Below are 57,004 nucleotides of genomic sequence, written 5' to 3' on the forward strand. Positions count from 1 at the left end.
GGCCAGGCCGGCGAATACCGATGACAGGCTGGCACCGGTCGGCTTGGCGGCAGCCGCAGCAGAAGCAGTGGCTGACGCGGGTCGCCGGATCAAGGACAGCAGCAGGCTGCACAGGGCGAACAGGGCGCAACTGCTGGCGTACACCACGGCCGGTCCGGCCACGTAGAGCAGGCCGCCCAGCGCCGGGCCGATGATGATGGCGAACTGGGTGGCCGACGCCGAGCCGGCCACCGCGCCCGGCAAGGCCCTGGGCGACATCAGACTGGGTAGCAGGGCCGACATGGTCGGCTTGGAGAATGCGCGACCGGCACCGATGACGGCGACGATGGCGAAGATCATCTCGCGATTGAGCCAGCCGCCGATGCTGCCCAGGGCCAGCGTGGCCGCAGCCAGGGCCTCCACCAGCGCGCTGATGCGGGCCACATTGCGCCGATCATGGCGATCGGCCACATGGCCGACCACGAACACCAGGAACAGCGAGGGAATGAACTGCACCAGTCCGACGATACCCAGGTCGAAGGCGCTGTGAGTGAGCTGGTAGACCTGCCAGCCGACCGCCACGATCTGCATCTGCAATGCGATGGTGGAGGCCACGCTGGCGCACCAGAACAATTTGAAGGGGGTGTGGTGACGCAAAGGCTGCTGGTCGTCGCCGGCCTGGTCGGGCTGTTCGGTGGTACTGGTGGATGACATGTCTGGATGTGGAGATTGGGCGATGTGGACCGGAACAGCAGACTGTGAGCGGCTGCACCGGCATCACGCAGACGGTCTTGGCGCCGCTGCGGCCCTGCCCTGCAAGGCAGGTCGGGCGCAGATATACTACCCGATCCCGCGCCCGCCGGCTGAAGCAGGCCCCCATCTGCGATCGACGCTGAAGTCGGCGCCGCAGTCGGCCAATTACAAGGAGAACCAATATGCAGTACCGCCAACTCGGCCGCACCGACATCCAGGTCAGCCAGATCACCCTGGGGACCATGACCTGGGGTGAACAGAACAGCGAAGCCGAGGCCCACTCGCAACTCGATCTGGCCGTTGAACGCGGCATCAACCTGATCGATGCCGCCGAGATGTATCCGGTGCCACCCAAGCCGGAAACGCAGGGCCTGACCGAGCGCTATCTCGGCACCTGGCTCAAGAAGTCCGGCCAGCGCGACCGTCTGCTCATCGCGACCAAATGCACCGGCCCGGCACGCAAGCCGCATAACCCGCGCCATATCCGCGGCGGCATCAACAACCTGGACCGCAAGGGCTTGACCGAGGCCTTGCATGGCAGCCTGGAGCGCCTGCAGCTGGATCACGTGGACCTGTACCAACTGCACTGGCCGGACCGCAGCGTGAACAGCTTCGGCCAGCTCGGCTACCAGCACGTGGACGATGAGAGCACGGTACCGGTCGAGGAGACGCTCAAGGTCCTGAGCGAATTCGTGAAGGCGGGCAAGATCCGCACCATCGGCCTGTCCAACGAAACCGCCTGGGGCGTGGCGCAATTCCTGCGCGCGGCCGAGCAGCACGGGCTGGAGCGCATTGTCACGATCCAGAATCCCTACAACCTGCTCAACCGCAGCTTCGAGATCAACCTGGCAGAGTTTGCCCATCGTGAGCAGGTCGGCCTGCTGGCCTATTCACCGCTGGCCTTCGGCATGTTGAGCGGCAAGTATCTTGACGGCGCCCGCCCTGCCGGAGGCCGCCTGACGCTGTTCGAGCGCTTTGTACGCTATACCAATCCGCAAGCCGAACGCGCCACGGCCGAGTACGTCGCCCTGGCCCGCAAGCACGGCCTGGACCCGGCGCAGATGGCCCTGGCCTATGTGAACAGCCGTTCCTTCCTGACCTCCAACATCATTGGCGCCACCACGCTGGACCAGCTGCGCAGCAATATCGATAGCGCCCAGTTGGAGTTGAGCGAGGAAGTGCTGGCGGGGATCGAGGCAATCCATCGCGCCCAGCCGAATCCGGCACCCTGACGCCTGCTTGGCGCGAGCAATAAAAAACCGGCGACGCGCCGGTTTTTTTGTGTCATCACATCGCTCAAACGCGCAAGCAATTTTCAGTCGCCGCTGCTTTCAGTGGCCACGGCCGCTTGCACCTGCTCCTCGCGGGCACCGTAGCGCGCCGCCATCACCGCACACACCATCAACTGGATCTGGTGGAACAGCATCACCGGCAGCAGCACCATGCCGATGGCGCCGCTGGAGAACAGCACCTTGGCCATCGGTACGCCCGAGGCAAGGCTCTTCTTGGAGCCGCAGAAGACGATGGTGATCTCGTCTTCCTTGTTGAACCCGAGGCGACGGCTGCCGAAGGTGGTGATGCCCATGATGATGGCCAGCAGCACGGCATTGATCACCAGCAGCGCCACCAGCATGGACACCGGCACCTGGTGCCACAACCCTTGCACCACGGCTTCGCTGAAGGCCACGTAGACCACCAGCAGGATGGAGCTCTGGTCGACGAACTTGAGCCAGGACTTGTTGCGCTCGATCCAGCGGCCGATCCAGGGACGGGCGATCTGACCGGCCACGAAGGGCAGCAATAACTGATAGACGATTTTCAGGATCGAATCGAGCGAGGAATGTCCGCCGCCGTCATGCGCTACCACCAGCACACCCACCAATAGCGGCGTGAGGAAAATGCCCAGCAGGTTGGAGGCGGAGGCGGCGCAGATGGCCGCCGGCACGTTGCCGCGCGCCACCGAGGTAAAGGCGATGGAAGACTGTACGGTGGAAGGCAGCACGCACAGGAACAGCAGGCCCAGGTACAGCTCGGGCGTGATGAACTGCAGCAGCACGGGCTTCAACAACAGTCCGATCAGGGGAAACAGGGCGAAGGTGCAGAGCAATACCGTCACATGCAGCTTCCAGTGGGTGAAGCCGGCTACCACCGCCTCGCGCGAGAGCTTGGCGCCATGCATGAAGAACAGCAGGCCGATCATGAAGGTGGTCAGGCCATCGAAGGCCTCGGCCACCTGGCCGGTACAGGGAAGGAAGGATGCTGTGAGCACGACGGCCAGCAGCATCAGGGTCATGTTGTCGGGCAGGAAGCGGGGACGGGCCATGGCGGTATCGATTCTGTTGTAATGGTATGACCCGTGCCGGGGCGCGGGCAAACCGCCATTTTACGTGAGAGGCGCCGTCCCTTGCAGTACCGCAGGAGGCGATGCGGCTCAGGCCTTGCGCACGAATTCGGTCTTCAGGCCCATGGAGCCAAAGCCGTCGATCTTGCAGTCGATATCGTGGTCGCCCTCGACCAAGCGGATGTTCTTGACCTTGGTCCCCATCTTGACCACGCCACCGCCGCCCTTCAGTTTCAGGTCCTTGATGACGGTGACGGTATCGCCATCCTGCAGCACGTTGCCGGATGCATCGCGCCACACGCGGGCCTGTTCGGCGGCGGGAGTCGCCTGGGCGCTCCATTCATGGCCGCATTCCGGGCAGACCAGCTGGTTGCCGTCCTCGTAGGTGAATTCAGACTGGCATTGGGGACAGGCGGGCAAGGTGCTCATGAAAACTCCGGCAATTAGCGTGAAAAGGCAGCGATTGTACTGCTTCAACCGCCAACTACACCATGATCCTGCTCATCTTCACCATCGAAAACATGAAAAAAACGGCAGATCCGCCTGGGCAGACCTGCCGTCCTTGGTGTTGACTTCGCTGCTGCGTCCCTGCTTACCAGCCCCAGAACATCAGCCACCAGGCGGTATTGACCAGGGCCAGGCCACCGATCAAGGGCAGCATCGCCAGCCATTGCCGGCCCCAGCCGTCGGCGTGGCGCGCGACCACTTTCCAGCACAGCCACAGGCTCCACAAGGTCATGGCAGCCAGCAAGGCGGCGCGCACATCATTGGCCCAGTACACCGGCCAGTGCTCGGCCCGCAACAGACTGATGGTGGTCGCCGACAGGCCGATGAAGACGCCGCAACCAGCCAGCGGGATCAGGGCCTGCACCAAGTGGTTGAAGCGGCCCCATTCCCATTTGCCCAGCAGCCGTGTGGCCAGGGCGAACAGGAACGCCACTCCGCTGCCCAGCACGAGGCCGGTAGTAAGGATGTAGCCGACCACCATGGCGCCATCCAGCCAGGTGAAGACATCGCTTTGCTGCGGGTAGTTGGTCAGCAGCCACCACGGCGCCTGGGTGCCGAAGGGCCACATGATGTCGCGGTCGATCAACCAGGTAGCGATGTCCTGCTTGATGGCGATGAACCAGGGACTGACGGTCCAGTGGAAGGCGCCGATGGCGATGCCCAACAGGCCGTATAGCACCAGTGCGCTTTCCCAGAGATTGTTGTGGGTCTTGCCGAACTGCACCACTTCCACGGCCGGCGGACGGAAGGTCAGGGCGATGGCATCGCGGTGGCCGCTGCAGCGACCACACATATGGCAATCGGAAGCGCCCTTCATGTTGCGCAGCGGGACCAGTGGCGCGCAGTTGATAGGGATGATCTTGTGTTCGGGATGGTAGGAGGCGCGCCAGGCCGCTTCATCGACCTTGTAGTGCAGCGGCGCCAGCTTAGCCAGCAGGCCGAAGACACCGTTGACCGGGCACAGGTACTTGCACCAGACACGCTTGTCGCGGCCGTAGAGATAGCCGACGATCATGGCCCCCACGGTGGAACCGCCCAGCACCAGCAGTACCGCCTTGGGATATTGGTAGACGCTGACCATCTGGCCGTAGACGGTGGTCAGGGCGAATGCCACGAAGGGCCAGCCACCCCAGCGTATCCATTTGGGAATGGCCTTGCCGCGGCCGTGCTTGCTGGCGAATTCGGTGAGCGCACCTTCAGGGCAGAGCACGCCACACCAGACGCGCCCCATCAGCACCATGCTCACCAGCACAAAGGGCCACCAGATGCCCCAGAAGGCGAACTGGGCGATCAGGGTCAGGTTGGACCACAGGTGGGCGGTTTCGTCAGGCAGAGGGAGGAACACCGGGACCAGGATCAGCAGCGCATACACGGCCACCACGATCCATTGCAGGCCTCGGATGAATGCGCCATTGCGGCGCATCCATTCTCCGGTACGCGTGAGCAGAGTCGGCGATTGCGTACAGGTCGTCATCAGGCTTCAGACTGCTTCTTGCCTCTTGCTCTTGGGCTGAGGCTGGGGTTTTCGATAGAGGGCTGAGCATACCACAGCCCAGTAAGCCACATAGACGATCACCGACAGCAGCGCCGGACGGGCGCGGTAACCGGTCAGCGTGGAGACCAGGCTGCCCAGGGTAGTGGAATCATCCAGCAGCATGGAGGTGTCCCACACCGGTGCGGTCAAGGTCATGGTCCAGTTGGCCGAGGCCAGCATGTCCGAGCTTTCCAGGATCACGTCGAACAGCTTTTCCACGCCGGTGACCAGCAGACCCGCTGCCAGCAGCAACAGGATGACTTCAGTGACCTGGAAGAAACGGCGCCAGGAGAATATCTTGCCGCCCAGCTGCAACAGATAGAAGGTCAGGAAGGCCAGGCCGAAACCGATCACGCCGGCCAGCACCAGCGAGGCCGTGCTGGCCTCCTGCTGACCCAGGCCGATGCCATACAGGAACACCGCGGTCTCGCTGCCTTCGCGGGCAATGGCCAGCATCACCAGCACGAACACGCCCCACCAGTTGCCACTCTCGTAGCTGGACTGCATGGAGCTTTCCATGTCCTTCTTGAGCGTGCGACCGTGCTTGCGCATCCAGAACACCATCTGCACGATCAGCACCGCCGCAATGAGCACGATGGCGATCTGGAACCAGGTCTGGGCGTCGCCCGAGAGCAGTTCCGAGAATCCCAGCAGCGCCGCGCCCAGACCGGCAGCCAGCAGCACGCCGGCAGCCACGCCGCCCCACAGATAGGGAATGCCGCGGCGCGCGCTGACGTCACCATTCTTCAGCCAGGCATACAGAATACCGACCACCAGAAGCGCCTCGACGCTCTCGCGCCAGACGATGAACATGACCTGTCCCATGAACTACCCTTCCCTAGAAACCTGGACTCCCTGCAACACCGCCGCCTACTTGGCGACGATCACGCCCTGCGGCATGTTGAGATGGAAGTCGTCGAAAAACTTGTACTCGCCCGGACGCAAGGGCGCGATCACCACGAAGGATTGCGCGCCGGGGGCCAGCACCTTTTCCTTACGCAGTTCCACGCTCTCGAACTCGGCGGCGGACTTGCCGATGTTGTGCACCTCGATCTTGATGCGCTGACCGGCCGGAACTTCGATGCGCGGCGGAATCAGCTTGCCGTCCTGCATCTCCAGCTTGAAGGTCGGCAGGTCCGAGGCTTGTGCCTGCACGGCCGCGCCGAACAGGGTCAATGCCAGGAGGGACGAACGGACAATGCTTGCAATCATCGAAACTCCGAAAATCCTGAAAACGATAAAACCGGCGCGCCGCCATGGCAGCAGGCCGGAGTCGATTCACGGGAGACGGGCCAGCGGCCCGCGCTCCACGAGGGCTTAGTAGCCGCCCTTCTTGCCGATGCCGGCGAAGGTGAAGTCATAGGTCAGTTCAAAGGTCTTGAACCACGGACCGACGCCGGTTTCCTTGTCGACGTGGCGACCGAAGTGCGCATGCTCATTGGCCTGCGGCGAAGAGATGGTCAGCTTCAGCTTGTACTTGCCCGGACCTTCCAGCTTGACGTTGTCGCCGTAGTGCGGGCCGTCGTTGGCGACCATGGGCATCATGTCACCCTTGATGGACTTGGTGGAACCGGCCTTGGTCAGTTCGTACTTGATGACCAGGTAGGGCATCCAGTCACCTTCGGCGAAACCGTTGGGATTCTTGGCCACGGCGCGGATGTCGGCTTCCAGGTGGATGTCGGATTCCTCGGCCTTGCGCATCATGCCGTCCGGTTCCATCTTCACCGGCTGCAGGTAGACGGCGTTGACTTCGAAGCCGTTCTGGATCTGCGGCTTGCCGATGGGGTATTCAGCTGCCGAGGCGGCTCCGGCGAAGGACATGCTCAGCACTGCGGCGACGGCAAGTTTCTTGAAACCGATCATTGCGTATTCTCCTGGTGGTCAAATGATAATGATTAGCATTAAGTATATCATCGTTTGAGCCAGTCTTGCTCGCCTACCTCTGCAATCCAGCAATGCAATGCTGACCCGAGCCGACGGAAAGGCAAATAAAAACGCCGCCCGAACTGAATCGGACGGCGTCTGTTGCCGGCAAGTGGCCCGGCCCCTTAGGCCCGTTAGCCCCCTAGCCGCAGCCGCTTGGCTTGTTGCCAATGGCCGGCCGGCAGGATCAAGCTCAGAACTCTTCCAGCTCGGGCTCCATCTTCCGGCTGGCAACCGGGGACGGCGTCGCCGGCAGGCGTGCTGCCTTGGGCGTGACATCCACCGAACGCACTGGCGCAGTCGCAGCCCCCAGACCGGCGGCAGCCCGCTGTTCCAGCTTGAACACGGCCACCACGCTTTCCAGTTTTTCGGCCTGCCCTTGAAGGGCCTGCGCTGCAGCGGCAGCTTCCTCCACCAGAGCGGCATTCTGCTGGGTGCCCTGATCCATCTGCGAGATCGCCTGGTTGACCTGGGAAATACCGGTGCTCTGCTCTTCGCTGGCATCGGCGATATCACCGACGATCTGGGTCACGCGCTGCACGCTGTCGACGATCTCGCTCATGGTGGTACCGGCCTGCTCCACCAGCTTGCTGCCGCTGCCGACCTTGTCCACGGAGTCGTCGATCAATTCCTTGATCTCCTTGGCCGCAGCTGCCGAGCGCTGGGCCAGCGAACGCACTTCCGATGCGACCACGGCAAAGCCGCGTCCCTGCTCGCCGGCACGAGCAGCTTCCACCGCTGCGTTGAGCGCCAGGATGTTGGTCTGGAAGGCAATGCCATCGATCACGGCGATGATGTCGACGATCTTGCGCGAGGAGTCATTGATGGAATTCATCGTGTCGACCACCTGGCGCACCACATCGCCACCCTGGGAAGCGATATGCGACGCCGATTGCGCCAGCTCATTGGCCTGGCGCGCGTTCTGGGTGTTCTGCAGCACCACCGAGGTCAGCTGTTCCAGGCTGGAGGCGCTTTCTTCCAGTGCGGCGGCCTGCTGCTCGGTGCGCGCCGAGAGGTCGGCGTTGCCGGCGGCGATCTGGCGTGCCGCCACCGTGACCGAGTCGGTCGAACTGCGGGTGGTCGCCACCACGTCGACGATGCGCGCCAGCAGCTTGTTGAATGCGGCGGCGGTACGGCCGATTTCATCCATGCGTTCCACCGGCACCGGACGCGACAGGTCCAGGGTCTGGCTGACGTGCTCAAAGGTCTGCTGGATCTTGCCGAGGCTACGGATCACGCTGCGCAGCATCTGGATGCCCAGCAAGCCCGTGAGCAGGACCGCCACCACGATCACCGCAATCATGCTGCGCAGGGCGAAGGCATAGGCCTCGTCGCTCTCCTGCTTGACGGTATCGATCATCTTGCGACCGATCAGGATGTGGTCGTCGAAGCCCTTCTTGGCGGCCGCCGCCGAGATCGCCAGCGGCGTGCCAGCCTGCAGCGTGGCACGTACGCCGTCCATGTCGTTGGCATAGGCGGCAGCGAAGAACGGCACCAGCGCCTTGCGATAGGCCTCGATATTGGCCTTGTCGGCCTGGATCAGAGCGCGGTCCTTGTCATCGAAGATCAGGTCGCGCTCGTAGTGGGCGAACTCTTCATCCAGTGCCTTGTTGGCGGCGTCCACCGCTTTTTGCAAGGCGCTCTTGTCGGGCAAGTTGGCAAACACCGAGAGGCGATAGCCGGCCAGGCGCGAATCGGCCAGGTAGCCCTTGAGCAGGTTCAGGCTATCCATGCCCGGGATGATGTGGTTCTGGATCAGCTCCAGCCGCTGCTGGGCGCGTTGCAATTGCCACAGGCCGCCGGCACCGACGAACAGCAGCGCCAGCAGGGCCGTCGAGAGAGTGATGATGAGGCGCTTGGTAATGGTCATGATTGAAAATCCATCGATGAAAATAAAAGGTGCCGAAGCACGGTGGTACGTCAACTACGCAAACCGGAGTGGCAGCGGAGATGGATGAAGCCCGGTGGATCAGGCCGCCAGCGACGCTTCCGGTGCCGTGGCGTCGAGCAGGTCGTGATGCTGCCGGCAGAAATCCAGGCCGGCGCGATAGCCCACATCGAACAGCAACTGCATGTTCGAACTCGACCAGTCCAGAACCTGCGGCCAGTGTTGCTGCGGCACCCCACCCATCAGGTCGACCTTGAGCACCTGACGACGCTGGGCGCCGGTCTGCGGATCACGGTTGTGCTCCAGCTCGAACAGGCGCTGCTCGGTCTTGGAAATCTTGACCAGCGGCGTGATGATGGAACGCACCCAGGCATCGTAGAGATTGCGCGGCTTGCGGATGAGGCGGTCTTCGCCGAGGATGTCCAGCACGACCAGGGTATCGACCTCGCCAGCCGGCGCCACGCCAGTCTCCGGGTCGGTAATGAAGGGGGTGAAATTGAGCGTATCCAGTGCCGCGCCCTCGATGTAGTTTTCGCCGTCGATTTCGGTAGGCGCATAGAGGAAGGGAAAGGACAGCGATGCCCGCACGTGTGCCGGCGTGATCTGGTCCTTGTTCCAGATCTGCATATGGTGGCGGTCGATGTTGTAGGCGTTGATGAAGAATTCCGGGCGCATGCCCGGCACAGCGCCGAAATCGATGGACTGCTCCAGAAAGGGCAGATGGGCACACAGACCCAGGCTGCCCGAATGCAGGTCGGAGGGCGACATGGCCGACATCATCAGATGCATCCAGTCGTTCCACTTGGCCGACGCATCGGCGAAGTGACGGGTCAGGAGCTCCGCAAACGGACTGCCGGCCAGTCCCGGTATCTGCGGCAGTTGGCCCAGCATCGATTCACGATAGGTTTCGGCTTGCACTCCTGGCTTCTTGAACACCTTGTAGTTGACCGGGAACAGCTTGTAGATGCTGTCGGCCACCCCGACCTCGGCCCATTGCAGCAGTGCTTCACGCGGCGAGACATCGCGCGGCGCCGTCGCCAGCAGCCCCATCAGCACCCCCGCGCCCGAGGCGGAGATCACGTCGAACTCCACCCCCTGGTCGAGAAACGCCGCCAGCGCGCCGGCAATCAATGTCGAGTTGGGCGCCCCGCCCCCGATGACCAGCGCCTTCCTGCTTCGTCCTGGCGAATCTTTCATCGCACCCCCTGTTATGTTGGCATCCAGCCGTTTTTGTGCGATGCACCGGAAGCATCGCGATACCGCATTTCCTTACCGCGGCAACGTAACTTTTACGCACGGTGGAAATATAGCCGAGGGGCAACGTCAAAATGCTGCAGTGCGAGATTTTATTACCTCATATCTGGCATTCAGAAATTTAATGAGCCAGACAGGGAGGGGGCAGCGGGGACATAGGGCAAGCGCCGGGCGTAAAAAGTACCGATCTGTCATTTTGGCGTAAGCAAAATAGGCTAGATCGGAGGACGCTGGCACTGGACGCCAATGATCGGACCACCGCGCAAGGGCCCACCAGCGGCGCGGGCCGGCGGACGGTGAGCAAACAGCAATGGATTTATGTAACTCCGTATGTCAAACTTGGCGGGCAAAAAAGTGCCATATCTAAAAAAACACAGGTCCAGCTCCTTTCATACGCATGTCCCGCCCCAGCATATTGATGGTCGATCCCAGTCCGGAGTCGGTGGAACTGGCGCGTTTCAGCCTCTGGCGCAGCAAGCTGGATTGCGCCTTCGGCTGGTTCGAGGATGCCGAGCACACCATGGAGTCGCTGTTGAGCCCGCAGGCGCAAAGCCAGCCGGAAACCCTTCCCATCATGATCTTCATCGAGCCGCGCCTGCCCCGCATGGAAGGTCTGGAATTGCTGCATCTGCTGCGCTCCCATCCGTCTACACAAGCGCTGCCGGTGGTCATGTTCGCCACTTCCTACGATGAGACCGACGCCGCCCGCTCGCGCGCGGCAGGCGCCAGCGACTACATCGTCAAGCCGGTGGATGCCCGTGAATTCATGCAGGTCGTCAGTGACACCGTCGCACGCTGGCTCCCGGCCGACAGCCAGAAAGCGGACTAGGGAAGAAGGCGAGAAGAAGCGGGGAGAAAACAGAAGGAAGGCAAAAAGGCGGGACCAGAAAGACAAAAGGGTCCATCTTGCGATGGACCCTTCATATCTGGTGCGGCTGGCAGGAATCGAACCCACGACCCCTTGGTTCGTAGCCAAGTACTCTATCCAGCTGAGCTACAGCCGCGAAAAACAAAATTATAGCAGCAAGTTTTTGCCTTTGGGAAGCCCCTGCCGCGAAATTTCCTGGATTTGCAGAATAATTACCAAGAAACTCCCTGCCCCTTCACTTCCGACTAAGCTGATCCGCACCCTTGCGCAGCATGCCGGAGATGACCGCATCTCGCCCGGCGGCTATGATGGCGACTCGATCCACCCCACCCTGCCCCATGCCCGACCACGCCGCTACCGACCTGACGCACGAACAGCGCATCCGCGAGCAAGAGCGCGCCCGCATCGCGCGCGACCTGCACGATGAGCTGGGTGCCCAGTTGGTCGGTATCGGCATGGCGCTGGGCCAGTTGCGGGAGCAGCTGAGCGCAGGCGGCGACACCGGATCCGCCCTCGGCCATGCCGACTACGCCCGGGAACTGCTGGCGCAGGCGCACCAGAGCATGGACCAGATCATCGACGACCTGCGTCCGCCCATCGTTGAATTCGGCCTGGTCGACGCCCTTGCCTGGCAGTGCCGCCAAGTCACCCGACAGAGCGGGCTGCCGTGCAGGCTCGACAGTCCTTCCGCGCTGCCGCTGCAGGACGAATTCGTGGTGCTGAGCCTGCTGCGCATCGCGCGTGAGGCGCTCAACAATGCCGTGCGCCATGCACAGGCCAGCCAGATCGACGTAAAGCTCACCCTGGCGAACGGCACCCTGCTGCTGGCCATTACCGACAACGGCATCGGCTTCGTCCCGCAGGCCGTGCGCCAGCACGGACAGGGCCTGCGCAACATGCGACAGCGCGCACAGGCGCTGGGTGCCAGCCTGGCGCTGGAACGCGGTGGCAGCAAAGGGAGCGAGGGCGGCAGCAGCATCGTCCTCCGGATGCCTGTCCCTCTCTGAGCGAACGCTATAGAATACGGCCTCGCGCAGCCTACCCGGCCGGCGCCATCCGCAGCACCTCCAGAGGAACCAAGCGCCCGCCCATGAGCAAGAAAGTCACCGCCGCCATCAAGGTCCTGATCGCTGATGACCACGCCATCGTGCGCGAGGGTCTGCGCCAGATCTGCGCCGGCACCAAGGATATCCTCGTGACCGGGCATGCCGCCAACGGCCTGGAAGCCATCAAGCTGGCGCGCGAAGGCGATGGCAACGTCATGTTGCTGGACATCGTGCTCCCCGACCGCAACGGCATCGACATCCTCAAGCAGATCCGCAAGGAGCAACCCGAATTGCCGGTGCTGATCCTCTCCGTGCACCGCGAAGATCAATACGCCATCCGCGCCCTCAAGGCCGGTGCCGCTGGCTTCCTCAACAAGCAGGCGGCGCCCGCCGAACTGCTGGCCGCCATCCGCCAGGCCGCTTCCGGCCGCAAGTACGTCAGTCCCTCACTGGCGCAGGAACTGGCCACCCAGATCGGCTTCGATCACGACACCCCGCTGCACGAAACCCTGTCCGACCGCGAATACCAGACCATGGTCATGATCGCCTCCGGCAAGACCGTCAGCGACATCGCCGCCGAGCTGCTACTCTCGGTCAAGACCATCAGCATGTACCGCTCGCGGGTACTGGCCAAGATGAAGATGCGTCACAACGCCGAACTGACCCACTACGCGCTCAAGAACAACCTGGTGGAATAAAAGAGACAGAAACAGACAGCGGCGGCAGCTTTGGCTGATGCGGCCCTTTTCTCCCCCTATTAAATGCATGCCGCGAAAAGGCGCTGACGTACAATTAGTTGTCATTTTGTCGCTCCGATTGAGGAGGCTGACAACGGACTGTCGGCAGCAGGGGGACCTGTCGGCGTCTGCCAGGTGATCGTCGGTCGGCAGCAGTGCTCAAGCAATACGCCTGTGCGCCGATACCGTAAGGAACTCCCTGTCGCAAACCGACATACACACCAACAATAGAGTCAGCCGGCATGTCCAAGAAACCGACCACGCTCACGCCTGTCGAGATCGCCCGAGAAGCTTTCCAGCGACTGGGGGCCAGGCGTATCGCGCCCACTCCCGACGCGTACCGCATCGCCTATGAAGAAATCCAGGGGGATGCCCCTGGCGTGACAGCCGAAGCCGTATTGGGCAATTTCGCCACCAAGCTGTCGCGCCAGCCGGGTGAAAATGGTCTCCTGGGAACGCGGCTGGTACGCGCCCGCGACAACGGCGACTGGGCAGAATTCGAGCGCCAGCTGCTGGAATTCTCCGACGCCAACTGGCAGAGTCGCCCTATCGCTCCGGCCGCACCGATGGTGCCGCACGGCGAGCTGGTCCCCATCGATCTGGAGCGCCAGTTCATCCGGGACAGCAAGAAGGAAAAGATGCTGCGCGAAATGCTGGCTCGGGTGCTGGTATTCAACCTGCCCTCGCTGCTCTCGACCGCGCCGGAGCTGGCCAACGAATCGCGCGACAGCGGCCAGGACCTGAAGACCGCCTTCTCGGAACAGGCGATGAACGACATCATCGCCCGCGTCAAGCAACTGAGCTTCCAGATCGAGCTCAAGACCGATGACATGGCCCAGCAGCAGGACCTGCTGATGCGCCTGTTCCAGTTGCTGCTGGAAAACATCAACGGCCTGCTGGAACAGGGCTCCTGGCTGTCCAGCCAGATCGAAACGGTACAAAGCCTGATCGCCGGGCCGCTCAGCAGCACCTCGCTGGCCGACGCCACCAAGAACCTCAAGGAAGTGATCTACAAGCAGGGTCTGCTGAAGAACACCCTGTCCGAGGAAAAGGTGGTGGTCAAGAACATGATGCTGACCTTCGTGGACCGGCTCTCGGCCATGGTCTCCACCACCGACAACTACCAGCGCACGATTCGCGGTTTCTCGCAGCAGATCAGCCAGGCCGGCAACATCGCCGACCTCAACAGCGTGCTCAGCGAGATCATGAGCGAAACCCAGAAGGCGCAGGAAGAAGCGACCCGTTCGCGCGACGCCATGGAAGATGCGCGCCAGGAAGTGGAAAAGGCCGAAGATCGCATCCACACCCTGGAGCAGCAGTTGCAGCAGATGGGCGAACTGGTGCGCGAAGACCAGCTGACCGGCAGCCTGAACCGCCGTGGCATGGACGAATCGCTGGACCGCGAGATCGCCAATGCAGTACGGCGCGACACGCCGCTATGCGTGGCACTGCTGGACCTGGACGATTTCAAGCGCATCAACGACACCCATGGCCATGCCACTGGTGACGAAGTGCTGGTGCACATGGTGCAGGTGATCAAGGAGACACTGCGCAAGCTGGACGTGATCGCCCGCTTCGGGGGCGAGGAATTCGTGGTACTGATGCCCGAGACCACGCCGCAGGATGCGGTACAGATCATCACGCGGGTACAGCGCGAACTGACCAAGCGCATCTTCATGCACGAGAGCCAGCGCCTGCTGATCACCTTCAGTGCCGGCGTGGCGGTCTACCACCCGGGAGAGAGTCAGGCAGAGCTGCTCAAGCGCGCCGACGTCGCGCTTTACAAGGCCAAGAACGCCGGCAAGAACCGCATCATCTTTGCCGAACCACCCGCCGGTGCCGCACCGCTGGTCTAGCCGCAGCGCCGGGCGCAGCAGCTCCGTACGGCCTCAGTACGGACTGCCGCTGCCGGCCAGCTTCCAGCGTCGCCAGCCGGCGGCGGCCATCACCACGAACAGCGCATAGAGCATGGCCGTCAACGTCAGGTGCTTGTACAGGTACAGGCCGACGTAGAGCACGTCCACCGCGATCCACACCAGCCAGTTCTCCAGCTTCTTGCGCGAGAGCAGGAACTGCCCCACCAGGCTACCGGCGGTCAGGAAGCCATCCATGTGCGGCACGTCGGTATCGGTGTAGCGCTGCAGGAACCAGGACAGCAGCCACCACCCGGCCAGCCAGGCGGTCGCCATCATGGCCCAGCCGGATCGCGTCAAGGTCGACACCTGCAGCGGCCGGTGCTGCTCGCCGCCACGCAACCATTGATACCAGCCCCAAACCGACACCGCCACGAAGACGAACTGCAGGCCGGCATCGCCATACAGGCGCGCGTCGGCAAACACGGCGGCATACAGCAGCGAGGACAGGATGGAAAACAGCCAGGCCCAGTGGTTCTGGCCGATATTGAGCCAGACCGTCAGCACGGCCAGGGCGAAAGACACCAGCTCCAGCGGCGTGGTGGTGAGGCCGAACCAGGTCAGCGGAGTGTCGGGACTCATGCAGCAGCAGGCAGATTCAGGAGCGTATCAGACCATCAGCGCGTAGCCGCGCGCGCGCCACCCGCAGGTGCGTTGGCGGGAATGGAAACGCTGTTGGGTTGCCCGGAACCAGGCATGTAGGGATTCGGATTGACGGCATTGGCGGGCTTGCCGGAACTGCCATCGAGCAGTTGCACGAAAATTTCGTTCTGCTTGATCATGCCCAGCTCGAAACGCGCACGTTCTTCGACGGCGCCCTTGGATTGCTTCAGGTCGTCCACTTCGGAGGCGAGCTTGGCGTTGCGCTCCTTGAGTTCGTCGTTCTTCTTGTGCGCCAGCTGGACCTGACGGTCGAGCTCCCAGACCTTGAACCAGCCGCCCTTGCCCAGCCAGAGCGGGTACTGGATCAACACCAGCAGAAAGGACAGGCAGAGGATGATCAGGCGCATAGCCGGGAGCTCTCTTTGCGGCGCCTGCCTTCAGGGTGGGCGCCGCAAATGTGTTACTTCAGGTTGTAGAACGCAGCGCGGCCCGGGTAGCTGGCGATATCACCCAGGTCTTCCTCGATACGCAGCAGCTGGTTGTACTTGGCCATGCGATCCGAACGCGACATGGAGCCGGTCTTGATCTGCAGTGCGTTCATGCCGACGGCGATATCGGCGATGGTCGAGTCTTCGGTTTCGCCCGAACGGTGCGAGATCACGGCGGTGTAGCCGGCACGCTTGGCCATTTCGATGGCGGCGAAGGTCTCGGTCAGGGTGCCGATCTGGTTGATCTTGATCAGGATGGAATTGGCGATGTCCTTGTCGATGCCTTCCTTCAGGATCTTGGTGTTGGTGACGAACAGGTCGTCGCCCACCAGCTGCACCTTCTTGCCCAGGGTTTCGGTCAAGAGCTTCCAGCCAGCCCAGTCGTTCTCGGCCATGCCGTCTTCGATGCTGATGATGGGGTACTTGTCGCACCAGGAGGCCAGGAGACCGGTCTTCTGGGCCGGGGTCAGCACCATGTTTTCACCGGCCAGGTGGTAGTTGCCGTCCTTGTAGTACTCGGAAGCGGCGCAGTCCAGGCCCAGGGCGATCTGGGTACCCGGCTCGTAGCCAGCCTTCTCGATGGCTTCGATGATCAGCTTGATGGCTTCTTCGTGGCTGGAGACGTTGGGTGCGAAGCCGCCTTCGTCGCCCACCGAGGTGGCCAGGCCGCGGTCATGCAGGATCTTCTTCAGGGTGTGGAACACCTCGGCACCGTAGCGCAGGGCTTCACGGAAGCTCGGTGCGCCCACCGGGATGATCATGAATTCCTGGATGTCCAGGTTGTTGTCGGCGTGTGCGCCGCCGTTGATGACGTTCATCATCGGCACCGGCATCTGCATGGAACCGCTGCCACCGAAGTAGCGATACAACGGCAGGCCGGCTTCTTCAGCGGCAGCCTTGGCCACGGCCATCGACACGGCCAGCATGGCGTTGGCGCCCAGGCGGCTCTTGTTCTCGGTACCGTCCAGATCGATCAGGGTGCGATCCAGGAAGGCTTGCTCATTGGCGTCCAGGCCCATGATGGCTTCCGAGATTTCGGTGTTGATGTTTTCGCAGGCTTGCAGCACGCCCTTGCCGAAGTAGCGGCTCTTGTCGCCGTCACGCAGTTCGATCGCTTCGCGCGAACCGGTGGATGCGCCCGAAGGCACGGCAGCGCGACCCAGCACGCCGGATTCCAGCAGCACATCGCATTCCACGGTGGGATTGCCACGGGAGTCGATCACTTCGCGGCCGATAATATCAACGATTGCACTCATTCAGATCTCCATCAAGGTTTTAAAAATTGTTGGCGGGTGCAGGCCCGGTGGCCGGGGCGCCCATGATGAAACGGCCGCCCGACGGCAGCCGTTTCATGCACACGTTCAGACCGTCACGCCTGGCCTTTGATTGCCGCGTGATGCGCCAGCGCCGCGCGGATGTACGAGATGAACAGCGGATGGCCGTCACGCGGAGTGGACTTGAACTCCGGGTGGTATTGCACGCCGATGTAGAACGGGTGAGCGTTCTCGCCGGAGCGCGGCAATTCCATGATCTCGCACAGATCTTCGGACGGGGTACGGGCCGAGACCACCATGCCGGCCTCTTCCACGCGACCGAGGTAGAAGTTGTTGGCCTCATAGCGATGGCGGTGACGCTCGGTCACGCTGTCGCCGTAGATTTCCGCGGCCAGGGTACCCGGCTTGACGGCGCAGGTCTGCGCACCCAGGCGCATGGTGCCGCCCAGGTCGGAATTGGCATCGCGGCGCTCGACCTTGCCATCGTGGTTCTGCCATTCGTCGATCAGGGCCACGACCGGCTGTTCGGTGTCCGGATCGAACTCGGTCGAGTTGGCCTTGGTCAGGCCGGCCTTGTTGCGGGCGTATTCCAGCAACGCCACTTGCATGCCCAGGCAGATGCCCAGGTAAGGCACCTTGTTTTCGCGGGCATAGCGGGCGGCGGCGATCTTGCCTTCCACACCGCGCTTGCCGAAGCCGCCCGGCACCAGAATGGCATCGTACTTGCCCAGACCGTCGGTACCGTTGGCTTCGATCTCTTCCGAATCCAGGTACTCGATGTTGACGCGGCTGCCGGTATGGATGCCGGCGTGGCGCAGCGCTTCGGTCAGCGACTTGTAGGACTCGGTCAGGTCGACATACTTGCCGACCATGCCGATGGTGACTTCGTGCGAAGGATTGTTCTGCGCATCGATCAGCTTGTCCCACATCGACAGATCGGCCGCCTTGGGCGACAGGCCCAGCTTTTCGCAGATGATGGTATCCAGACCCTGGTCGTGCAGCATCTGCGGAATCTTATAGATGGTATCGGCATCCCAGACCGAAATGACGGCATCGGCCGGCACGTTGGAGAACAGCGAGATCTTGTCGCGCTCGTCGTCCGGGATGCGGCGGTCGGCACGGCAGAGCAGCGCGTCAGGCAGGATGCCGATCTCGCGCAGCTTCTGCACGCTGTGCTGGGTGGGCTTGGTCTTGAGTTCGCCGGCCGAGGCCAGGAAGGGAACCAGCGTCAGGTGCACGAAGGCGGTGGCGTTGCGGCCCGAGCGCAGGCTCAGCTGGCGCGCCGCTTCCAGGAAGGGCAGCGATTCGATGTCACCGACGGTGCCGCCGATTTCCACCAGCGCCACGTCAAAGCCTTCGGCGCCACGATGGATGAATTCCTGGATCTCGTTGGTGATGTGCGGAATCACCTGGACGGTCTTGCCCAGATACTCGCCACGGCGCTCCTTGCGGATCACCGATTCATACACCTGGCCGGTGGTGAAGTTGTTCACCTTCTTCATCTTGGCCGAGATGAAACGCTCGTAGTGGCCCAGGTCGAGGTCGGTCTCGGCGCCGTCGTCGGTGACGAACACTTCACCGTGTTGCAACGGGCTCATCGTGCCGGGGTCGACGTTGATGTAGGGATCGAGCTTGAGGAGGGTGACTTTGAGGCCGCGCGATTCGAGGATCGCAGCCAGGGACGCGGCGGCAATCCCTTTACCCAGGGAAGACACGACGCCGCCAGTGACAAATACAAACTTGGTCATTACAGATGAGTGCCGAACGGCACATGCGGGAAATTCAAATTATACCCCAAAATGCGCTCGTTTTTTAAGACAGGCAGCGATAAGTGTCGCCGATGTCGCGACTTCGCCAAACTTGCAGCAGGAAAACATAGTTCCCTGAGCAAGCCTCTCATCGGCTTCACACAGGGTTCAGCTTCTTGACTCTGTATGTGCAGTTTGGTTCAGCCCGGACGGCCCTGCAACAGCTCGCTTATCATGGCGTGCGTCGCCTGGGCGGCCTGTACGGGCGACTCCATCGGGAACAGATGGCCGCCGGGAATCTGGCGGAAGTGCGGCCCCACCAGCCGGCGCGTGGCCTCCAGCCCGGCCAGCCGGCATTCCACCGAATCGACACCGCCGACGAAGCCGATCGGCACCGGATAAGGCTGGCGCAGGACACGTCCCAGATGATGGGGAATGGTGCGATAGACCGCCGTTTCGGTCTCGCGCGAGAAGCGCAGGCGCACTCCCCCGCCGGCGTGCGGCTCCAGGCCGTGTGCCACGTAGTCACGCAGCACCTGCTGCGGCCAGGCCGCGAACAGCGCCTTGGCCGCATAGTGCTGGTAGGCCGCCTCGATATCGGGCCAGTGCTCGCGCCGCCGTGCCGACGCCACCGAGGGCGAGTAGCGGCTCTCATACTTGAACAGCTTGGACAGGCGCAACACCTGCGCCCGCCAGCCCGCCACGATCGGCGAATCCAGCAGCACCACGCAGCGCACCAGTTGCGGGCGTTTGCGGGCCGCCATCAGTGACAGGATGCCGCCCATGGAATGGCCGACCAGGATCACCGGCGCGTGGTAGCTGCGCTCCAGCTCCTCGCGCAGCTCCCGCGCCAGGGTGCGCCAGCCGTCATCGACCGGAAAGCGCGGATCATGGGCATGGATGGCCAGGGCGCGCACATCGTAATGGGCGCGCAACTGGTCGAAGAACATGCCATAGGTACCCGCCGGGTAACTGTTGGCATGGGCAAAATGCAGGATGGGAAGGGGCATGGAGACCGGAATGCAAGACAATGGCGGCAGCATAGCAAAACGGCCAGGGCCGCGAGCGTGCTATTTTCCCGCATCGCGAAATGCACCTCAGTGCAGGCCTAGCGGCCGTACCAGTAGCGCGCGTGCTGCTTGCGATATTGCTCCACTTGCAACTGGTCGCCCAGGGTCATGGTCAGGGCGCCGGATTCGTCGGTCCGCAGACGGCGTATGCCCAGCCGGCCATAGCGCTCGTAGACATCCGGCCTGGGATGGTTGAAGCGATTGCGGTACCCGACCTGGAATACCGCCAGCTCCGGCCGCACCGCCCGCAAGAAGGGTTCGGTGGACGAGGTGCCGCTGCCATGATGCGGCGCCAGCAGCACCGTCGACGGCAGGCGCTCGGCCATGCGACCGTTGAGCAGTTCGTCTTCCTGTGCTGCCTCGATATCTCCGGCCAGCAGCACCGACTGTCGGCCGATCTGCACCTTCAGCACGCAACTGCGGGCATTGGGACGCCATTTGTCGCTCTCATAGCTGGCTGGCGTGGGATGCAGCATGGTGAAGCCGATGCCGTCCCAGTTCCACGACTGGCCCGCCTCGCAGCGCGTGGCCAGCGGTGCTACGCGCAGGATGGGGCTATCCTCCGCCAGCGACGAATACACGCTGTCCACGGCCATGTTCTTGAACAGGGACACCGCCCCGCCCGAATGATCATTGTCGTTGTGCGAGATCACCACCCGGTCCAGATGATCGATGCCCCGCGCGCGCAGATACGGCAGGATCACCCGGGTCGCACCGTCCGATTCGGCGCTGTAATAGGGACCGGTGTCATACAGCAGGCGATGTCCCGGGGTTTCCACCAGCACCGCCATGCCCTGCCCGACATCGAAGGCGGTCACCCGCATGGTGCCTTCGGCCGGTGCCACGGGGGCATTGAGCAGCAGCGGCAGCCAGCCGAACAAGCCCAGCCAGCGTACCGGCCAGCCGCGCGGCGCCAGCACCAGCAAGGTGCCGCCCAGAGCCAAGGCGAATACCCAGCCATTGGGCAAGGGCGTCTGCCAGACCGCCCAGGGCATGGCACTGAGTGCCTGCAGGAGATCGGCCAGCCACACCAGCAGCAGGTGCGGCACCTGCAGCACGAACTGCGCCAGCACGGTCGGCAGCACGCTACCCACCAGCGCCAGCGGCGTGATCACCAATGACACCAGCGGAATGGCGATGGCATTGGCAATGGGACTGACCAGGGAATACTGCCCGAACAGCAGCATCGTCAGCGGCACCAGACCCAGCGTGACCACGTATTGCGCGTGGCTGGCCTCCTTGATCCGCTGCACCAGCGCCGCGCCCCAGTGCTTGCTGGCCGCGGCGGCCGCCATCGCCTGTGGCGGCTGCATGCGCCCCACCGTGCCATACAGCAGCAGGGCCACCGCCCCGAACGACAGCCAGAAGCCCGGCCACATCAGCGACCACGGGTCCAGCAGCACTACCAGCGCCAGCGCCAGGCACAACACTACCGAGACCCGCACGATGCGCCCGCGCCAGAAGGCGATGCCGACCACCACCAGCATGTAGAGCGTGCGCTGCGCCGGCACGCCAAACCCGGCCAGCAACACATACAGCAGGGCCACCAGCATGCCGACGATCACCGCCACCTTCTGCGCCGGCAGGCGCAGCGGCAACTGCGCGCCGGTAAAGAAGGAGCGCCGCCACAGCCAGCTGGCCAGACCGCCGCACAAGGCCGCCAGCATGGTGATGTGCAGGCCGGAGATGGCCATCAGGTGACCGATACCGGTGCGATTGAACACATTCCAGTCGGCCTGGCTGATGCCGCGCTGGTCGCCCATGACCAGCGCCGCGATCACGCCCGCATAGGGCGCATCCGGCAAGGCCTGGTCGACGCGGTCGCGCAGCCAGCCGCGTGCGGTATCGATCACATGCCAGGGCGTCCATACGAAGGCATCGAGACGACGATTCACCGCCGAGGCAGGCGCGGAAGCCGCTGCCGGCCGCCCAACCACATAGCCGGTCGCCCGCACGTCATCCTGTAGCAGCCACAATTCATAGTCGAAGCCATCCGGATTGGCATTGCCATGCGGACGCTTCAAGCGCACCTGCAGGCGCCAGCGCTCGCCCGGTTGCAGGTCCGGCAAGGCCAGCCGCGCCGGCGCAGCCTGTTCGCCATCCTCGGTGGGCGCCTGGTAGCGCTGATTGCCATACCAGCTCAAGGCCAGCCGTGGCGGGATGGGCGGCTTCACCCCGCCCTGCAGCACCACCTGTTCGACATCGAAACGGAAACGCAGGCCCTGCCCCGTCGGCGAAGGCAGATCGGCCACGGTACCGATGACGGTGACGTCATGCCCTTCCCAGGCCGCTGGCAGCTCCTGATCCAGGTAATAGAACGCAAACGAAGCCGCCCACAGGAAACCCAGCCAGGCCCCACAGGTCAGCAGCAGCGGCACGCGCAGGAAGGGTTGCCAGAAGCGGCGGGCGGTGAAGGCCAGCAAGCCCGCCAGCACCAGCCCGATCACATACCACTCGATGCCGGGCAACTGCGACTGCAGTTGCAGCAGGCCTGCACCCAGTGCGAAACCGATGATCAGTGCGCGCATCAGAGACCCAGCCCGGCGTGCGCCAGCCGCGGCAGCGCGGCCTGGGCATTGGCGGTGGTGGCAGCCGCGATCTCGTGCAGCGGCATCTGGCGCAGCTCGGCCAGGACCTCGCCGATGCGCGGAATCTGGTCGGGGGTATTGATGTCGGGATGGCGCCAGGCCGGCGAGATATCGGGCGCGTCGGTCTCCAGCACGATGGACGACAACGGCAATTCGGCCGCCAGGCGACGAATCTGCAGCGAGCGCGGGAAGGTCATGGCACCGCCGAAGCCCAGGTGCAGTCCCAGTTCGACGAAGGTGCGCGCCTGCTGGTCGCTGCCGTTGAAGGCGTGGGCGATGCCGCCGGGAACGCGGATGCGGCGCAGATGCTTCAAGATGATGTCCTGCGAACGCCGCACGTGCAGCAGCACCGGCAGCTGGAAGTCACGCGCCAGCTTCAGCTGTTCGGCGAAGAAGAACTCCTGCTTTTCCCGCAGCGGCGCCTCCTTCAGGGCCGGCACGAAGAAATCCAGCCCGATCTCGCCAATGCCCACGAACAGCGGGTCTTCCAGCGCCCCGGCGATGGCCTCGCGCAGCACCTGCAGGTCAGCTTCCTGGGCCGTGGGCACATACAGCGGATGGATGCCCAGCGCATAGACCGCATTGCCGACTTGCCGTGCCAGGCGCCCCACCGTGTCGAAATTGACGCGCGCGATGGCCGGGATCACGATGGCCCGCACCCCGGCCTGCGCGGCCTCGTCGGCAACGGCTGGGGAACGGGCGCCGAATTCTCCGGCGTCGAGATGACAGTGCGTATCGACCCACATGGTTTGGCTGGCCTGGCGAAAAATCGGAAACCCCGCCCACGGGAGAACGCTTCCGGATGACGACATACGCCACGGGGATCGCACCCTTGCCTGTCCGGCTTGCTTCCCCCGAAGCGCATTATTATTTTTACAGCAACTCCGGGACGCCCCGGAGCCAGAGACGGCAGTTTACCGTCTAAGCCACGCTTGCAGCCATTAACAATCGTAAAGAATTACCCCGCACTTCTTCGGATACACGGGTGAAACAAGTCTGAATGCGGACGTAAAAAAGGACGCGATCATTCGCGTCCTTTCTGTCCTTTGTGCCCTTCACGTCCTCCCCTGCCTCAATGGACGGAAAGGCCGGATCAGGCCGGCTGCAGCGACTTGCCCAGCTTGCGCAGGAACTGCTCGCAGCGCTCCATCTGGGCCAGCGTCACGAACTCGTTGGGCTTGTGGGCATTGCCGATGTCGCCAGGACCGCAGACGATGGTGGGGATACCGATCTGCTGGAACAGCCCGGCTTCGGTGCCATAGGCCACCTTGCGGGTCTCGCGGTCTCCCGTGAGGGCGCGCACCAGTTCGGTGATGGCCGCCTGCTCCACCGCTTCCAGCGCCGGGCTGCCGGCGAAGTTGTCGATCTCGATGCGGGCCTCCGAGAATTCGCTGCGCATCTTCGGCAGCAGCACCTCGGCGACGTACTTGTCGATCTGGGCCTGGATGTCGGCCACGCTCATGCCCGGCAGGTTGCGGAATTCATAGGTGAATTCGCACAGCTCGGGGATGGTGTTGACCGCAATGCCGCCGCGGATCTGGTTGGTGGTCATGGTGCTGAAAGGCACGTCGAAGAACTGGTCGTAGGGGCCATTGGCCTTGTAGCCATCGGCAAAGTCGCGGATGGCGCAGATCAGGCGCGCCGCATGCTCGATGGCATTGCAGCCCTGTGGCGTGAGCGAGGAGTGCGCCGACTTGCCGTGCACCTTGCAGGCGAATACGTTGATGCCCTTGTGCGCTACCACCACGTTCATGCTGGTGGGTTCACCGACCACGCAGCCGTCCACCTTGATACCGCGCTTGACGATCTCTTCCAGCATCACCGGCGCGCCGATGCAGCCGATTTCCTCGTCATAGGAAAAGGCCAGGTGGATCGGCTTGGTACGCGGCATGGCCAGGAATTCCGGCACCAGGGCCAGCGAGGTGGCGATGAAACCCTTCATGTCGCAGGTGCCGCGACCGAACAGGCTGCCATCCTTCTCGGTGATCTTGAAAGGATCGGTATCCCATTTCTGACCATCCACCGGCACCACGTCGGTGTGGCCGGAGAGCACGATGCCGCCTTCGGTGCTGCCGGCATTGGGACCGGCCGTGGCCGGCAGGGTCGCGAACAGGTTGGCCTTGGTCTGCTCCTTGTTGTGCGCCAGCCAGGAGGAGATGCCCTGCTTTTCCAGACTGTCACGCACAGTCGTGATCAGTTCCAGGTTGGAATTGCGGCTGGTGGTATCGAAGGCGACCAGGGTCTCTAGCCATTGGCGGGTATTCATGTTCACTGACTCCATGTTCCATCTGTTCAAAAGCACACCGCCGTCTTTCATGGAGACGGCGGCGGAAAACTGCAAGCTTACCCGGATTGCGTCAGCCCTGCTGCGTCACCGCACGCAGACCCAACTCCGACAGGCGCAGCACGCGCCCGCAGCGACCGGCCAGTTCACCGTCGTGGGTGACGATGACGAAGGCCGTGCCCAGCGTACGCGAGAGTTCGATCATCAGTTCGAAGGTGCGGTCGGCCGTGCTGCGGTCCAGGTTGCCGGTCGGCTCATCGGCCAGCACGCAGGCCGGTCGCGTGACCAGCGCGCGCGCCAGCGCCACGCGCTGACGCTCACCACCCGAGAGCTCGCCCGGCACGTGGGTCACGCGCTGGGCCAGGCCCACCTTCTCCAGCATCTCGCGGGCCTGCTCCTGCGCCTGGGCGCGCTTGACGCGGCGGATCATCAGCGGCATGGCCACGTTGTCCAGCGCCGAGAATTCCGGCAGCAGGTGGTGGAACTGGTAGACAAAGCCCAGCGACTGGTTGCGCAGCGCGCCGCGCTCGCTCTCGCCCAGGCTGGCAAAGTCCTTGCCCTGCAGGCTGACGGTACCGGCGCTGGGGGTATCGAGCCCGCCCAGCAGGTGCAGCAGGGTCGACTTGCCGGAGCCGGAAGCGCCGACGATGGCGACCTGCTCACCGTGGTAGACATCGATATCCACATTGCCCAGCACCTTCACCGAATACTTTCCCTGGGTGAAGGTCTTGCCCAGGCCGCGTGCGGACAGCACGGCCTGGCGGTTCAGGATCGAATCATTCATAGCGCAGCGCCTCCGCCGGTTTGACGCGGGCTGCCGACCAGCTCGGGTACAGCGTGGCCAGGAAAGCCAGTACCACGGCCACGCCGCCGATGATATAGACGTCCGACCAGATGAGGTCGGAGGGCAATTCGGAAATCACATAAATACTCTTGGGCAGGAACTGCACATGGAAGGCGTGCTCGATGGCCGGTACCAGCACATCGATGTTCAGTGCCACCGCCACCCCCAGGGCGATGCCGGCAGCGGTCCCGATCAGGCCCACCAGCGCGCCCTGGATCACGAAGATCTTCATGATGGAACCGGGCGACGCCCCCAGCGTGCGCAGGATGGCGATGTCGGCCTGCTTGTCGGTGACCGTCATCACCAGCGTGGAGACCAGATTGAAAGCCGCCACCGCAATGATCAGGGTGAGGATGATGAACATCATGCGTTTCTCGGTCTTGACGGCGGCGAACCAGTTGCTGTTCTGCTGTGACCAGTCGCGCAGGTAGAGGTCACCGCTGAGGGTGCGCGCCAGCTCCTGGGTCACCTCCGGCGCCTGCAACATGTCGCGGATGCGCAGGCGCACCCCGGTGGGCGCATCCATGCGGAACAGGGTCTCGGCGTCCTGCAGGTGGATGAAGGCCAGCGAGGAATCGAACTCGTAATGGCCAGCCTCGAAGATGCCGGTCACGGTGAACTGCTTCAGGCGCGGCAGCACTCCGGCCGGGGTCACCTGCCCTTGCGGCACGATCACGGTGATCTTGTCGCCCAGCCCGACGCGCATGCCGCGCGCCAGCTCGCTGCCGAGGACAATGTCGAATGCCCCCGGCTTCAGGGAATCGAAGCTGCCCTGCTTGATCTGGCGTGCCACGTCCGAGACCTTGGGCTCTTCTTCCGGCAGCACGCCGCGCACCAGCACGCCGCGCAGGTTGTCGTCGCGCGTCATCATGGCCTGGCCGGACACATAGGGCGCCGCGCCCAGCACTTCCTTGTTCTGGAAGGTCTGCTTGGCCACGCTCTGCCAGTCCTTCATGGACCCGGAGGCGTCGAACACCTCGATATGCGCCAGCACCGAGAGCATGCGGTCACGGACTTCCTTCTGGAAACCGTTCATCACCGACAGCACCACGATCAGCGCGGCCACGCCCAGGCCGATGCCGGCCATGGAAATTAGAGAAATAAAGGAAATGAAACTGTTGCGACCGCTGCGCTTGCCGGCCCGCGTGTAGCGGATGCCGACCAGCCATTCGAACGGCAGGTTTTTAATCAGACTCAAAATTGCTCCGGGAGAGGGCCTGCAAAATGTGCCGGCGAAATCCCGTCGAAACCGGACCCGCCGCACGCCAACACGGGCGAAGACAAAGCGCGAAGTTTGCCACAGAATGGACAGCCGGCCCATCCCTGGCCCCTGTCCTTCACTTGCGCACGTTCCCGCGTGCAGGCTATAGATTCACTTCCACGGCAGAGGTTCGCGGCTTGCTGTGCAAACTGTTTCATCTCCATTGCACGCCGGCTGTTGCATCATGAACTGGTTATATATACAGTACCCACCTGTGCCCGCCCCTCAAAGGCCGCCCTGCACGGTCTCCACCTGAATTGCCCCTCACCCATGCTGCCAGACCTCACCCGGGAAGCGCCCGCGTCCACTGCCCCGCAGACCGCCTCTGCCGACGACCCTGCGCAGGAGCGCGATCCCTTCGCCCGCCTCAATGCCGAACAGCGCGCCGCCGTCGAGCATGGTAGCGGCCTGCCGCCATCGCAGCAGACGCCGCTATTGATCGTGGCCGGCGCCGGCTCGGGCAAGACCAATACCCTGGCGCACCGTGTGGCGCGGCTGGTGCTGGAGGGCGCCGATCCGCAACGCATCCTGCTGCTGACCTTTTCGCGCCGTGCGGCCGGCGACATGGGCCGCCGCGTGGGCCAGGTGATCCGCCAGGTACTGGGCCTGGCCGCTGGCGATGCCCCGCCGCAACTGCCCTGGTCCGGTACCTTCCACGCCATCGGCGCGCGCCTGCTGCGCGACTACGCCAGCGTGATCGGCCTGGAAGACGACTTCACCATCCAGGATCGCGGTGACTCGGAAGACCTGATGGGCCTGCTGCGCCACGAGATGGGCTTGTCTTCGACCGACAAGCGCTTTCCGCTCAAGGCCACCTGCCTGGCGATCTATTCGCGGGCCGTCAACACCCGCCAGGACCTGGCCCAGGTGCTGCAGGTCCATTTCCCCTGGTGCCGCGAGTGGGAGCGGCCACTGGGCGAACTCTTCGCCCGCTACGTGGATGCCAAGGAAGCCCAGCACGTGCTGGATTACGACGATCTGTTGCTGTTCTGGGCCGACATGCTGTCCGACCCGGAAATCGCGCAATCCGTCAGCGCCCGCTTCGACCACGTGCTGGTCGATGAATACCAGGACACCAACCGCCTGCAGGCCGAGATCCTGCAGCGCATGAAGCCAGATGGCGCCGGTGTGACCGCCGTCGGCGACGACGCCCAATCGATCTATTCCTTCCGCGGCGCCACGGTGCGCAACATCCTCGACCTGCCCTCGCTGTTCACCCAGCCGGCGCGGCTGCTGACGCTGGAACAGAACTACCGCTCCACCCAGCCTATCCTGCAGGCGTCCAATGCAGTCATCGCCGATGCCCCGGAACGTCACTTCAAGAACCTGTGGAGTGACAAACCCTCCTCGCAGAAACCGCAGCTGGTGGTCATTCCCGACGAAGCCGAACAGGCACGCTGGGTCGCCAACCGCATCCTGGCGCATCGCGAAGAAGGGCTGACGCTCAAGTCCCAGGCAGTGCTGTTCCGCACCGCCACCCACAGCGCCGCGCTGGAGCTGGAACTGGTCCGCCGCAACATCCCCTTCGTGAAGTTCGGCGGGCTCAAGTTCCTGGAGAGCACCCACATCAAGGACCTGCTCTCGCTGCTGCGGCTGGCCCACAACCCCAGCGGCCGCATGGCCGGCCTGCGTGCCCTGCAACTGATCCCCGGGGTCGGCCCGGCCACCGCCCGCAAGGTGCTGGACCTGATGGCCGGCGCCGCCGACCCGGCCGATGCCCTGCTCAACTTCGGCGCCCCGGCCAATATCGCCCTGCAGTGGCAGGCCTTCGCCGATACCTATGCCCTGATGCGGCGCGCCAGCGCGGCCTGGCCGACCGACATCAACGCCGCCCGCGACTGGTATCTGCCGCAGCTGGAACAGCGCTACGAGGACGCCGACGCCCGCGCCGCCGACATCGAGCAACTGGCCGCGCTGGCCCGGGGCTATGCCTCGCGCGAGAAATTCCTCACCGAGCTGACGCTGGACCCACCCGAATCCAGCAGCGACTTTTCGGCGCCGCCCTATCGCGACGAGGATTACCTGACGCTCTCCACCATCCACTCCGCCAAGGGCCAGGAATGGCGCTCGGTGCATGTGCTGAACGTGGTGGACGGCTGCATCCCCTCCGACCTGGCCACCGGCAGCGAGGCCGAGATCGCCGAAGAGCGCCGCCTGCTGTATGTGGCCATGACCCGGGCCAAGGAATATCTGCACCTGATCGTGCCGCAACGTTTCTACATCACCCAGCAGACGGCCCAGGGCGACCGCCACGTGAACGCCATCCGCAGCCGCTTCATCACCCCGCGCATGCTGCCCCATTTCGAGGACAGCCTGTGGCTGTCGGCCGAGACCAATGGCGCCCGCACACCCATGCCCGAAAGCGTGCGCATGCTGGTGCGCCAGCGCGCCAAACAGGCCTGGAACAAGTCTTGAGCGGTTTTTTAAGGGCCTTAAGTCACATAAGTGAAGCTTTGTGCAGGGGACGCCCAGGCCAAGCGGCCCGCCAGCCGCTAAAATAGCGCCCCATGAATCAACTCGACATCCTCGTTCCCTTCGTCCTGCCCCCCGCCGAGCTGGCCCGCGACCTGCTGCGTCAGAGCAAGGCCCCCTCCCTGGCCATGCTGCTGGGCCGTGGCAAGGCGACACCGCTGCAGTCGCACGACCCGTTTTCGCGGGCGCTGCCGCATGAACACTGGCTGGCCCGCCGCTTCGGCTTGCCGCCGACCCCGCAGGATTCCAGCCCCGCTGCGGCCGCCGCATTGATGCAGGGCCTGGGCCACGCACCGGCCGCCGGTCACTGGTTCGTACTGCACCCGGCGCACATCCACGTGGCCCGCGACCATCTGGTGCTGACCGACATCGGCCAGCTGCAACTGGAAGAGGAAGAATCGCAACGCCTGTTCGCCGCCGCCCTGCCGCTGTTTACCGAGATCGGCCATGAACTGGTGTATGGCGACGCCCGCACCTGGTTCATCCGCGCCGACGCCTGGGCTGGCCTGCGCACCTCTACACCGAGCGCCGCCAGCGGCCGCAATGTCGACATCTGGATGCCGGAAGGCCCGGGTGAACTGGCCTGGCGCAAGCTGCAGAACGAAGTGCAGATGCAGTGGTTCGCCGAGGCACTCAACGAGCAGCGCGAAATGCGTGGCCAGAAGGCCATCAACTCCATCTGGATCTGGGGCGGCGCCGATGCCGGTGCCAGCGCGCAGCATGGCTATGGCGCCCGCTTCGGCCTGCGCGGCTGGATGCGCGCCTTCGGCGATGGCGCGCAGGCCGACCAGGCCCATGCCAATGCGCATGCCGATACCAATGCGAACCAGGTGAACGACATCCTGCGCGGGGACGGACACCGCCTGCTGGTACTGGATGCCCTGGCCGAAGCGGCCCTGGCCGAGGAATGGGGCCTGTGGCTGCAGCACCTGGAACACCTCGACCGCGAATGGCTGGCGCCGCTGCTGGTGGCGCTGCGGGCCGACACGCTGGGGGCCGTGAACCTGGTCCTGACCGGGCCTGACCGCCTGGCCGAGGTTGCCGTCACCCGTGGCGCCTTGCGGCGCTTCTGGCGCAAGCCCTCGCTGGCGCTGCTGGCGGAGCGTTGCGCATGATCCGCGTCGCCACCCGCCCCTATCACCCCGGCCAGGCTGACCAACTCATCGCCGAAGGCGTCCACCCGGTCCTGGCGCGGGTCTACGCGGCACGCGGCCTGTCCACCGCGCGCGAACTGGCCAGCGAACTCAATGCGCTGTTCCCGCCCGCCGGTCTGCTCCATATCGACGCTGCCGCCAGCTACCTGGCCGACGCCATTGCCGCCGGCAAGAAGCTGGTCATCGTGGCCGACTATGACTGCGACGGCGCCACCGCCTGCGCGGTCGGCCTGCGCGGGCTGCGCCTGCTGGGCGCGCAGGTGGACTACATCGTGCCGAACCGCTTCGAATATGGTTACGGGCTCACCCCCGAAATCGTCGAACTGACGGTGCGCGAAAAGAATCCCGACATCATCGTCACCGTCGACAACGGCATCGCCAGCATCGACGGCGTGGCCGAGGCCAAGCGGCGCGGCATCGACGTGGTGGTGACCGATCACCACCTGCCCGGCGATGCCCTGCCGGACGCGCGCGTGATCGTCAATCCGAACCAGCCGCAATGCGGCTTCCCCAGCAAGAACCTGGCTGGCGTGGGCGTGATGTTCTACGTGCTGCTGGCGCTGCGCGCCGAGATGCGCAAGCGTGGGCTCTTCGATGCCCAGACCCAGCCGCGCCTGGACTCCCTGCTGGACCTGGTGGCCCTGGGCACGGTGGCCGACGTGGTCAAGCTGGACGCCAACAACCGCATCCTGGTGGCCCAGGGCTTGAAGCGCATGCGCAGCGGCAAGATGCATCCGGGCATAGCCGCACTGTTTCGTGCGGCTGGGCGCGAAGCCCGCCGCGCCACCCCCTTCGACCTCGGCTTTGCCGTGGGGCCGCGCCTGAATGCGGCAGGTCGCCTGGCCGACATGGCACTGGGCATCGAATGCCTGACCACCGACGACGAAGGCCGGGCCTGGGCGATCGCCCAGCAACTGGACGCCATCAACCGCGAGCGGCGCGACATCGAAGCCGGCATGCAGGACACCGCCCTCTTGCTGCTGGATGACTTCAACCCGGCCGATCGCCGCACCATTGCTGTTTTCGATGCCTCCTGGCACCAGGGCGTGATCGGCATCGTGGCCTCGCGCCTGAAGGACAAGTTCTATCGGCCCACCATCACCTTCGCGCCCGGCGACGAAGGTTTCATCAAGGGCTCGGGCCGGTCGATTGCGGGCTTCCACCTGCGCGACGCGCTGGACCTGGTGTCCAAGCACGCACCTTCGGTGATGACCAAGTTCGGCGGCCACGCCATGGCGGCCGGGCTGACCATCCATGCCGAGGCCTTCGACGCCTTTGCCGAAGCCTTCGAGGCCGTCGGCCGCGACTGGCTCACGCAGAACCAGCTGGAGCGTGTCATCGAGACCGATGGCGTGCTGGAGGATGCCTATTATTCGGTGGAATTCATCAGCCTGATGGACCAGCAGGTCTGGGGCCAGGGATTTGCACCACCGGTCTTCTGCGATCACTTCCGGGTGCTCAACCAGCGCATCCTCAAGGAGAAGCACCTCAAGCTGCAACTGGAGAAAAACGGCCGCAAGTACGACGCCATCTGGTTCGGCCACACCGACGCTCTGCCCGACCACGCCCAGGTGGCGTTCCGGCTGGATGCCAACGAGTACAACGGCAAGACAACCGTGCAACTGATGGTCGAACACGCCGAGCCGGCCTGATCGTCTCGCCCCTGCCCCAATGGGCGGAAAGCCTTGCCCCGCAAGGATTGCAGCAGGGAAACAAGACATCAAGAAGGGGACAAAAAAAAGCCAACATTGTGGCGTTGCAGTGGCACAATGTTGGCTTGGAGCGACTTTCAGCCTGCCAAACGGAAGGGCTAGAGACCGCTCCAGACAATAACAACAAGACCAACCCGATGATGATCAAGCGCATTCACTGCAGCCTGGTGACCCGTCTCACCCTGTTCGGACTCTTGCTGATTCTGGTGAGTGCGGTCTTGCGCTACAACATCCTGATCGGCTTCCTCGAAAAGGAGCAGGCCCAGGTCGCCGCCGACCAGCAAAGCACCATTGCCAGCTACCTGGCGCAGGACATCGGTTATCGCGTGCAGGAACGTGCCAGCTATCTGGAACGCCTGGCCGGCCACTTTCCGACCGCGCTGCTGGGCGACCGCGCCGCCATGCGCAGTTGGCTGCAGGATCACCAGCAACTGCTTCCGCTGTTCGCACAGGGCCTATTCGTGGCCGACGGCAATGGCACCATCGTGGTCGACTACCCGACCCTGGATGGCCGGCGCGCGCTTTCCCTGACCAACTACCCCGATTACGAGCGCGTGCTGCAGGGTGCGACCGTTCTGTGTCCGCCCCTGAACAGCCCTGCCAGCGGCAAACCCATCGTCGCCATGCTCACGCCCCTGCGCGACGCCAGCGGCCGCATCGTGGGCGTGCTGGGCGGTAGCAGCGAACTCAATGCACCGGGCTTCCTGGACCATCTGCAACAGGCACGGCTGGGACCGACCGGCAGTTTCCTGCTGGTGTCGCCGCAGCAGAGGATGATCATCGCCTCCAGCGACGAGGCCCTGGTATTGACCCAGCTGCCATCGGCGGGCCGGGACGAATTGATGGACCAGGCCCTGGCGGGCTACCGGGGCAATGGCGTGGGCATCGCGGCCAATGGTGTCAACGAGATCAAGGCCTTTGCCTCGGTGCCGGGCACGCCCTGGCTGGTGGCGGTGACCATGCCGCTGGCCGCGGCCCTGCCCACGGTAGAGCGCACCCGCGCCCTGATTGCACGCGGTGGCGTGATACAGGGGGTCATGGTCGTGTTGCTGCTGGTGCTGGCTTACCTGTGGTTCTTCCGCCCGCTGCGACGGGCCGCCGCCCTGGCCGACCGCATGACGCGCGGCGAGCTGCCACTGTCGCCGCTGCCGGTCGAACGGCGCGATGAGGTAGGCCACCTGACCATGGCCTTCAACGGCCTGCTCTCGCGGCTCAAGCTGCACCAGGCCGAACTGCAGCATCAGGCCCACCACGATGTGCTCACCGGCCTGCCCAACCGCATGATGCTGGCTGAGCGCATGGAAGCCGCGCTCACCCATGCCTGCCGCGAACGCAACGGCGTGGCCCTGCTGTTCCTGGATCTGGACGGCTTCAAACCGATCAACGACACCCTCGGCCACAAGGCCGGCGACCTGGTGCTGCAGGAGGTCACCCGGCGCCTGCACCAGGTGGCAAGGCACGGCGATACGCTGGCGCGGGTGGGGGGCGATGAATTCGTGCTGCTGATCACCGATCTCGGCGAACCGTATGAACATGGCGCGCAGGTGCTGGCCGAAAAGTGCATCAAGGCAGTCTCCGAACCGCTGCACCTGGCGCAGGGCGAGTACCGGCTCGGCGTATCGGTAGGGATCGCGGTCTGCGACGGCAGTTGCGACGCCGACAGCCTGCTGCAGGCCGCCGACAAGGCCATGTATGCCGCCAAGGGCAATGGGCGCGGCTGCTACGTGATCGCGCCGGCGCGTGCGAGCGGCACCGGCAGCGACCTCAGCGCACCGGGAGGAACTGCAGGAACGACCCGCCCAGCAGGTTCTGCACATAGCTGATGCCGGCCCGGCGGTAACGCTCGGTGCTGAATTCGGCCATCAGGTCCAGGCGTCCGACGATCTTGCCGAACTCCCGCTCGAAACTGAGGTTGCGCACGTCCCCGCCGATTTCGTCGGAAAGCAGCAACGGCGCACCGCTAGCGTTGCGCCGGCTGGCCAGCACCCAGGCGGCGATTTCGACGTTGCGGGCGGCGTTGTAGAGATGCTGGGCATCCAGCCCGTCGACCAGGAAGAACTCGATCTTGTTGCCATGGGCGACGATGATCATGTCAGCGGTGGCATCGATGAAGGCCGCTACCCTATCCCCCTTGAAGTCCGGCGCCAAGGCCAGCGTCATGGCAGCGATGTCGCGCTTGCCCTGCAGTTCCGGCCAGGGCTGGCGCTGTTCGATGGCGTCACGCACCTTCTTTTCGGCCTCTTCCCGGGTGGCCGCGGTCTTCTTCCATTCGGCCGGATTGCGCCGATACAGCTTGGACATCAGCAGATACAGGCTATCCAGATTGGCGCGCATGGCCAGGGTGGCCACGCGATTGCTGTCGGACTGGCCCATCTCGCGCGAGCTGGCCTCGGCCCCCTTGACCTGGCCGTGCGGCGCGGGAGAGCTGGCGCAAGCCGCCAGCAAGGCGGCACAGGGAAGCAGCAGGGGAAGCAGCGTTGTTCTTGTCATCGGCGGGCAGGACGAAACGAGCTGATAGGACCGATCCTAGCAGATTGCGTTCCGTGCCGGCCCGCCGCGACGGCGGACCCCGCCTCAGCTCCTGGCCGAGTACGGCAGACCGGTCAGGTAACCGACAGTGGCGCCGAAGCGGTCCTTGTAGTTGGCCCGCACCAGCGCATCGAGCTTGTCCTTGACCTTGTCGTGCAAGCCCTTCTCCCAGTCACCGGCGTGCTGGAAGTTGCTCATGACATAGGTCCAGCCGTTGATTTCATCGACCGCATGCAGGCCGGTCGATTCGGCCCCTGCCGGGCAGGACAGCACGCGGGTGAGCGCCTTGGTATCGACGTTGTAGGCCCACAGGAAGTTGTTGACGTGCATGCCGCTGTCTTCGCCGATGAAGAGCGTGCGCAGCTTCTCGGAGAACTTGATGTTGTCCGGATTGGCGATGTGTTCCTGATCGGCGAGGTTGCCCAGGGCATCCGGGGTCTTCAGGTCCACGCCCACCAGCGCGGCCGGCGGGGCCATGTCGATGGCCACCCATTCGCTGTCGATCACATTGCCGCCGGCATCGCGCTGGCCGCCGCGCAGGTTCAGCGCATACACGGCGCCGGCCTTGGGGCCTTCGACCTTGATGTGGCCGGAGCCGTTGAGCATCGAGGTCTGGACATAGGACATGGCCGAATAGGCGATCTTGTCGCGGGCATTGACGGTGGTGCCTTCCATCTTGGTGAAGCCCAGGCTGCCACCGGCCAGGGCGGCGTAGCGGTGGGTTTCCAGGAAGGCGGCAGCCTTCTGCATGCCCGGCTTGACGCGCACCCAGTTGAACTTGCCGTTGAAAGGGATCCTGGAGAAGGAGCCATCAGCCGGGTCGGTGGTGCGGATATCCATGATGTCGGAAGCCTTGTAGCGCTCCGCCATGGCCTTGACTTCGGCGCTGGTGGCGCTGCCCAGGCGTACCCAGGACAGCTTGCCGGCACCCGGACCGACACCCGAGACCTGCTCCCAGCGCGCCACATAGAGCGTACCGGAGGACAGGTCGGCGGCGCGATCGGCGATGAACATGAACAGGCCGCCATTGGTGGCATCGTCGCCCATCAGGACGGTGCGCTGGTCCGGCATGACCTGCACCAGTTCGTGCGAGATGCGACCCAGGCAGTAGTGTTTCTTGATGGAACCGGTGCCGTCGGGGTTGACCGTCACTTCCGGCAGGTGGCCGTAGTGGTAGGGATTTGCGCGGTTTTCATCACCGTACAGATTCTTGCTGAAGGCCTTGAATTGCGGGTTGGAGGCAATGGCCGAGGCATCCGGTTCATATTCTTCCGACGACAGGTGCGTGTTCCAGGGCGACAGGCTGGCGCCGCAGGTGATCCACAGGCCATTGACCTGGGAGGTGTCGACGTTGTGGTATTGCACCAGCGACAGCTTGCCCGAGGACGGGTCCTGGTCCAGCGTGAGCACGGCGATGGGCGAAGGCAGCTGGCCATACATGGCAGCCTGCTTCTGGTCGCGGGTGGTGTATTCGAATTGCACCACGGCAAACACCGCATTGCCCTTCACGCCAGGCACCTTGGCGCCCTGCACGGTCAGCAGCGAAGAACCGTCCGGGCAGTCCGAGAAGAACTGGCGCTCACGGCCCGCCACCGAGCGGTCGATGATGGGCTGGTTGTTGATGTCCAGATAACCGCCGGCCAGGATGCTGCCACCACGGCCGTCCGGCACCATGTCGCCGGTCATGAAGAAGGGCTGGTAGGCCAGCTTGTAGCTTTGCTTGCTGCCATCGGCGAAGCTGACTTCCAGGGCCGAACCGACGGTGGTAGAAGCCATGGCGGCCGGATTGTCCAGGGTGGGTGCTGGCATGCCGGTAAAACGCGCCGAGGCGAAGGGCTTGCCGGCACCGGGCGTGGCGCAGGCCGCCAGCAGGGCCGAGGCCGACAGACCACCGGCCAGGGGCAACAGTGGTGCCGAGGCAAAGGCCTTGAGCAGGCTGCGGCGACCGGCTTGCGGCTGGTCGACGCTGGAAGGGAGGGACGTGGCGGCAGGCTGTCTCATCGAAGATTCTCCGGTAGGGGCTGGCAGGTATCGGGCAGCGCCGTGCGCCACCGTCAGGTTTTTGTCAGTAAAACAAGCGCGCCGATGGTAGCGAGCGAAAATGACAGGCGCGTGACGGGGATGAAACTCCCCTGCTCCTCTTGTATAATGTGAGGTTTGATCGCAAAAGAACCCATCATGGAAGCAGAACGCCTCAATTCCCTCCAATCCCTGCTCGACGACCTGGCCACCCGCGCCACCGAGCTACGGAGGTATCTTTGACTTCGATGTGAAGTCGGAGAAACTCGAGCAAGTCAACGCCGAACTGGAAGACCCCAACGTCTGGAACGACCAGAAGCGGGCCCAGGACCTCGGCAAGGAAAAGAAATCGCTGGAAGCGATCGTCCATACCCTCATCAAGATCGACAGTGAACTCACCGATGCCCGCGACCTCTTCGAGATGGCACGCGAGGAAAAGGACGAGGACACCATCGTCGCCATCGAGGCCGACGCCGAGAACCTGAAGAAGCTGGTGGAAGAGATGGAATTCCGCCGCATGTTCAGCGGCCCCATGGACGCCAACAACTGCTTCATCGACATCCAGGCCGGCGCCGGCGGTACCGAAGCCCAGGACTGGGCCTCCATGCTGCTGCGCCAGTATCTGCGCTATTGCGAGCGCAAGGGCTTCAAGGCCGAGATCATGGAACAGTCCGACGGTGAAGTGGCCGGCATCAAGACCGCCACCATCAAGGTCGAGGGCGACTACGCCTATGGCTTCCTGCGTACCGAGACCGGCGTGCACCGCCTGGTGCGCAAGTCGCCGTTCGACTCGTCCAATGGCCGCCATACCTCGTTCTCGAGCCTGTTCGTCTACCCTGAGGTGGATGATTCCTTCGAGATCGAGATCAACCCGGCCGACGTGCGCGTCGATACCTACCGCGCCTCCGGCGCCGGTGGTCAGCACATCAACAAGACCGACTCCGCCGTGCGCCTGACGCACGCTCCGTCGGGCATCGTCGTGCAATGCCAGAACGACCGCAGCCAGCACCGCAACCGGGCCGAAGCCTGGGACATGCTGCGCGCCAAGCTGTTCGAACTGGAACTGCGCAAGCGCATGAGCGAGCAGCAGAAGCTGGAAGACTCCAAGACCGACGTCGGCTGGGGCCACCAGATCCGCTCCTATGTGCTGGACCAGTCCCGCATCAAGGACCTGCGCACCAACTTCGAAACCGGCAACACCAAGGCCGTGCTCGATGGCGACATCGACGACTTCATCGCAGCCTCGCTGAAACAGGGCGTCTGATCCACGCCGGCCGCGCAGTCCTTGCGCGGCCGGTTGCTCACTGAGCTACCGTTCAAACCTCAAGAATTCCAACCATGACCACGCAAAACACCCCCGCCGCCCAGCCGGCAGCCGACGAGAACAGCATCATCGCCGAGCGCCGCGCCAAGCTGGCCGCCATCCGCGAGCAGGGTATCGCCTTCCCCAACGATTTCCGCCCGGCCAACAATGCCGCGGACCTGCACGCGCAATACGACGGCTTCGAGAACGAAGCGCTGGAAGCCGAACCGGTGACCGTCACCGTGGCCGGCCGCATGATGTTGAAGCGGGTCATGGGCAAGGCGGCCTTCGCCACCCTGCAGGATGCCTCTGGCCTGCGCGCCGATGGCCGCATCCAGCTCTACGTGACCCGTGACGTCACCGGCGAAGAAGCCATGTCCGCCTTCAAGCACTACGACCTGGGCGACATCCTGGGTGCCGAAGGCACGCTGTTCAAGACCAAGACCGGTGAACTGTCGGTCAAGGTGACCAAGTTGAAGCTGATCACCAAGTCGCTGCGCCCACTGCCCGACAAGTTCCACGGCCTGGCCGACCAGGAAATGAAGTACCGCCAGCGCTACGTCGACCTGATCATGAGCGAGGAGACCCGCCGTACCTTCAAGGCCCGTACTGCCGCGATGTCGTCGATCCGCCGCTTCATGGAAACCAACGGTTTCATGGAAGTGGAAACTCCGATGCTGCACCCGATCCCGGGCGGCGCCGCAGCCAAGCCCTTCATCACCCACCACAATGCGCTGGACATGCAGATGTTCATGCGCATCGCGCCCGAGCTGTACTTGAAGCGCCTGGTGGTGGGCGGTTTCGAGCGCGTCTTCGAGATCAACCGCAACTTCCGCAACGAAGGCGTCTCGCCGCGTCACAACCCTGAATTCACGATGATGGAGTTCTACGCCGCCTACGTGGATTACCAGTGGCTGATGGGCTTCACCGAACAGGTGATCCGCCAGGCCGCCATCGACGCCCACGGCACCGCCGTGCTGACCTACCAGGGCCGCGAGCTGGACCTGTCCAAGCCCTTTGACCGCCTGACCATCACCGGTGCCATCCTCAAGTACGCACCCAACTACACCGCCGAGCAACTGGCCGACATCGAGTTCCTGCGCACCGAACTGAAGAAGTTCGGCGTCAAGACGGACCAGGCCCCGCTGGCCGGCGCCGGCATCGGCGCGCTGCAACTGGCGCTGTTCGAAGAAACCGCCGAGTCGCAGCTGTGGAACCCGACCTACATCATCGACTACCCGGTCGAAGTCTCGCCGCTGGCGCGCGCATCGGACACGGTGGCCGGCATTACCGAGCGCTTCGAACTGTTCATCACCGGTCGTGAAATTGCGAACGGTTTTTCCGAGTTGAACGATGCCGAAGATCAGGCCGCCCGCTTCCAGGCCCAGGTGGCCGCCAAGGATGCCGGTGACGAAGAAGCCATGTACTACGACGCCGACTACATCCGCGCCCTGGAATACGGCATGCCCCCGGCCGGCGGTTGCGGCATCGGCATCGATCGCCTGATGATGCTGATCACCGATTCGCCCAATATCCGTGACGTGATCCTGTTCCCGCACCTGCGTCGCGAAGACTAATCCCCGAGGATTGAAGCCTGTAGGCTGACAGCCCCGCATTGACGTCCAGGGGACGGCGACATCGCCGTCCCCTTTCCATTTCTGCCTCGCAGGCATCCTGCCCGCCTGCTGCTGCCGCACTCCCCCGGCTTGCTCCCCTCCCCGCGCCCATCTTCCCTTTCCGCTGCGCTCCTGTGTGGCGCGATGGCTGTTGTCATCCCGCAAACCCGCCTCCCGGGCCGTTTTTGCCACATTACAAGTTTTTACAACTGACACAGAATCGGGATTTTTTTTGGCCGATGACCACTCCATAATCCAGTCATCCAATCTTCAACGACAACAGAACAACTAGAGAGGTCATCATGGAAACCAACAACACACAACCCCTGAATACCGGCAACAACGCCGTCGCCAAGACATCCTCCGGCCGCCTGCATCCGCTGATGGCTGGCGCTGCCGTGGCCGTGATCCTGGTCAGCCTCATCGGCGTGGCCGCCATGACCGGCCTGCTGCCCAACTCCAAGAGCGAGAATTCCCCGCAGCAGCTGGCGGCGCTGGATCAGAACGCGCAAGCCCCGGGCGCACCCGCCAATGCCCTGACCGCACAGCAGCAAGCCCAGCGCGCCCCGTCCTATCAACCGCAGCAATCGGCCTATCCGACCCAGGCTGCAGCGCCCGCAGTACAGCGCGCCCCGGCGATCTGCAATAGCTGCGGTGAAGTGGTCGGCGTGCGCGCCGTGCGCCATGCCGCCCCCACCAGCGGCGTCGGCATCGCCGGTGGTGCCGTGGTCGGCGGCCTGCTGGGCAACCAGATCGGCGGCGGTACCGGTCGCACCCTGGCCACCATCGCCGGCGCGGTCGGCGGTGGCTATGCCGGCAATGAAGTGGAAAAGAACGTGCGCGCCACCACCAGCTATGTGGTCGACGTGCGCATGGAAAACGGCAAGACCCGCAGCTTCCCCCAGAGCAATGAAAACTGGCGCGTCGGCGACCAGGTACGCGTGGTCAACGGCCATCTGGAAGGTCGCGGCTGATCCGACTCCCCTGATCACTCCGTCTCATCAGCCAGCCCTTCGCACTCCGGTGCGAGGGGCTTTTTCTTGTCGGTCAAAACCTGCACCTTCGTACATTTGCCAACTATTGTTGCCCATTGGAAAATAATAGTGAACCAAAAGGCAAGTGTTGTGCACCAACAGCAGTGTTATGACGTTAACGTGTCATGATTCGGAAATATTCCTGCCGGTTGGCAAGACCTGACTCCCCTCAGCCGGCACAGTAAGAATGTTCTTGATAAACGCTGGAAACATTTGGCGCCGGCAGTTAGACTTCCGCAAAAACTTACCGCCAGGATGGCAGCGGAATTGGTACTCGGGAAACAGAACGCGACAAGCGTCGGCCCGCTTACTCGTATTGAACGGGGGGCGAACGATTCGCCAAGACGCGCCAGACCGGCGCGAATGCGTTTGAAGATTTATGGACTCACAGTCATCCACCGACAGCAGCACGCTGGTCTCCGAGGCCCGCAACGATGACCGCCACGGCGGTCCCCACAAGGATCATGCGGTCATCCTGCTGCATGGCCTGTGCGGTTCCCAGCTCGAAATGGGCTCGATCCCCAAGCAGCTCAAGAAAGCCGGCTGCACCGTCATCCCGCTGACCATCGACAACTATTCCGCTGCGCTGACCAACCCGCGCGTCTCACCCGACTGGGAAGCCTGGTGCGCCGTGGTCGAAAGCCGCGTGGCCCGGCTCAAGGAAGAATTCAGGACCGTCTCGCTGTGCGGCCTTTCCATGGGCGCCACGCTGGCCCTGGCGGTGGCCGCCCGCAGCAAGGACCTGCTTTCCGTGGTGCTGCTCTCGCCGGTGCTGCAATACGACGGCTGGTCGGTGCCCTGGTACTGGAAACTGTTGACCGTGGTCTATGAGATGGGCTTTCGCAACTGGTCCTACAAGGAAAGCGAACCCTACGGTATCAAGAACTACGAAATGCGCCGCCGCGTCGCCGCTGCCCTGGAAAAGGATGGCGTGGCCGCCGTCGGCGCCGCCTCCATCCCGGCCCGCCACCTGCGCGCCGCCCTGCGCATGATCGCCTTCGTGCGCAAATCGCTGCCGCTGGTGCGTACCGACACCCTGATCATCCATTCCATCGACGACGAAACCGCTTCCCCGCGCAATGCCGAGGTGATCCTGCAACACATCAATGCCGAGGTCCGCAAGGTGATCTGGCTGGGCGATTGCTATCACATCATCACCGTGGACAATGAGCGCGAAATCGTGACCAACGAGACCGTGATGTTCATCAAGCGCAGCATCGAGATCCACGGCAACGAATTGAGCCGCAAGTACCTGGGCCATTCCTCGCCGCTCAAGGATCGCCGTCACTAGGGCCTGCTGCGCCGATACAACAGGGCCGACCTTGCCTTGAAAAAACGGTCCTGGTCAGCCTTTTGAAAGACTGGATTCTTAACATGAGCATATTGCGCGACCGCGCAATGTAAACGAAGATGGACACGACGCACCACCCTGCCAAAGCCCTCATGAGCCTGATCAAATTGAAGAACGCCAAGAGCTGGCGTCCGCAAGGCTTCCGCCCGCTGTATGTCAGCGCGTTCGGATTCGTTGCGGCCTTCGGCTTGCGCTATGCACTGGCGCCCTTCGTGGACGAGGCGCTGTCGATGGTGTTCTTCGCCGTCAACTGCATCGTCATGAGCTACCTGTTCGGCTGCGTGTATTCGCTGGGATTGCTGACCATCAGCATCCCCACGGCCATGTTCTTCTTCCGCAAGCCCTTCTATACGATGGATGGCCTCAACGACAAGGACGTCTTCATGATCCTGGTCTACACCATCATCGTGGTGACCGCCTCGGTGATCATCGAATGGCTGCAGCGCGAGCGTTATGCGGCCGTGCTGCAACAGCGCGTATCGGAAACCCGCTACCGCCTGCTGATCGAGTCCGATCAGGCGCGCCGTGCCGAATACAGTCGCCAGTTCGAGAGCAGCGCCAGCGAACAGGCCTGAGTGACAGCTCCATCGACCTGATCATCCCGGCCTGATCAACCTTCAGGCCAGTCCTGCCTCACAGGCCTCGCGCATCCAGGCTATCCACGCAAGCCGGCATCAGGAAGCCCCTGATACCCACGGTCGCCGGCCCCTCCTAAGATGAGCCCATACCAGCACATCTCGCCAAGGAGGCCGCCATGTCCCTGACCCATCACCTGCCCCGCATCCTCGTCATCGATGCCGACCTCGATGCCATCGAAATGGCCCGCTTCACGCTCTGGCGCAACCAGCTGCCCTGCCAGTTCGAATGGTTCGACGATGCCGAACTGGCCAATGCCTCCCTGCTTACGCAAGCCCTGTGCCGCGCCCGCGACCTGCCTACGCTGATCCTGCTGGACCCGCGCAGCTTCCCCGGCACTGAAGGCTACGAGCTGCTGCGCACGCTGTGTGTGTACCAGACGCTGGCGCACATCCCCCTGGTCTTGTTTACCGCTGCGCCCCTGTCCAGCGATTTCGCCCGCGAACAGGACAGCCGCATCTGGTACGCCGCCAAGCCGCAACGTGCCAACGATTACATGGAACTGGTCACCCAGTGCGTGCAGCAACGTCTGCATCAGCCAGAACCCTTCTGATCACCTATCCCTTGCCGGCACGGCGCAACACCTGCGCCAGACGCCGGATCAGCGGCGCAAACTGCTCGGAAGAAGTATTGCCATACCCGATCACCAGGCCATTGCTGGCAGCCTGGCGCGGCTGTGCCGAAAACGACGACAAGGCCCCCACATTCATCCCCGCCGCCCGCGCCGCCGTGCTGACGACGGTATCCTGCCAGTCCAGCGGCAAGCGCACCGTCAGGTGCAGACCGCTATCGCCGCCCCATACCTCATACCCGGGCAGATGTGCCTGCAAGGCCTCCCGCAGCGCCTGCTGGCGTTCGCGATAGAGGCGCCGCATGCGGCCTAGATGACGCGCGAACTGGCCGCCGGCCATGAATTCGGCCAACGCCAGCTGCTCCAGCCGATGCCCACCGCGCAGCAACTCCGCCAGTGCCGGCCAGGCCCCCGCACCCGCCGATTGCGGCAGCACCAGGAAACCGATGCGCAGCCCCGGGAACAAGGTCTTGCTGAAGGTGCCCACATACAACACGGGTGCATCCGGCACCAGCCCCTGCATGGCGGGCACCGGGTGGCCGCGGTGCCGGAACTCGCTGTCGTAGTCGTCCTCGATGATCCAGGCCCCGCACTCACGCGCCCGGGCGATCAGTTCCAGCCGGCGCGGCAAGGACAGCACCGCGCCGGTCGGATATTGATGGGATGGCGTCACATGCACCAATCGCGGCGGGCTGCGCCAGGCGCGCGCAGGAATGACGATGCCCTCGCCATCGACCGGCATCGACCGGATCTTCAGGTCGCCGGCATGGAAGGCAGCGCGTACGCCGCCATAGCCCGGGTCTTCCAGCCAGGCGCGCTCGCCGGGGTTGGCGAACAAGCGCACGCACAAGGACAAGGCCCCCTGCGCGCCCTCGGTCAACACCACCTGGGCCGCCTCGCAGCGCACACCCCGCGCCACCCGCAGATATTGCGCAATGGCCTCGCGCAGGGCCGGCTCGCCCAGCGGATCGCCATACGCCAGCGCCATCGGCCCGGCCCGCTTCAGGGCCCGCTCCTGGGCGCGCAGCCAGGCGTTGAGCGGAAAACGGTTCAGCGCCGGCATACCCGGCGTGAGCGGCAGGGTCCGGTCCCCGGCGTCGCGCGTGGGCGTCATGGTCGACACGCGGTGCGACTGGCGTGTGCTGTCCGGGCGAGATGGCTGGACGAACCGGGTCGCCGCCCCCGCCAGCGCGGCAACACGGGTCCCCTGGCGATCGGCGCGGGCATAGCCTTCGGCCACCAGTTGTTCGTACACCGCCAGCACGGTATTGCGCGCTACCTGCAACTCCGCGCACAGGCTGCGGGTGGCGGGCAGGCGACTGCCCGGCGGCAGTTGTCCATCGAGGATGGCGCGCTTGAAGCGGGCCAGCAGCTGCTGCTGGCGTGAGCCCGCGGCAGCATCCGAATCCAATGGCGTGCTCAGCAGGGAAACGGAAGATGTCGTCACAGTCATTGCAGTCATCACGGCCAGGTTTCGTGGCCCCATCAAATGTGTGGTCTTTGGCACTTCTGATGATGCCACGAAAGCGCTATCTTGGAGCTTCTCTCGCCCACCTGGATGCCAACGTGAACCACTCCACCGCCACCCGCCGCAACGAATACCAGCAAGACATCGGCCCCGCCCTGCCCGACTGGCAGGCGCGCCCTCGGCCGTCAGCACAGACCCTGCAGGGCCGCTACTGCCGGCTGGAACGCATCAATCTCGCGCGCCACGGGGCAGCACTGTATGCCGCCTTCGCCGAGGCCGCCGATGGCCGCGACTGGACCTACATGATGAGCGGCCCCTTCCCGGATGAGGCCAGCTACCTGCACCAGGCCGAACTGATGCAGGCCAGCCGGGACCCGCTGCATTACGTGGTGATCGACCAGGCCACTGGACGGGCCCTGGGCAGCATGGCCCTGATGCGCATCGAACCGGCGCACGGCGTGATCGAGGTCGGCCACATCGCCTTCTCACCACAGCTCAAGCGCAGCCGCGTGGCCACCGAGGCACACTACCTGCTGATGCGCCATGTCTTCGAAGACCTCGGTTATCGCCGCTACGAATGGAAGTGCGACAGCCTTAATGGGCCTTCGCGCCGAGCGGCGCAGCGGCTGGGCTTCTGTTTCGAGGGCATCTTCCGGCAAGCGGTGGTGTATCGCGGTCGCAGTCGCGATACCGCATGGTTCTCCATCATCGATGGCCAGTGGCCGCAGCTGCGCCAGGCTTTCCACTGCTGGCTGCAGCCCGACAATTTCGATACCGAGGGCCGGCAACGGCAGGCATTGTCGACACTGACTGCACCAGCTACACCGACCACACCCACCGCACCCTCAGGGAACTGACGCCACTCCTCAGGAGCGCGCACTGAGCTGCTTGAGCTCCCACAGCGCCTCCAGTACGTGGCGCGTGGCCGGTTCCGGCGGGCCGGCGCGATGGGCGATGCCCAAGGGCCGCCATAGCGCCGGGCGCAGCGGGCGCATCACGATGCGCGGGTCCGGCGGCACAGCACGGCCCTGGGCACCGGCTTCGTGCGGCAGCAGGGTGGCGCCATAACCGGCCGCCACCAGGCTCTTGATGGCATCGTTGAAATTGAGTTCGATGCGCGGCAAAGGATGCTCCCCGCCGCTGGCGAACCATTCCGTGGTCAGGCGCGAGAGCCGCGTCTCGGGCGCATTCAGGATCAGCGGCTGCGCCGCCAGCCAGGACGGCGTCACCACCCTTGGCACCTGCCACGCCGCTGGCAGGAAGGCCATCACCGGGTCGCGCCGCCAGGGCTTGACCGTCAGGCCGCCCACCGGGGCCTGCGGCAGGGCCACCAGGCCGATGTCCAGCGTCCCTTCCACCAGTTGCGCCAGCGTCTCCTGCGAGGTCAGGATGCGCACCTGCACATCGATGCCCGGATGTTGCTGCCCCAGACGTTCCAGCACCTGTGGCAACAGATAGGCAATGGCGCCGGTGGAGGCTCCCAGGCGCACCCGTCCGGCCAGGCCCTGCACCTGCCGCTGCACTTCTTCCAGCGCCTGATCGGCCGCCGCCAGCAACTGCCGCGCCCGCGCCACCAGCGTGGCGCCGATGCCCGATGGCCGCACCTGGCTGCGCTGGCGCAGCAGCAAGGGCGCGCCGATGCGCGCTTCCAGTTCGCTGATGTGCAGGCTCACCGTGGGCGGTGCCAGGTTCAGGGTGCGCGCCGCAGCGGCGAAGGAACCCAGGTCGGCGATGGCGACCAGGGTACGCAGGCGATCCAGGTTGAGTTCACGCATGAAATGGCTCCGGCATCAGCAACGACAGTGGAAACAGCAACAGGAACGAACACCGCACCTTCAGTAAAACTGAACGATCTCTTTGCGATATTCAACTTTTCCAATTATACGTTTTGTCGCACCATGCAAGGCATCGGCATTCCCGCGCCATGCCAGGGCCAGGGCGAAGTCCCTCGCCACCGCTTCCATCCGGGCGCGCCCACTGCTTGCAGCTGACCGGAGTACACCATGAGCAACCCTCCTCTGATCTTCATCGACGGCGACCAAGGCACCACCGGTCTCCTGATCCACGAACGCCTGCGCGACCGCAAGGACCTGCGCATCCTGACCCTGCCGGCAGCCGAGCGCAAGGATGCGCAGCGGCGCGCCGAAGCCATCAACAGCGCCGACATCGCCCTGCTGTGCCTGCCCGACGCTGCGGCCCGCGAAGCGGTGGCGCTGATCGAGAACCCCCGCGTGCGCGTCATCGATGCCAGCTCGGCCCATCGCACCAGCCCGGGCTGGGTGTATGGCTTCCCCGAGATGACGCCGGAACAGCCCCAGGCCATTGCCAACGCCCACCGCATCAGCAACCCCGGTTGCTATCCGACCGGCGCCATCGCGCTGCTGCGCCCGCTGGTACAAGCCGGACTGGTACCGGCCGACTACCCGCTGAGCATCCACGCCGTCTCCGGTTACTCCGGTGGCGGTCGGCCGCAGGTAGAGCAATACGAAGGACCGGAAGCCGCCAGCGCCGCGCCCTTCGTGCTGTACGGCCTGGGCCTGCAGCACAAGCATCCACCGGAAATGCAGCTGCACGCCGGATTGACGCAACGGCCGATCTTCCTGCCCGCCTATGGCGCTTTCCGCCAGGGCATCGTGCTCTCCATCGCACTGCAGACCCGCTTGCTACCGGCCGGTGCCAGCCTAGAGTCGCTGCGCGCCGCACTGCAGCGCCACTACGCCGGGGCGCGCCACGTCAAGGTACTGGATGCCGAACAGAGTGCCGCCACGGCCCAGCTTGATCCGACCCGCCACAACGGCAGCAATGACATGACCCTGGGCGTATTCGGCAACCCGGCCGAAGGCCACATCCTGCTGTGCGCGGTCTTTGACAACCTGGGCAAGGGTGCATCGGGCGCCGCCGTACAGAACCTGGACCTGCTGCTGGCAGCCGCCTGACTCGCGTATTGATGCGGCGTGCAGCCCCGACCAACAAGGCCGGAGGCGGGGCGCAATTCCCCACGAGCGCCCTGCCCTCGCCGCATCACTCGTAAAACGGTTTAAAGGCCTGCTCTGCTGCACGGCAGGAATGGTCAGGCTGTGGCATCATTCGTGACTTGATTCGCCACCACAAACTGCAGGCGTCGGCTCCCCCTTGATTCGGCTGCCGCCCCGCTTCAAAGCAAGATGTCCACCACTCTAGGCGCAATAGCGTGCAAGTATCTCGACGCCACCATCAAGCTGACCCCGGTATTACGTACTGACGGCAAGTGGACGGCGTTCGTCCATATCGACTTCCCGGATCGCACCACCCACGAATTCGGCGACTTCAAGCCAGGCAACTCCAAGATGGAAGCCTTGCAGAATGCCGTCACGGCTGCCGAGAACTACGTCGTCAATCGCAAGAAGAAATAGACTGGCCGGAATCACCGTCCCCAAAGCAAAACGGCCTGCATTGCTGCAGGCCGCCCGGTGCGCAGGTCCATCCCGAACGGGATGGGAGCAATGCAATCAGTTCATCTTGACGCCGGCAGCTTCGCTTTCCTTGTAGATCGCATCGATCAGGTCCTGCCCCACCCGTGAGGCCATGCTCTTGTGTACCGGCAGCAGTGCGCGGCGCCACTCGGCCTTCTCCTGTTCGGAAAGGGTGTAGACCTTGGTCTTGCCGCTGGCCTTGATGGCGGCCAGGGCATCGTCATTTTCCTTCTGGGCGATGGTATTGGCGTAGACCGTGGCTTCCTTCATGGCCCCTTCGAGCTGGCCGCGCACATCGGCCGGCAAGGCCTCCCAGAACTTCTTGTTGACGATCACGGCGTAACCGATATACCCATGGTCGGACACGGTCAAGTTGGACTGCACCTCATGCATCTTCTGCGTGTAGACATTGGAGGGCGTGTTCTCGCTGCCATCCACCACCCCGGTCTGCATGGCCTGGTACACCTCGGAAAACGCCAGCACCTGCGGATTGGCCTTCAATGCCCGGAACTGCTCGTCCAACACCTTGGAGGACTGGATGCGCATCTTCAGCGCCCGGAAGTCCGCCACCTTGTGCAGCGGCCGGTTGGCCGTCATCACCTTCATGCCGTTATCCCAGTAGGCCAGGCCCTTGATGCCCTTGCCTTCCAGCTTCTGGAACAGGCCCTGCCCGATCGGCCCCTCGGTCACGCGCTTCAACACTTCCTTGTTGGGGAAGATATAGGGCAGGTCGAACACCTCGAACTCCTTGGCCCCCAGCGGCCCGAACTTGGCCAGGGACGGCGCCAGCATCTGCACCGAACCCAGCTGCAGCGCCTCCAGCTCTTCCTTGTCCTTGTAGAGGGTGCTGTTGGGATAGACCTCGACCTTGACACGGCCGTTGGTCGCCTTCTCCGCCAGTTCCTTGAAGCGTTCCGCGCCCTTGCCCTTGGGCGTGTCGTTGGCCACCACGTGACTGAACTTGATGACGATGGGCTGTTGCGCCAGTGCTGCCGTGGTCGACAGGCTCAGCGTGGCGAAGGCGCAGGCGGTCAGTGCCGCCCGCATTGTGATGATGGTCATGCGTGTCTCCTCCGGGTGAAGCCGGGGGCCGATGACCTCGGCCCCCGGCGTTAAAAGACGATCAGGTCGCGCAGCCCCTCCCCGCTATGCAGGCGGTCGAAACCGCGGTTGATGTCGGCCAGCGCCAGGCGCTCGCCCATGAGCTTGTCCACCGGCAGGCGGCCGGCCTGGTACAGGCCGATGTAGCGCGGGATATCGCGCACCGGCACGCAGGAGCCGATATAGCTGCCCTTGACGGTGCGTTCCTCGGCCACCAGGCTGACCTGCTGCAGCGCCCAGTTCTGGTTCGGTGCAGGCAGGCCGGCCGTGATCGTCATGCCGCCACGGCGGGTCATGCGGTAGGCCGCTTCCATGGCCTGCACCGAGCCGGCCATCTCGAAGGCGTAATCGACGCCGCCCTTGGTGAGTTCCTTGACCTTAGCCACCGCATCCGGGTCACGGGCATTCACGGTGGCTGTAGCGCCCAGCGCACGCGCCACTTCCAGCTTGCTGTCGTGCAGGTCCACCGCGATCACTTCGCGCGCGCCGGAGGCCAGCGCGCCCAGCATCGCGCACAGGCCCACGCCGCCCAGCCCCAGCACCGCCGCCGTAGTACCGGCCTTGACCTCGGCGGTATTGACCGCTGCGCCCACGCCGGTCAGCACCGCGCACCCGAACAGGGCCGCCTCGACCGGATCGATATCAGCCTCGATCTTCACGCAGGAGCGGCGCGAGACCACCGCATGATCGGCAAAGGCCGACACCCCGAGGTGGTGATGCACCGCCTGGGTCTTGTCACGCAGACGGCGCTGGCCCGACAGCAGCTCACCCACGGTATTGGTGGCGGCGCCCGGCTCGCACAGCGCCGGCCGCCCTTCCATGCAGGGCAGGCAGTGGCCGCAGCTAGGCACGAAGACCAGCACCACCAGATCGCCGGCACGCAGGTCGGTCACGCCGCTACCCACTTGCACCACCTCGGCCGAAGCCTCGTGGCCCAGCGCCATGGGCACCGGCCGCGGACGCACACCGGTGATCACCGACAGGTCCGAATGGCACAGGCCGGCGGCCTTCATCTTCACCAGCACCTCGCCGGGGCCGGGCGGGTCAAGATCGAGTTCTTCGATCTTCAGCGGCTGGCTCACGGCAAACGGATGCGCATCGGTCATCTCGCGCAATACGGCGGCCTGGATTTTCATGTGGTCGTCTCCCTCTGGTTGGAAAACGTCTAGGTTACACGAGCCGCTGTGCCTCAATCGGACAACAGGCCAGCCTGATGCAGGAATTTCTCGGCCTGCAGGATCACCGGCTTGTCGATCATCTTGCCCTCCAGCGAAATGGCACCGCCATCGCTGGCGCGCACCACCGCCATCACGGCGGTGGCCCAGGCCAGCTCCTGCTCGCTGGGCATGAAGCCACGCCGCACACCTTCCACCTGGCGCGGATGGATGCACAGCTTGGCGCCAAAACCCAGCCGGCGCGCGCGCTGCACCATGCGTGCCAGAAAGGCGTCGTCATTGAAATCGGTGGTCACGCCATCGATGGGCGGGGCAATGCCCCCCAGGCGCGAGGCCATCACCATCTCGATGCGGAAGTGCGTCAGCTCCTCCTCTTCTGGACCGCACTGCATGCCCAGATCGACCTGCGCATCGATGGAACCGAAGGCCAACCGCTGCACGCCCGGCACCGCCGCAATCTCGCGCATGGCCGCCAGACCGGCGGCACTCTCGATGAGCGCGATCAGGCCGCGCCCGGGACCCAGCCGACGCGCAATCGCCGACAGGCTCTTGGGCTCTTCCGCCTTGGGCAATACGATGCCGGCCATGGACAGTGCCGAAAACGTCATCAGGTCCTCGCCATGCCAGACCGTATCGGCGGCATTGATGCGCACCCACAGGCGTGGCTGCGGCCCCTGTTCGCGCAGCCAGCGCGCCAGGGTCTCGCGGGCCTGCTCCTTCTGCCGCAGGGCCACGGCATCTTCCAGATCGACGATGACGGCATCGGCACCACTGTCCAGGGCCTTGACATAGCGCTCCGGGCGATTGGCCGGCACGAACAGAAAACTGCTGGCCGTGGCAATCTGCGGCGCCATCACACGGCTCCCCGTTCGCGCAGCGTGGCGATGGCCGCCGCGTCATAACCCAAGCCACCGAGAATGGCGTCGGTATGCTCCCCCAGTGCCGGGATGGGGTCCATGCGGTAGTCATAGCTATCGTTGGCGCCTGGCGGCAGCAGCGCGGCCACCTTGCCGGCCGGCGTATCGACCTCTGCCCAGCGCTGGCGCGCCGCCAGTTGCGGATGCTGCCACAGGTCGCCCATGCCATTGACGCGGGCATTGGCGATCTGCGCCCGGTCCAGCCGCGCCACCACCTGCTCGGCGGTCATGCCGGCGAACATGTCCAGGATCAGCTGACGCAGCACATCGCGATGTTCGTGGCGGCGCGAGTTGCTCGAGAAGCGCGCATCGCCGGCCAGCGCAGCATCCTCCAGCACCACCTCGCAGAAGACCTTCCATTCGCGCTCGTTCTGGAGACCCAGCATCACGGTCTTGCCATCGCCCGCCGCAAAGGGGCCATAGGGATAGATGGTGGCGTGCTCGGCGCCGGAGCGCTGCGGCGCCCCCGCACCCTGATAGGCATAGTAGAGCGGAAAACTCATCCACTCGGTCAGTGCCTCCAGCATGGACAGGTCGATGTGACTGCCGCGTCCATCGCGCCCACGCTTGATCAGCGCGGCCAGGATGTTGGAATAGGCATACATGCCAGCGGCGATGTCGGCAATCGAGCAACCGGCCTTGACCACCTCATCACGCGTCCCCGTCACCGAGAGAAAACCAGCCTCGCTCTGGATCAGCAGGTCATAGGCCTTCTTGTCGCGATAGGGGCCATCCTCGCCGTAACCGGAAATATCGCAGACGATCAGGCGCGGATGTTTCTCCTGCAGCACCGCGGCCGACAGGCCCAGCCCGGCCGCCGCCCCCGGCGCCAGGTTTTGCACCAACACGTCGGCCTCCTGCAGCAACTGGTCGATGATGCGCTTGCCCTCTTCGTCCTTGAGATTCAAGCTGAGGCTTTCCTTGGAACGATTGGTCCAGACGAAGTGCGACGACAGACCATGCACACGGGTGTCGTACCCCCGCGCAAAATCGCCCACGCCGGGCCGTTCGATCTTGATCACCCGGGCCCCCAGGTCGGCCAGCTGGCGCGTGCAGAACGGCGCGGCAATGGCATGCTCCAGGCTGACCACGGTAATACCCTCCAGCGGGCGGTTGGCTTGTGACATGGCGCTTCCTCGGTCGATGGGCAGGTGCAGAAAAACAGGTTCAGAACGAGCGCGGCAAGCCCAGGATGTGCTCGGCCACGTAGGAGAAGATCAGGTTGGTCGAGATCGGCGCCACCTGGTACAGGCGCGTTTCGCGGAACTTGCGCTCGACGTCGTATTCGCAGGCGAAGCCAAAGCCACCGTGGGTCTGCAGGCAGACATTGGCCGCCTCCCACGATGCCTTGGCCGCCAGGTACTTGGCCATGTTGGCCTGGGCACCGCAGGCCTGGCGCGCATCGAACAGCTCACAGGCCTTGTAGCGCATCAGGTTGGCGGCCTCGATCTCGATGAAGGCATCGGCAATGGGGAACTGCACGCCCTGGTTCTTGCCGATGGGGCGGTCGAACACCACACGCTCATTGGCGTATTGCGTGGCCTTGTCGATGAACCAGTAGCCATCGCCGATGCATTCGGCCGCGATCAGGGTGCGCTCGGCATTGAGGCCGTCGAGGATGTACTTGAAGCCTATCCCTTCCTCGCCGATCAGGTTCTCGGCCGGGATGTCCAGGTTGTCGAAGAAGAGTTCATTGGTCTCGTGGTTGACCATGTTGAGGATGGGCCGCACTTCCATGCCATGGCCGATGGCCTCCTTGAGATCGACGATGAAGATGGACATGCCCTCGGACTTCTTCTTCACCTGGTCCAGCGGCGTGGTTCGCGCCAGCAGGATCATCAGGTCCGAATGCTGGATGCGCGAGATCCACACCTTCTGGCCGTTGACCACGTAGCGGTCGCCCTTCTTGACCGCCACCGTCTTGATGCGCGTGGTATCGGTGCCGGTGGTGGGCTCGGTCACGCCCATGGACTGCAGGCGCAATTCGCCGGTGGCGATCCTGGGCAGGTAGAGCTGTTTCTGCGCCTCGGAGCCATGCCGCAACAGCGTGCCCATGTTGTACATCTGCCCGTGGCAGGCACCGGAATTGCCGCCGGTGCGGTTGATCTCTTCCATGATGACCGAGGCTTCGGTCAGGCCCAGGCCGGAACCGCCATACTCCTGCGGGATCAGCGCGGCCATCCAGCCGGCGCGGGTCAGGGCATCGACGAACTGCTCGGGATAGCCGCGCGCTTCATCGACCTTGCGCCAGTATTCCGGGGGGAAGGTATTGCACAGATCGCGCACGGCATCGCGCAGATCGCCATAAGCGTCATTGGGCGCCTGATAGGACATGGATGGGTCTCCGAAAAAAGTCTCTGTCGTCAGGCCAGGATGGCCTCGGCCTGCATGGCCAGTTCACCGCGTTCGTTCTGCGCCCAGAGTTCGGCGCTGCGACCATCGGCGGCCAGCCGGCCGCACAGCGTAAAGGGCTCGGTATCGAACAGGCTGCCCACGGCGCGGAAATTGAACTCGCGCAGCACCGCCTGCGGCATCTCACGCGCCAGCAGATCGGCCAGCAGCGTGGCGATCAGCGGCCCGTGTACGATGAGGCCCGGATAGCCCTCCACGCCGGTCACGTAACTGCGGTCATAGTGGATGCGATGCCCATTGAAGGTCAGCGCCGAATAGCGGAACAGCAGTACCGGATCGGGCAGCACCCGGCGACGCCATTGCGCCCCCTCCGGCGCGCTCTTGGGAACCACGGCCACCGCGCCCGGCTGGGGCAGGTCGCGATAGACGATGTCGTGTTCCTCACTCAGGCAGAGCCGGCCTTCGTGGCTGATCTCGTGACGCACGGTCACGAAGGCCAGCGCGCCGGTGCGGCCCTGCTTGACATCGATGCTGGCAATGCGCGAGCGCTTCTGCGCCGTCACACCGATAGGCAGCGGTGCGGCGAACTGCAGTCGCCCGCCGGCCCACATGCGGCGCGGCAAAGGCACCGGCGGCAGGAAGCCGCCCCGCTGCGGATGACCATCGACACCCACTTCGGACTGACGGCAGATGCTCCAGAAATAGATCCAGTGCCACAGCGGTGGCAAGGCATCGCCGGCACGCGGCTGGCGCGGACCATCAAGGGTCGCCGCCAGGGCCGCAGCGCTCACAGGGTTGATGAGGTCTTGATGGGTTTCGGTCTTGTCCAGCCATTGCCGTAACAGGGTGAGATCGAGATCGGGGTGGGCCATGTCTCCTCGCTTGCTCTTCGTTTATTGGCCGCAAGTCTGTCGTGCCAGGAGGACAAGAACAATCTCTCATTTTGGAAGGGGGGCTTTCGTAAAACTGAAGTCAGCGCTGCAGCCGGCACAGGACCGGACATGTGGCGGCGCAACAAGCAAAGCCCGCCAGCGTCACTGCAAATCGGCGTAACATGAAGACCGTTCACGCGCCACGCCTACGTGTGTGTGTAAGGGTGCGCCCTCCCCTCAACGACCGCCGGAAACTGCCATGCTTTTCGACCTGACCGACCTGCGCCTGTTCATCCTCATCGCCGAGCTCAATAGCTTGACCCGCAGCGCCGAGCGCATGAACCTCTCGCTGGCCGCCACCAGCAACCGCATCAAGGAACTGGAGGCGCGCTTCGGCACCCGTCTGCTCTACCGCGAAAGCAAGGGCGTGCAACTCACGCCTGCCGGCCATACCCTGCTGCACCATGCGCAACTGTTCATGCAGCAGGTCGAGCACCTCAAGAGCGACATGCAGCAGTACAACAACGGCATCAAGGGTTACATCCGCATCTTCGCCAACACCACCGCCGTGACCGAGTTCATGCCGGAGATCCTGGGCAAGTTCCTGGCCATCCATCCGCAGGTCAACGTGGCGCTGGAAGAACGGCTGAACCACGACATCCTGCGTGGCATCCAGGAAGGCACGGCCGACATCGGCATCGTCGCCGGCCCGGTGCAGGGCGAGGGATTGCAGATACTGAATTTCTCCACCGACCGCCTGGTCCTGGCCACCGCGCTGGAACACCCGCTGGCCGGCGCCGGCAGCATCCCCTTCCTCGACACGCTGGAGTACGAACACATCGGCCTGCACGAAGGCAGCACCCTGCACCACTTCCTCAACAAGATCGTCTCCGAACATGGCCAGCGATTGAAGCTGCGCATCCAGGTGCGCAGCTTCGAAGCCATGTGCCGCATGATAGAAACCAATGTCGGCATCGGCATCGTCCCGCGCTCGGCGGCACAACGGCATCAGCAGACCATGCAATTGGCGGTGGTGGAATTGAGCGATCCGTGGAGCGTGCGCGAGCGCAGCATGGTGTTCCAGAACATCGACACGCTCTCACCGCATGCGCGCAATCTGGTCGACTTCATCCGCGAGCAGATGAGCCAGGGCACGGACGACGACAAGGTCGTCCTCCTGAACACCGAAAAGGCCGAAAAGACCGAAAGTACCGAAAAGAAATCCGCCGCGCGCCAGAAGAAGACAGCCTGACCGGATCAGCCGGCGATCATCATCCACAACGACAGCAGCAGCAAGGCGCCGCAGAACAGGATGCGCAGGCGCCGCTCCGGCAGATGGTGCGCCAGCGCAACGCCCCAGGAAATACTGAGCACGCCGCCCAGCGCCATGGGGATGCCCACCGTCCAGTCCACGTGACCGGCGTGCGCATAGGTCCACAGCGCCACCAGGGTCCCGGGCGTGACCATGGCCAGCCCCAGCCCCTGCGCAGCTGTCTGCGTGGCCCCGAAGAAGGCCGTCAGCAGCGGCACCGCCACGATCGCCCCACCCACGCTGAAGAAGCCCGCCGACGCTCCCGCCGACAACCCCACCAGCGGAATATAGCGACGCCCCAGCCGCAGCGAAGTCTGCATCTCGCGCTTGCCGCGCAACAGCGTCCACAGGTAATACAGCGCCAGAAGCCCCATGAAGAGCGCAAAGCAGAAATGCAGCTTGCGCGCATCCATCACCGTAGCCAGCCGTGCCGAGAAATACGTCGCCACCACCGCCGGCCCGCACATCATCGCCGCCGCACTCCACTCGATCCGGTTGCGCTGCTTGTAGCGCCAGAAGGCGATGACCACGTTGGGCACGATCATCACCAGCGCCGTCCCCTGCGCCAGCTGCTGGTCCATCCCGTACAGATAACCCAGTACCGGAATGGCGATGAGCCCGCCACCGATCCCGAACAGACCGCCCATGGCACCCAGCACACCGCCGAGCAGAAAGTTGACTACGCACGAGAAAAACAAGGAAGCCGTCATCGGTGTAAAGTGATGCCTCTGCCGCCGGGCTGCAATCAGTAGCGAAAGCGGCGGCAGCATCGAAAGATAAAAAAGGAGACTGACATGAGCGGCGTCATCGTGTTTGCGCTGGAGATGGGCGTAGTCGCCATCATTGCGCTGGCCATCTACATGGTGATGAAGAAATAGCGCCCCTGATCAGGTCCGACAGTGTAGCGCAGCCCGCCCCTGCTGTCCCGGCGGGCCTGCGCCCTACCATGCCAACCCCTCAGCAAAGGAAGAAACGATGGATTTGAAACTCAAAGGCAAGACCGCGCTCGTGTGCGCATCCAGCAAAGGTCTGGGCCGCGCCTGCGCGCTGTCGCT

50 protein-coding genes and 1 tRNA gene (2 of these 51 only partly in view) are annotated in these 57,004 nt (G+C 64.1%); 20 read left to right on the plus strand and 31 right to left on the minus strand.

The genetic code is table 11. The features are described from left to right. On the minus strand, positions 1–693 hold the 5' portion of the coding sequence (locus HFRIS_RS13790) for an MFS transporter (protein WP_006463994.1). Its footprint begins 591 nt before the window's first position; the window shows 693 of its 1,284 coding nt (coding positions 1–693); it begins with the start codon at positions 691–693; its stop codon lies beyond the left edge, outside the window. A 221-nt stretch (positions 694–914) separates the two neighbouring features. Between HFRIS_RS13790 and HFRIS_RS13795 the strand changes: the two genes are divergently transcribed. Continuing rightward, positions 915–1,964: an NADP(H)-dependent aldo-keto reductase gene (locus tag HFRIS_RS13795; protein ID WP_006463995.1), complete on the plus strand. Its 1,050-nt coding sequence runs from the start codon at positions 915–917 to the stop codon at positions 1,962–1,964. Between the two features lie 83 nt (positions 1,965–2,047). Here HFRIS_RS13795 and HFRIS_RS13800 read toward each other — a convergent pair whose 3' ends face one another. The 8 genes from HFRIS_RS13800 to HFRIS_RS13835 all read right to left on the minus strand — a co-directional run bounded on the left by HFRIS_RS13800 (position 2,048) and on the right by HFRIS_RS13835 (position 10,122). Further along, positions 2,048–3,055 (minus strand): bile acid:sodium symporter family protein, encoded by a 1,008-nt coding sequence (locus tag HFRIS_RS13800; protein WP_006463996.1) that lies wholly within the window; start codon positions 3,053–3,055, stop codon positions 2,048–2,050. A gap of 108 nt (positions 3,056–3,163) precedes the next feature. Beyond that, positions 3,164–3,502 carry a zinc ribbon domain-containing protein YjdM gene (locus tag HFRIS_RS13805; RefSeq protein ID WP_006463997.1) on the minus strand — a complete coding sequence of 113 codons (339 nt, stop codon included), beginning with the start codon at positions 3,500–3,502 and terminating at the stop codon, positions 3,164–3,166. Between the two features lie 163 nt (positions 3,503–3,665). Further along, positions 3,666–5,003 (minus strand): 4Fe-4S binding protein, encoded by a 1,338-nt coding sequence (locus HFRIS_RS13810; protein WP_006463998.1) that lies wholly within the window; start codon positions 5,001–5,003, stop codon positions 3,666–3,668. Between the two features lie 57 nt (positions 5,004–5,060). Further along, positions 5,061–5,939 carry an FTR1 family iron permease gene (locus HFRIS_RS13815; RefSeq protein ID WP_006463999.1) on the minus strand — a complete coding sequence of 293 codons (879 nt, stop codon included), beginning with the start codon at positions 5,937–5,939 and terminating at the stop codon, positions 5,061–5,063. Positions 5,940–5,984: 45 nt separating this feature from the next. Beyond that, positions 5,985–6,326 carry a cupredoxin domain-containing protein gene (locus HFRIS_RS13820; RefSeq protein ID WP_006464000.1) on the minus strand — a complete coding sequence of 114 codons (342 nt, stop codon included), beginning with the start codon at positions 6,324–6,326 and terminating at the stop codon, positions 5,985–5,987. Between the two features lie 105 nt (positions 6,327–6,431). Next, positions 6,432–6,977: an iron transporter gene (locus tag HFRIS_RS13825; RefSeq protein ID WP_006464001.1), complete on the minus strand. Its 546-nt coding sequence runs from the start codon at positions 6,975–6,977 to the stop codon at positions 6,432–6,434. Positions 6,978–7,230: 253 nt separating this feature from the next. Next, positions 7,231–8,907 (minus strand): methyl-accepting chemotaxis protein, encoded by a 1,677-nt coding sequence (locus HFRIS_RS13830; protein WP_006464002.1) that lies wholly within the window; start codon positions 8,905–8,907, stop codon positions 7,231–7,233. 99 nt (positions 8,908–9,006) lie between these two features. Then, a complete protein-coding gene (locus tag HFRIS_RS13835) occupies positions 9,007–10,122 on the minus strand; it encodes a patatin-like phospholipase family protein (RefSeq protein WP_039875735.1) in 1,116 nt (371 codons plus the stop codon). 475 nt (positions 10,123–10,597) lie between these two features. Between HFRIS_RS13835 and HFRIS_RS13840 the strand changes: the two genes are divergently transcribed. Continuing rightward, positions 10,598–11,008: a response regulator gene (locus tag HFRIS_RS13840; protein ID WP_006464004.1), complete on the plus strand. Its 411-nt coding sequence runs from the start codon at positions 10,598–10,600 to the stop codon at positions 11,006–11,008. 98 nt (positions 11,009–11,106) lie between these two features. Here HFRIS_RS13840 and HFRIS_RS13845 read toward each other — a convergent pair. Continuing rightward, a tRNA-Arg gene (locus HFRIS_RS13845) sits at positions 11,107–11,183 on the minus strand. A gap of 172 nt (positions 11,184–11,355) precedes the next feature. On the opposite strand from HFRIS_RS13845, the gene HFRIS_RS13850 reads away from it, so the two are divergent. The 3 genes from HFRIS_RS13850 to HFRIS_RS13860 all read left to right on the plus strand — a co-directional run bounded on the left by HFRIS_RS13850 (position 11,356) and on the right by HFRIS_RS13860 (position 14,686). Further along, a complete protein-coding gene (locus HFRIS_RS13850) occupies positions 11,356–12,054 on the plus strand; it encodes a sensor histidine kinase (protein ID WP_244436295.1) in 699 nt (232 codons plus the stop codon). Positions 12,055–12,137: 83 nt separating this feature from the next. Next, positions 12,138–12,791, plus strand: coding sequence for a response regulator (locus HFRIS_RS13855; protein WP_006464006.1), 654 nt, complete (start codon positions 12,138–12,140; stop codon positions 12,789–12,791). Positions 12,792–13,072: 281 nt separating this feature from the next. Further along, a complete protein-coding gene (locus HFRIS_RS13860; RefSeq protein WP_006464007.1) occupies positions 13,073–14,686 on the plus strand; it encodes a GGDEF domain-containing protein in 1,614 nt (537 codons plus the stop codon). Positions 14,687–14,719: 33 nt separating this feature from the next. Here the strand turns inward: HFRIS_RS13860 and pnuC are convergent, their stop codons facing one another. The 10 genes from pnuC to HFRIS_RS13910 all read right to left on the minus strand — a co-directional run bounded on the left by pnuC (position 14,720) and on the right by HFRIS_RS13910 (position 26,840). Continuing rightward, entirely contained in the window at positions 14,720–15,325 is a 606-nt protein-coding gene (pnuC, locus tag HFRIS_RS13865) for a nicotinamide riboside transporter PnuC (protein ID WP_006464008.1), read from the minus strand. Between the two features lie 35 nt (positions 15,326–15,360). After that, positions 15,361–15,753 (minus strand): cell division protein FtsB, encoded by a 393-nt coding sequence (ftsB, locus tag HFRIS_RS13870; protein WP_006464009.1) that lies wholly within the window; start codon positions 15,751–15,753, stop codon positions 15,361–15,363. Between the two features lie 53 nt (positions 15,754–15,806). After that, positions 15,807–17,090, minus strand: coding sequence for a phosphopyruvate hydratase (gene eno / locus HFRIS_RS13875; RefSeq protein WP_006464010.1), 1,284 nt, complete (start codon positions 17,088–17,090; stop codon positions 15,807–15,809). 113 nt (positions 17,091–17,203) lie between these two features. Next, on the minus strand, positions 17,204–18,856 hold the full coding sequence (locus HFRIS_RS13880) for a CTP synthase (protein ID WP_006464011.1): 1,653 nt from the start codon (positions 18,854–18,856) through the stop codon (positions 17,204–17,206). A 200-nt stretch (positions 18,857–19,056) separates the two neighbouring features. Continuing rightward, positions 19,057–19,866 carry an alpha/beta fold hydrolase gene (locus HFRIS_RS13885; RefSeq protein ID WP_006464012.1) on the minus strand — a complete coding sequence of 270 codons (810 nt, stop codon included), beginning with the start codon at positions 19,864–19,866 and terminating at the stop codon, positions 19,057–19,059. A 98-nt stretch (positions 19,867–19,964) separates the two neighbouring features. Then, positions 19,965–22,454 carry a DNA internalization-related competence protein ComEC/Rec2 gene (locus tag HFRIS_RS13890; RefSeq protein ID WP_006464013.1) on the minus strand — a complete coding sequence of 830 codons (2,490 nt, stop codon included), beginning with the start codon at positions 22,452–22,454 and terminating at the stop codon, positions 19,965–19,967. Next, the gene (locus tag HFRIS_RS13895; protein ID WP_006464014.1) at positions 22,454–23,260 is read right to left on the minus strand and encodes a TatD family hydrolase; all 807 of its coding nucleotides are present in this window, start codon (positions 23,258–23,260) and stop codon (positions 22,454–22,456) included. Before HFRIS_RS13895 ends, HFRIS_RS13890 begins: the two co-directional genes overlap by 1 nt. 347 nt (positions 23,261–23,607) lie before the next feature. Continuing rightward, positions 23,608–24,780, minus strand: a complete 1,173-nt coding sequence (gene argE, locus HFRIS_RS13900; protein WP_006464015.1) for an acetylornithine deacetylase — start codon at positions 24,778–24,780, stop codon at positions 23,608–23,610. Positions 24,781–24,871: 91 nt separating this feature from the next. Then, the gene (lolD, locus tag HFRIS_RS13905; RefSeq protein WP_006464016.1) at positions 24,872–25,582 is read right to left on the minus strand and encodes a lipoprotein-releasing ABC transporter ATP-binding protein LolD; all 711 of its coding nucleotides are present in this window, start codon (positions 25,580–25,582) and stop codon (positions 24,872–24,874) included. Next, entirely contained in the window at positions 25,575–26,840 is a 1,266-nt protein-coding gene (locus tag HFRIS_RS13910; RefSeq protein ID WP_006464017.1) for a lipoprotein-releasing ABC transporter permease subunit, read from the minus strand. Before HFRIS_RS13910 ends, lolD begins: the two co-directional genes overlap by 8 nt. A gap of 333 nt (positions 26,841–27,173) precedes the next feature. Here HFRIS_RS13910 and HFRIS_RS13915 point away from each other — a divergent pair, with 333 nt between their 5' ends. The 4 genes from HFRIS_RS13915 to HFRIS_RS13930 all read left to right on the plus strand — a co-directional run bounded on the left by HFRIS_RS13915 (position 27,174) and on the right by HFRIS_RS13930 (position 34,064). Further along, the gene (locus HFRIS_RS13915) at positions 27,174–29,318 is read left to right on the plus strand and encodes an ATP-dependent helicase (protein ID WP_006464018.1); all 2,145 of its coding nucleotides are present in this window, start codon (positions 27,174–27,176) and stop codon (positions 29,316–29,318) included. 92 nt (positions 29,319–29,410) lie between these two features. Continuing rightward, the gene (locus HFRIS_RS13920; protein WP_006464019.1) at positions 29,411–30,490 is read left to right on the plus strand and encodes a hypothetical protein; all 1,080 of its coding nucleotides are present in this window, start codon (positions 29,411–29,413) and stop codon (positions 30,488–30,490) included. After that, the gene (gene recJ, locus HFRIS_RS13925) at positions 30,487–32,181 is read left to right on the plus strand and encodes a single-stranded-DNA-specific exonuclease RecJ (protein WP_006464020.1); all 1,695 of its coding nucleotides are present in this window, start codon (positions 30,487–30,489) and stop codon (positions 32,179–32,181) included. The genes HFRIS_RS13920 and recJ overlap by 4 nt, the downstream gene beginning before the upstream one ends. A 197-nt stretch (positions 32,182–32,378) precedes the next feature. Then, the gene (locus HFRIS_RS13930; RefSeq protein WP_006464021.1) at positions 32,379–34,064 is read left to right on the plus strand and encodes a diguanylate cyclase domain-containing protein; all 1,686 of its coding nucleotides are present in this window, start codon (positions 32,379–32,381) and stop codon (positions 34,062–34,064) included. Here the strand turns inward: HFRIS_RS13930 and HFRIS_RS13935 are convergent. Both HFRIS_RS13935 and HFRIS_RS13940 read right to left on the minus strand, forming a co-directional pair. Continuing rightward, a complete protein-coding gene (locus tag HFRIS_RS13935) occupies positions 34,006–34,731 on the minus strand; it encodes a hypothetical protein (protein WP_039875745.1) in 726 nt (241 codons plus the stop codon). The two genes, HFRIS_RS13930 and HFRIS_RS13935, sit on opposite strands and share 59 nt — an antisense overlap. 84 nt (positions 34,732–34,815) lie before the next feature. Then, a complete protein-coding gene (locus HFRIS_RS13940) occupies positions 34,816–36,771 on the minus strand; it encodes a PhoX family protein (protein ID WP_006464023.1) in 1,956 nt (651 codons plus the stop codon). Positions 36,772–36,948: 177 nt separating this feature from the next. On the opposite strand from HFRIS_RS13940, the gene prfB reads away from it, so the two are divergent. The 6 genes from prfB to HFRIS_RS13975 all read left to right on the plus strand — a co-directional run bounded on the left by prfB (position 36,949) and on the right by HFRIS_RS13975 (position 43,282). Further along, a protein-coding gene (gene prfB, locus HFRIS_RS13950) for a peptide chain release factor 2 (protein WP_139347154.1) occupies positions 36,949–38,053 on the plus strand; the annotation gives its coding sequence in 2 pieces (ribosomal slippage) (positions 36,949–37,029 and positions 37,031–38,053; 1,104 coding nt in all). 74 nt (positions 38,054–38,127) lie between these two features. Then, positions 38,128–39,669 (plus strand): lysine--tRNA ligase, encoded by a 1,542-nt coding sequence (gene lysS / locus HFRIS_RS13955; RefSeq protein ID WP_006464026.1) that lies wholly within the window; start codon positions 38,128–38,130, stop codon positions 39,667–39,669. 341 nt (positions 39,670–40,010) lie between these two features. Next, positions 40,011–40,682: a glycine zipper 2TM domain-containing protein gene (locus HFRIS_RS13960; protein ID WP_006464027.1), complete on the plus strand. Its 672-nt coding sequence runs from the start codon at positions 40,011–40,013 to the stop codon at positions 40,680–40,682. A 439-nt stretch (positions 40,683–41,121) separates the two neighbouring features. Beyond that, on the plus strand, positions 41,122–42,033 hold the full coding sequence (locus tag HFRIS_RS13965) for an alpha/beta hydrolase (RefSeq protein WP_006464028.1): 912 nt from the start codon (positions 41,122–41,124) through the stop codon (positions 42,031–42,033). A gap of 152 nt (positions 42,034–42,185) precedes the next feature. Beyond that, positions 42,186–42,668: a DUF4118 domain-containing protein gene (locus tag HFRIS_RS13970; RefSeq protein WP_209443015.1), complete on the plus strand. Its 483-nt coding sequence runs from the start codon at positions 42,186–42,188 to the stop codon at positions 42,666–42,668. A gap of 179 nt (positions 42,669–42,847) precedes the next feature. Then, entirely contained in the window at positions 42,848–43,282 is a 435-nt protein-coding gene (locus HFRIS_RS13975) for a response regulator (protein WP_006464030.1), read from the plus strand. A gap of 4 nt (positions 43,283–43,286) precedes the next feature. Here HFRIS_RS13975 and pdxR read toward each other — a convergent pair whose 3' ends face one another. Further along, on the minus strand, positions 43,287–44,762 hold the full coding sequence (pdxR, locus tag HFRIS_RS13980; RefSeq protein ID WP_244436296.1) for a MocR-like pyridoxine biosynthesis transcription factor PdxR: 1,476 nt from the start codon (positions 44,760–44,762) through the stop codon (positions 43,287–43,289). Positions 44,763–44,866: 104 nt separating this feature from the next. Here pdxR and HFRIS_RS13985 point away from each other — a divergent pair, with 104 nt between their 5' ends. Further along, on the plus strand, positions 44,867–45,625 hold the full coding sequence (locus HFRIS_RS13985; protein WP_006464032.1) for a GNAT family N-acetyltransferase: 759 nt from the start codon (positions 44,867–44,869) through the stop codon (positions 45,623–45,625). A gap of 9 nt (positions 45,626–45,634) precedes the next feature. Here HFRIS_RS13985 and HFRIS_RS13990 read toward each other — a convergent pair whose 3' ends face one another. Continuing rightward, positions 45,635–46,543 carry a LysR family transcriptional regulator gene (locus tag HFRIS_RS13990; protein ID WP_006464033.1) on the minus strand — a complete coding sequence of 303 codons (909 nt, stop codon included), beginning with the start codon at positions 46,541–46,543 and terminating at the stop codon, positions 45,635–45,637. 228 nt (positions 46,544–46,771) lie between these two features. Here HFRIS_RS13990 and argC point away from each other — a divergent pair, with 228 nt between their 5' ends. Then, the gene (argC, locus tag HFRIS_RS13995; protein ID WP_006464034.1) at positions 46,772–47,704 is read left to right on the plus strand and encodes an N-acetyl-gamma-glutamyl-phosphate reductase; all 933 of its coding nucleotides are present in this window, start codon (positions 46,772–46,774) and stop codon (positions 47,702–47,704) included. Between the two features lie 228 nt (positions 47,705–47,932). Beyond that, positions 47,933–48,160, plus strand: a complete 228-nt coding sequence (locus tag HFRIS_RS14000; protein ID WP_006464035.1) for a hypothetical protein — start codon at positions 47,933–47,935, stop codon at positions 48,158–48,160. Between the two features lie 96 nt (positions 48,161–48,256). Here the strand turns inward: HFRIS_RS14000 and HFRIS_RS14005 are convergent, their stop codons facing one another. Genes HFRIS_RS14005 through HFRIS_RS14030 form a run of 6 tightly spaced genes read right to left on the minus strand, consistent with a single transcriptional unit; the run spans position 48,257 to position 54,637 of the window. After that, positions 48,257–49,282 carry a TRAP transporter substrate-binding protein gene (locus HFRIS_RS14005; protein WP_006464036.1) on the minus strand — a complete coding sequence of 342 codons (1,026 nt, stop codon included), beginning with the start codon at positions 49,280–49,282 and terminating at the stop codon, positions 48,257–48,259. A gap of 50 nt (positions 49,283–49,332) precedes the next feature. Continuing rightward, positions 49,333–50,457, minus strand: a complete 1,125-nt coding sequence (locus HFRIS_RS14010; protein WP_006464037.1) for a zinc-dependent alcohol dehydrogenase family protein — start codon at positions 50,455–50,457, stop codon at positions 49,333–49,335. Positions 50,458–50,510: 53 nt separating this feature from the next. Beyond that, positions 50,511–51,350 (minus strand): HpcH/HpaI aldolase/citrate lyase family protein, encoded by an 840-nt coding sequence (locus tag HFRIS_RS14015; protein ID WP_006464038.1) that lies wholly within the window; start codon positions 51,348–51,350, stop codon positions 50,511–50,513. Further along, a complete protein-coding gene (locus tag HFRIS_RS14020; RefSeq protein WP_006464039.1) occupies positions 51,350–52,540 on the minus strand; it encodes a CaiB/BaiF CoA transferase family protein in 1,191 nt (396 codons plus the stop codon). The genes HFRIS_RS14015 and HFRIS_RS14020 overlap by 1 nt, the downstream gene beginning before the upstream one ends. A 40-nt stretch (positions 52,541–52,580) precedes the next feature. After that, positions 52,581–53,747 carry an acyl-CoA dehydrogenase family protein gene (locus HFRIS_RS14025; protein WP_006464041.1) on the minus strand — a complete coding sequence of 389 codons (1,167 nt, stop codon included), beginning with the start codon at positions 53,745–53,747 and terminating at the stop codon, positions 52,581–52,583. Positions 53,748–53,776: 29 nt separating this feature from the next. After that, on the minus strand, positions 53,777–54,637 hold the full coding sequence (locus HFRIS_RS14030; protein ID WP_006464042.1) for an HTD2 family dehydratase: 861 nt from the start codon (positions 54,635–54,637) through the stop codon (positions 53,777–53,779). Between the two features lie 259 nt (positions 54,638–54,896). On the opposite strand from HFRIS_RS14030, the gene HFRIS_RS14035 reads away from it, so the two are divergent. After that, positions 54,897–55,889 carry a LysR family transcriptional regulator gene (locus HFRIS_RS14035; protein WP_006464044.1) on the plus strand — a complete coding sequence of 331 codons (993 nt, stop codon included), beginning with the start codon at positions 54,897–54,899 and terminating at the stop codon, positions 55,887–55,889. Between the two features lie 5 nt (positions 55,890–55,894). Here the strand turns inward: HFRIS_RS14035 and HFRIS_RS14040 are convergent, their stop codons facing one another. Next, positions 55,895–56,659: a sulfite exporter TauE/SafE family protein gene (locus HFRIS_RS14040; RefSeq protein WP_006464046.1), complete on the minus strand. Its 765-nt coding sequence runs from the start codon at positions 56,657–56,659 to the stop codon at positions 55,895–55,897. Between the two features lie 265 nt (positions 56,660–56,924). Here HFRIS_RS14040 and HFRIS_RS14045 point away from each other — a divergent pair, with 265 nt between their 5' ends. Then, positions 56,925–57,004: the beginning of an SDR family oxidoreductase gene (locus HFRIS_RS14045; protein WP_006464048.1), read on the plus strand. It continues 709 nt past the right edge of the window; 80 of the gene's 789 nt are visible here — the first part of the coding sequence; the start codon lies at positions 56,925–56,927; its stop codon lies off the right edge, out of view.

The sequence above is a fragment of the Herbaspirillum frisingense GSF30 genome (assembly GCF_000300975.2).
GTDB classification, from domain to species: Bacteria; Pseudomonadota; Gammaproteobacteria; order Burkholderiales; family Burkholderiaceae_D; genus Herbaspirillum; species Herbaspirillum frisingense.

What these genes read in the sequence shown, in the direction of transcription:
- HFRIS_RS14000 (WP_006464035.1), top strand. Translation starts at nt 47,933, where the DNA reads ATGTCCACCACTCTAGGCGCAATAGCGTGCAAGTATCTCGACGCCACC.
- HFRIS_RS13885 (WP_006464012.1), bottom strand. Translation starts at nt 19,866, where the DNA reads ATGCCCCTTCCCATCCTGCATTTTGCCCATGCCAACAGTTACCCGGCG.
- lolD (WP_006464016.1), bottom strand. Translation starts at nt 25,582, where the DNA reads ATGAATGATTCGATCCTGAACCGCCAGGCCGTGCTGTCCGCACGCGGC.
- ftsB (WP_006464009.1), bottom strand. Translation starts at nt 15,753, where the DNA reads ATGCGCCTGATCATCCTCTGCCTGTCCTTTCTGCTGGTGTTGATCCAG.
- HFRIS_RS14010 (WP_006464037.1), bottom strand. Translation starts at nt 50,457, where the DNA reads ATGAAAATCCAGGCCGCCGTATTGCGCGAGATGACCGATGCGCATCCG.
- pdxR (WP_244436296.1), bottom strand. Translation starts at nt 44,762, where the DNA reads ATGACTGCAATGACTGTGACGACATCTTCCGTTTCCCTGCTGAGCACG.
- HFRIS_RS13965 (WP_006464028.1), top strand. Translation starts at nt 41,122, where the DNA reads ATGGACTCACAGTCATCCACCGACAGCAGCACGCTGGTCTCCGAGGCC.
- recJ (WP_006464020.1), top strand. Translation starts at nt 30,487, where the DNA reads ATGATCCGCGTCGCCACCCGCCCCTATCACCCCGGCCAGGCTGACCAA.
- argE (WP_006464015.1), bottom strand. Translation starts at nt 24,780, where the DNA reads ATGAATACCCGCCAATGGCTAGAGACCCTGGTCGCCTTCGATACCACC.
- eno (WP_006464010.1), bottom strand. Translation starts at nt 17,090, where the DNA reads ATGAGTGCAATCGTTGATATTATCGGCCGCGAAGTGATCGACTCCCGT.
- HFRIS_RS13895 (WP_006464014.1), bottom strand. Translation starts at nt 23,260, where the DNA reads ATGTGGGTCGATACGCACTGTCATCTCGACGCCGGAGAATTCGGCGCC.
- HFRIS_RS13810 (WP_006463998.1), bottom strand. Translation starts at nt 5,003, where the DNA reads ATGCGCCGCAATGGCGCATTCATCCGAGGCCTGCAATGGATCGTGGTG.
- HFRIS_RS13975 (WP_006464030.1), top strand. Translation starts at nt 42,848, where the DNA reads ATGTCCCTGACCCATCACCTGCCCCGCATCCTCGTCATCGATGCCGAC.
- HFRIS_RS13800 (WP_006463996.1), bottom strand. Translation starts at nt 3,055, where the DNA reads ATGGCCCGTCCCCGCTTCCTGCCCGACAACATGACCCTGATGCTGCTG.
- HFRIS_RS14020 (WP_006464039.1), bottom strand. Translation starts at nt 52,540, where the DNA reads ATGTCACAAGCCAACCGCCCGCTGGAGGGTATTACCGTGGTCAGCCTG.
- HFRIS_RS13890 (WP_006464013.1), bottom strand. Translation starts at nt 22,454, where the DNA reads ATGCGCGCACTGATCATCGGTTTCGCACTGGGTGCAGGCCTGCTGCAA.
- HFRIS_RS13795 (WP_006463995.1), top strand. Translation starts at nt 915, where the DNA reads ATGCAGTACCGCCAACTCGGCCGCACCGACATCCAGGTCAGCCAGATC.
- pnuC (WP_006464008.1), bottom strand. Translation starts at nt 15,325, where the DNA reads ATGAGTCCCGACACTCCGCTGACCTGGTTCGGCCTCACCACCACGCCG.
- HFRIS_RS13830 (WP_006464002.1), bottom strand. Translation starts at nt 8,907, where the DNA reads ATGACCATTACCAAGCGCCTCATCATCACTCTCTCGACGGCCCTGCTG.
- HFRIS_RS13920 (WP_006464019.1), top strand. Translation starts at nt 29,411, where the DNA reads ATGAATCAACTCGACATCCTCGTTCCCTTCGTCCTGCCCCCCGCCGAG.
- HFRIS_RS14035 (WP_006464044.1), top strand. Translation starts at nt 54,897, where the DNA reads ATGCTTTTCGACCTGACCGACCTGCGCCTGTTCATCCTCATCGCCGAG.
- HFRIS_RS13840 (WP_006464004.1), top strand. Translation starts at nt 10,598, where the DNA reads ATGGTCGATCCCAGTCCGGAGTCGGTGGAACTGGCGCGTTTCAGCCTC.
- HFRIS_RS13805 (WP_006463997.1), bottom strand. Translation starts at nt 3,502, where the DNA reads ATGAGCACCTTGCCCGCCTGTCCCCAATGCCAGTCTGAATTCACCTAC.
- HFRIS_RS13940 (WP_006464023.1), bottom strand. Translation starts at nt 36,771, where the DNA reads ATGAGACAGCCTGCCGCCACGTCCCTCCCTTCCAGCGTCGACCAGCCG.
- HFRIS_RS13935 (WP_039875745.1), bottom strand. Translation starts at nt 34,731, where the DNA reads ATGACAAGAACAACGCTGCTTCCCCTGCTGCTTCCCTGTGCCGCCTTG.
- HFRIS_RS14030 (WP_006464042.1), bottom strand. Translation starts at nt 54,637, where the DNA reads ATGGCCCACCCCGATCTCGATCTCACCCTGTTACGGCAATGGCTGGAC.
- HFRIS_RS14005 (WP_006464036.1), bottom strand. Translation starts at nt 49,282, where the DNA reads ATGACCATCATCACAATGCGGGCGGCACTGACCGCCTGCGCCTTCGCC.
- HFRIS_RS13960 (WP_006464027.1), top strand. Translation starts at nt 40,011, where the DNA reads ATGGAAACCAACAACACACAACCCCTGAATACCGGCAACAACGCCGTC.
- HFRIS_RS13880 (WP_006464011.1), bottom strand. Translation starts at nt 18,856, where the DNA reads ATGACCAAGTTTGTATTTGTCACTGGCGGCGTCGTGTCTTCCCTGGGT.
- HFRIS_RS13835 (WP_039875735.1), bottom strand. Translation starts at nt 10,122, where the DNA reads ATGAAAGATTCGCCAGGACGAAGCAGGAAGGCGCTGGTCATCGGGGGC.
- HFRIS_RS13930 (WP_006464021.1), top strand. Translation starts at nt 32,379, where the DNA reads ATGATGATCAAGCGCATTCACTGCAGCCTGGTGACCCGTCTCACCCTG.
- HFRIS_RS13825 (WP_006464001.1), bottom strand. Translation starts at nt 6,977, where the DNA reads ATGATCGGTTTCAAGAAACTTGCCGTCGCCGCAGTGCTGAGCATGTCC.
- HFRIS_RS14025 (WP_006464041.1), bottom strand. Translation starts at nt 53,747, where the DNA reads ATGTCCTATCAGGCGCCCAATGACGCTTATGGCGATCTGCGCGATGCC.
- HFRIS_RS13860 (WP_006464007.1), top strand. Translation starts at nt 13,073, where the DNA reads ATGTCCAAGAAACCGACCACGCTCACGCCTGTCGAGATCGCCCGAGAA.
- HFRIS_RS14040 (WP_006464046.1), bottom strand. Translation starts at nt 56,659, where the DNA reads ATGACGGCTTCCTTGTTTTTCTCGTGCGTAGTCAACTTTCTGCTCGGC.
- HFRIS_RS14015 (WP_006464038.1), bottom strand. Translation starts at nt 51,350, where the DNA reads ATGGCGCCGCAGATTGCCACGGCCAGCAGTTTTCTGTTCGTGCCGGCC.
- HFRIS_RS13850 (WP_244436295.1), top strand. Translation starts at nt 11,356, where the DNA reads ATGGCGACTCGATCCACCCCACCCTGCCCCATGCCCGACCACGCCGCT.
- HFRIS_RS13970 (WP_209443015.1), top strand. Translation starts at nt 42,186, where the DNA reads ATGAGCCTGATCAAATTGAAGAACGCCAAGAGCTGGCGTCCGCAAGGC.
- HFRIS_RS13915 (WP_006464018.1), top strand. Translation starts at nt 27,174, where the DNA reads ATGCTGCCAGACCTCACCCGGGAAGCGCCCGCGTCCACTGCCCCGCAG.
- lysS (WP_006464026.1), top strand. Translation starts at nt 38,128, where the DNA reads ATGACCACGCAAAACACCCCCGCCGCCCAGCCGGCAGCCGACGAGAAC.
- HFRIS_RS13815 (WP_006463999.1), bottom strand. Translation starts at nt 5,939, where the DNA reads ATGGGACAGGTCATGTTCATCGTCTGGCGCGAGAGCGTCGAGGCGCTT.
- HFRIS_RS13820 (WP_006464000.1), bottom strand. Translation starts at nt 6,326, where the DNA reads ATGATTGCAAGCATTGTCCGTTCGTCCCTCCTGGCATTGACCCTGTTC.
- HFRIS_RS13855 (WP_006464006.1), top strand. Translation starts at nt 12,138, where the DNA reads ATGAGCAAGAAAGTCACCGCCGCCATCAAGGTCCTGATCGCTGATGAC.
- argC (WP_006464034.1), top strand. Translation starts at nt 46,772, where the DNA reads ATGAGCAACCCTCCTCTGATCTTCATCGACGGCGACCAAGGCACCACC.
- HFRIS_RS13990 (WP_006464033.1), bottom strand. Translation starts at nt 46,543, where the DNA reads ATGCGTGAACTCAACCTGGATCGCCTGCGTACCCTGGTCGCCATCGCC.